49 protein-coding genes (2 of these 49 cut by a window edge) are annotated in these 57,671 nt (G+C 42.3%); 6 read left to right on the top strand and 43 right to left on the bottom strand.

Annotated elements, in window-relative coordinates:
• The 25 genes from GF867_RS04660 to GF867_RS04540 all read right to left on the bottom strand — a co-directional run.
• Positions 1–699, bottom strand: the 5' portion of a protein-coding gene (locus tag GF867_RS04660; RefSeq protein WP_153831952.1) for a sodium ion-translocating decarboxylase subunit beta. Its footprint begins 432 nt before the window's first position; only the first 699 of its 1,131 coding nucleotides appear in the window; its start codon is at positions 697–699; the stop codon falls past the left edge of the window.
• Positions 700–713: 14 nt separating this feature from the next.
• Complete coding sequence (locus GF867_RS04655; RefSeq protein WP_153831951.1) at positions 714–1,100, bottom strand: biotin/lipoyl-containing protein; 387 nt, start codon at positions 1,098–1,100, stop codon at positions 714–716.
• Between the two features lie 16 nt (positions 1,101–1,116).
• Positions 1,117–1,413: an OadG family protein gene (locus tag GF867_RS04650; RefSeq protein WP_153831950.1), complete on the bottom strand. Its 297-nt coding sequence runs from the start codon at positions 1,411–1,413 to the stop codon at positions 1,117–1,119.
• A gap of 27 nt (positions 1,414–1,440) precedes the next feature.
• A complete protein-coding gene (locus GF867_RS04645; protein ID WP_153831949.1) occupies positions 1,441–2,826 on the bottom strand; it encodes an oxaloacetate decarboxylase subunit alpha in 1,386 nt (461 codons plus the stop codon).
• A 671-nt stretch (positions 2,827–3,497) separates the two neighbouring features.
• On the bottom strand, positions 3,498–4,157 hold the full coding sequence (locus GF867_RS04640) for a redox-sensing transcriptional repressor Rex (RefSeq protein WP_153832013.1): 660 nt from the start codon (positions 4,155–4,157) through the stop codon (positions 3,498–3,500).
• A gap of 315 nt (positions 4,158–4,472) precedes the next feature.
• Positions 4,473–5,351 (bottom strand): MBL fold metallo-hydrolase, encoded by an 879-nt coding sequence (locus GF867_RS04635; protein WP_153832012.1) that lies wholly within the window; start codon positions 5,349–5,351, stop codon positions 4,473–4,475.
• Between the two features lie 664 nt (positions 5,352–6,015).
• The gene (locus GF867_RS04630) at positions 6,016–7,350 is read right to left on the bottom strand and encodes a GntP family permease (protein WP_153831948.1); all 1,335 of its coding nucleotides are present in this window, start codon (positions 7,348–7,350) and stop codon (positions 6,016–6,018) included.
• A gap of 203 nt (positions 7,351–7,553) precedes the next feature.
• Complete coding sequence (locus GF867_RS04625; protein ID WP_153831947.1) at positions 7,554–8,333, bottom strand: enoyl-CoA hydratase-related protein; 780 nt, start codon at positions 8,331–8,333, stop codon at positions 7,554–7,556.
• Between the two features lie 21 nt (positions 8,334–8,354).
• On the bottom strand, positions 8,355–9,203 hold the full coding sequence (locus GF867_RS04620; protein ID WP_153831946.1) for a 3-hydroxybutyryl-CoA dehydrogenase: 849 nt from the start codon (positions 9,201–9,203) through the stop codon (positions 8,355–8,357).
• Between the two features lie 71 nt (positions 9,204–9,274).
• The gene (locus GF867_RS04615; RefSeq protein ID WP_153831945.1) at positions 9,275–10,399 is read right to left on the bottom strand and encodes an acyl-CoA dehydrogenase family protein; all 1,125 of its coding nucleotides are present in this window, start codon (positions 10,397–10,399) and stop codon (positions 9,275–9,277) included.
• Positions 10,400–10,488: 89 nt separating this feature from the next.
• Positions 10,489–11,667, bottom strand: a complete 1,179-nt coding sequence (locus tag GF867_RS04610; protein ID WP_366927749.1) for an acetyl-CoA C-acetyltransferase — start codon at positions 11,665–11,667, stop codon at positions 10,489–10,491.
• A 319-nt stretch (positions 11,668–11,986) separates the two neighbouring features.
• Positions 11,987–12,889, bottom strand: a complete 903-nt coding sequence (locus GF867_RS04605) for a LysR family transcriptional regulator (RefSeq protein WP_153832011.1) — start codon at positions 12,887–12,889, stop codon at positions 11,987–11,989.
• Positions 12,890–13,879: 990 nt separating this feature from the next.
• Entirely contained in the window at positions 13,880–15,085 is a 1,206-nt protein-coding gene (gene fadE, locus GF867_RS04600; RefSeq protein ID WP_153831944.1) for an acyl-CoA dehydrogenase FadE, read from the bottom strand.
• 856 nt (positions 15,086–15,941) lie between these two features.
• Positions 15,942–16,760, bottom strand: a complete 819-nt coding sequence (locus GF867_RS04595; RefSeq protein ID WP_153831943.1) for a carbohydrate ABC transporter permease — start codon at positions 16,758–16,760, stop codon at positions 15,942–15,944.
• A 20-nt stretch (positions 16,761–16,780) separates the two neighbouring features.
• Complete coding sequence (locus GF867_RS04590) at positions 16,781–17,659, bottom strand: carbohydrate ABC transporter permease (RefSeq protein WP_153831942.1); 879 nt, start codon at positions 17,657–17,659, stop codon at positions 16,781–16,783.
• A gap of 1 nt (position 17,660) precedes the next feature.
• A complete protein-coding gene (locus GF867_RS04585) occupies positions 17,661–18,743 on the bottom strand; it encodes an ABC transporter ATP-binding protein (RefSeq protein ID WP_153831941.1) in 1,083 nt (360 codons plus the stop codon).
• 3 nt (positions 18,744–18,746) lie between these two features.
• Positions 18,747–19,517, bottom strand: a complete 771-nt coding sequence (locus tag GF867_RS04580) for a glycerophosphodiester phosphodiesterase (protein WP_153831940.1) — start codon at positions 19,515–19,517, stop codon at positions 18,747–18,749.
• Positions 19,518–19,951: 434 nt separating this feature from the next.
• Positions 19,952–21,229, bottom strand: coding sequence for an ABC transporter substrate-binding protein (locus tag GF867_RS04575; RefSeq protein WP_153831939.1), 1,278 nt, complete (start codon positions 21,227–21,229; stop codon positions 19,952–19,954).
• Between the two features lie 83 nt (positions 21,230–21,312).
• Positions 21,313–22,146, bottom strand: coding sequence for a metallophosphoesterase family protein (locus tag GF867_RS04570; protein WP_153831938.1), 834 nt, complete (start codon positions 22,144–22,146; stop codon positions 21,313–21,315).
• 322 nt (positions 22,147–22,468) lie between these two features.
• A complete protein-coding gene (locus GF867_RS04565; protein ID WP_153831937.1) occupies positions 22,469–23,227 on the bottom strand; it encodes a DeoR/GlpR family DNA-binding transcription regulator in 759 nt (252 codons plus the stop codon).
• 1,127 nt (positions 23,228–24,354) lie between these two features.
• Positions 24,355–25,191 (bottom strand): alpha/beta fold hydrolase, encoded by an 837-nt coding sequence (locus GF867_RS04560; RefSeq protein ID WP_153831936.1) that lies wholly within the window; start codon positions 25,189–25,191, stop codon positions 24,355–24,357.
• A gap of 237 nt (positions 25,192–25,428) precedes the next feature.
• Positions 25,429–26,469 (bottom strand): VOC family protein, encoded by a 1,041-nt coding sequence (locus GF867_RS04555; protein WP_153831935.1) that lies wholly within the window; start codon positions 26,467–26,469, stop codon positions 25,429–25,431.
• Positions 26,470–26,642: 173 nt separating this feature from the next.
• Entirely contained in the window at positions 26,643–27,653 is a 1,011-nt protein-coding gene (gene dmpG, locus GF867_RS04550; RefSeq protein ID WP_153831934.1) for a 4-hydroxy-2-oxovalerate aldolase, read from the bottom strand.
• A gap of 12 nt (positions 27,654–27,665) precedes the next feature.
• Positions 27,666–28,547, bottom strand: a complete 882-nt coding sequence (locus GF867_RS04545) for an acetaldehyde dehydrogenase (acetylating) (protein ID WP_153831933.1) — start codon at positions 28,545–28,547, stop codon at positions 27,666–27,668.
• A gap of 9 nt (positions 28,548–28,556) precedes the next feature.
• Entirely contained in the window at positions 28,557–29,360 is an 804-nt protein-coding gene (locus tag GF867_RS04540) for a 2-keto-4-pentenoate hydratase (RefSeq protein WP_153831932.1), read from the bottom strand.
• Positions 29,361–29,797: 437 nt separating this feature from the next.
• Here GF867_RS04540 and GF867_RS04535 point away from each other — a divergent pair, with 437 nt between their 5' ends.
• A complete protein-coding gene (locus GF867_RS04535; RefSeq protein ID WP_153831931.1) occupies positions 29,798–30,571 on the top strand; it encodes an IclR family transcriptional regulator in 774 nt (257 codons plus the stop codon).
• 1,005 nt (positions 30,572–31,576) lie between these two features.
• On the opposite strand, the gene GF867_RS04530 is transcribed toward GF867_RS04535, so the two are convergent.
• Both GF867_RS04530 and GF867_RS04525 read right to left on the bottom strand, forming a co-directional pair.
• A complete protein-coding gene (locus GF867_RS04530; protein ID WP_153831930.1) occupies positions 31,577–33,568 on the bottom strand; it encodes an ABC-F family ATP-binding cassette domain-containing protein in 1,992 nt (663 codons plus the stop codon).
• Positions 33,569–33,780: 212 nt separating this feature from the next.
• Complete coding sequence (locus GF867_RS04525) at positions 33,781–34,068, bottom strand: ArsR/SmtB family transcription factor (RefSeq protein ID WP_153831929.1); 288 nt, start codon at positions 34,066–34,068, stop codon at positions 33,781–33,783.
• A gap of 149 nt (positions 34,069–34,217) precedes the next feature.
• Here GF867_RS04525 and GF867_RS04520 point away from each other — a divergent pair, with 149 nt between their 5' ends.
• The gene (locus GF867_RS04520) at positions 34,218–35,276 is read left to right on the top strand and encodes a nuclease-related domain-containing protein (protein WP_153831928.1); all 1,059 of its coding nucleotides are present in this window, start codon (positions 34,218–34,220) and stop codon (positions 35,274–35,276) included.
• A 1,667-nt stretch (positions 35,277–36,943) separates the two neighbouring features.
• Here GF867_RS04520 and tsaD read toward each other — a convergent pair.
• The 7 genes from tsaD to lepB all read right to left on the bottom strand — a co-directional run bounded on the left by tsaD (position 36,944) and on the right by lepB (position 44,059).
• Positions 36,944–37,954: a tRNA (adenosine(37)-N6)-threonylcarbamoyltransferase complex transferase subunit TsaD gene (gene tsaD, locus GF867_RS04515; protein WP_153831927.1), complete on the bottom strand. Its 1,011-nt coding sequence runs from the start codon at positions 37,952–37,954 to the stop codon at positions 36,944–36,946.
• A 1-nt stretch (position 37,955) separates the two neighbouring features.
• Positions 37,956–38,429: a ribosomal protein S18-alanine N-acetyltransferase gene (rimI, locus tag GF867_RS04510; protein ID WP_153831926.1), complete on the bottom strand. Its 474-nt coding sequence runs from the start codon at positions 38,427–38,429 to the stop codon at positions 37,956–37,958.
• 136 nt (positions 38,430–38,565) lie between these two features.
• Positions 38,566–39,249, bottom strand: coding sequence for a ribosomal protein S18-alanine N-acetyltransferase (gene rimI, locus GF867_RS04505; RefSeq protein ID WP_153831925.1), 684 nt, complete (start codon positions 39,247–39,249; stop codon positions 38,566–38,568).
• A complete protein-coding gene (gene tsaB / locus GF867_RS04500; protein WP_172973958.1) occupies positions 39,209–39,961 on the bottom strand; it encodes a tRNA (adenosine(37)-N6)-threonylcarbamoyltransferase complex dimerization subunit type 1 TsaB in 753 nt (250 codons plus the stop codon). Before tsaB ends, rimI (GF867_RS04505) begins: the two co-directional genes overlap by 41 nt.
• An 89-nt stretch (positions 39,962–40,050) precedes the next feature.
• Positions 40,051–41,175 (bottom strand): pyridoxal phosphate-dependent aminotransferase, encoded by a 1,125-nt coding sequence (locus GF867_RS04495; RefSeq protein ID WP_153831923.1) that lies wholly within the window; start codon positions 41,173–41,175, stop codon positions 40,051–40,053.
• Between the two features lie 510 nt (positions 41,176–41,685).
• Positions 41,686–43,131, bottom strand: a complete 1,446-nt coding sequence (gene proS, locus GF867_RS04490; protein ID WP_153831922.1) for a proline--tRNA ligase — start codon at positions 43,129–43,131, stop codon at positions 41,686–41,688.
• A gap of 343 nt (positions 43,132–43,474) precedes the next feature.
• Positions 43,475–44,059 carry a signal peptidase I gene (gene lepB, locus GF867_RS04485; RefSeq protein ID WP_153831921.1) on the bottom strand — a complete coding sequence of 195 codons (585 nt, stop codon included), beginning with the start codon at positions 44,057–44,059 and terminating at the stop codon, positions 43,475–43,477.
• Between the two features lie 624 nt (positions 44,060–44,683).
• On the opposite strand from lepB, the gene GF867_RS04480 reads away from it, so the two are divergent.
• Entirely contained in the window at positions 44,684–45,223 is a 540-nt protein-coding gene (locus tag GF867_RS04480) for an NADPH-dependent FMN reductase (protein ID WP_153831920.1), read from the top strand.
• Between the two features lie 124 nt (positions 45,224–45,347).
• Positions 45,348–45,884, top strand: a complete 537-nt coding sequence (locus GF867_RS04475; RefSeq protein ID WP_153831919.1) for a dihydrofolate reductase family protein — start codon at positions 45,348–45,350, stop codon at positions 45,882–45,884.
• A gap of 513 nt (positions 45,885–46,397) precedes the next feature.
• Here the strand turns inward: GF867_RS04475 and GF867_RS04470 are convergent.
• A complete protein-coding gene (locus GF867_RS04470) occupies positions 46,398–46,883 on the bottom strand; it encodes an LURP-one-related/scramblase family protein (RefSeq protein ID WP_153831918.1) in 486 nt (161 codons plus the stop codon).
• Between the two features lie 174 nt (positions 46,884–47,057).
• Here GF867_RS04470 and GF867_RS04465 point away from each other — a divergent pair, with 174 nt between their 5' ends.
• A complete protein-coding gene (locus GF867_RS04465; protein ID WP_366927748.1) occupies positions 47,058–47,609 on the top strand; it encodes a DUF924 family protein in 552 nt (183 codons plus the stop codon).
• An 88-nt stretch (positions 47,610–47,697) separates the two neighbouring features.
• On the opposite strand, the gene GF867_RS04460 is transcribed toward GF867_RS04465, so the two are convergent.
• Positions 47,698–48,120, bottom strand: coding sequence for a VOC family protein (locus GF867_RS04460; RefSeq protein WP_153831916.1), 423 nt, complete (start codon positions 48,118–48,120; stop codon positions 47,698–47,700).
• 100 nt (positions 48,121–48,220) lie between these two features.
• Positions 48,221–49,603, bottom strand: coding sequence for a metallophosphoesterase family protein (locus GF867_RS04455; protein ID WP_172973957.1), 1,383 nt, complete (start codon positions 49,601–49,603; stop codon positions 48,221–48,223).
• A gap of 1,012 nt (positions 49,604–50,615) precedes the next feature.
• On the opposite strand from GF867_RS04455, the gene GF867_RS04450 reads away from it, so the two are divergent.
• Positions 50,616–51,782 (top strand): ABC transporter substrate-binding protein, encoded by a 1,167-nt coding sequence (locus tag GF867_RS04450; RefSeq protein WP_172973956.1) that lies wholly within the window; start codon positions 50,616–50,618, stop codon positions 51,780–51,782.
• A gap of 63 nt (positions 51,783–51,845) precedes the next feature.
• Here the strand turns inward: GF867_RS04450 and gloB are convergent, their stop codons facing one another.
• From gloB to mmsB, 6 genes are all read right to left on the bottom strand, one after another.
• Positions 51,846–52,562, bottom strand: coding sequence for a hydroxyacylglutathione hydrolase (gloB, locus tag GF867_RS04445; RefSeq protein ID WP_153832010.1), 717 nt, complete (start codon positions 52,560–52,562; stop codon positions 51,846–51,848).
• Between the two features lie 922 nt (positions 52,563–53,484).
• Positions 53,485–54,477 carry a YeiH family protein gene (locus tag GF867_RS04440; RefSeq protein ID WP_153831913.1) on the bottom strand — a complete coding sequence of 331 codons (993 nt, stop codon included), beginning with the start codon at positions 54,475–54,477 and terminating at the stop codon, positions 53,485–53,487.
• Positions 54,478–54,600: 123 nt separating this feature from the next.
• Entirely contained in the window at positions 54,601–55,095 is a 495-nt protein-coding gene (locus tag GF867_RS04435; protein ID WP_366927752.1) for an HAD family hydrolase, read from the bottom strand.
• A 413-nt stretch (positions 55,096–55,508) separates the two neighbouring features.
• Positions 55,509–55,826, bottom strand: coding sequence for a GNAT family N-acetyltransferase (locus GF867_RS04430; protein WP_253940730.1), 318 nt, complete (start codon positions 55,824–55,826; stop codon positions 55,509–55,511).
• A gap of 550 nt (positions 55,827–56,376) precedes the next feature.
• Positions 56,377–56,700: a PTS sugar transporter subunit IIB gene (locus GF867_RS04425; RefSeq protein ID WP_153831911.1), complete on the bottom strand. Its 324-nt coding sequence runs from the start codon at positions 56,698–56,700 to the stop codon at positions 56,377–56,379.
• A 9-nt stretch (positions 56,701–56,709) separates the two neighbouring features.
• On the bottom strand, positions 56,710–57,671 hold the 3' portion of the coding sequence (gene mmsB, locus GF867_RS04420) for a multiple monosaccharide ABC transporter permease (RefSeq protein WP_153831910.1). The gene runs 214 nt beyond the window's last position; only the last 962 of its 1,176 coding nucleotides appear in the window; the start codon falls outside the window, past its right edge; its stop codon occupies positions 56,710–56,712.

The following is a 57,671-nucleotide window of genomic DNA, read 5'->3' as shown; positions in this document are numbered from 1 at the left end:
CCCGATTAAGGAAGTGGCCGAGGGAATCAGCAGGCTGACAAACAGAGTCACAACTATCGGAAAAATAATTTTTTCTTTCTTGGAAACGGGACGCGTCTGGGTCATGACGGTCTCACGTTCCTCTTTCGTCGTCAGAGCGCGCATAATCGGCGGCTGAATAATTGGAACGAGGGCCATGTAAGAGTAGGCCGCAATCGCAATCGTTGGCAGAATATGTTCCGCCAGTTTGGACGACAGATAGATAGCAGTCGGGCCATCCGCCCCGCCAATAATGCCGACGGCGGCCGATTCATTGGGAGTCATGCCGAGCGCCAGCGCACCGAAAAAAGCAGCAAAAATTCCAAATTGGGCGGCACCACCTAATAATAAGGTCTTAGGATTGGCAATCAGTGGGCCGAAGTCCGTGGCTGCTCCTAAACAGAGAAAAATCAAAGGTGGGAAAATACCGAGACTAACGCCTTGGTACATATAGTAAAGCAGTCCCCCGTTTTCTGTGGCAGTCGGTGGGTTCATTAAGCCGGCTAAAGGTAGATTGGCCAGCAACATCCCAAAGGCAATCGGAATCAACAGATAAGGTTCATAGTTTTTGGCAACGGCTAGATAGATTAAGACGAGCGACAGGGTAATGACAATAATTTCTTGAATGGTGATACTTAACAAGCCTGTACTGGCGATCAATTCGTTGATTGCTTCAAACATTTTAATCCACCTTCCTAAATGGTCAGTAGTAATTGGTCAGATTGAACACTTTCATTCGGGCTCACATGAATCTCGCCGACCACTCCATCTCGTGGTGCCACGATTTCATTCTCCATTTTCATTGCTTCTAAAATTATTAAGACATCCCCTTTGGACACCGATTGACCAGGTGACACGACGACTTTATAAATCGTCCCTGACATTGGTGCCTTAACTTCGGTACCAGAAGCAGACGTGGCCTGCGCTGGCTGAGTTACCGGAGTCGGCTTGGCTGCTGGGGTTGCTTGTTCTGTTGCTTGTGCTGGTGCTGGTGCTGGCGTCGTCATGTCGGTATCGGCTGGTAACTCTTTGACCGTCACGCGGTAAACCTCATTGTTAATTTCAATTTCATATTTTTTCATACTGATCATCCTCCCATTATTTAATGCGAATTGATTCATGAATTTCCAACTTTTTATTTGGCTGGTCCTGCGAAGCTAATGCCAAGGCCATCAATTCAGCGACCAATTGATGTTTTGGATTGGCCACTAACTGCGAGGCTTGAGTCGCGACTGGTGTCTGATTCTTTTGGGGAGCGGCCACTGGCGGGGTTTCTTTGCCCACCAACTTGGCTGTCCATTCGGTAATGCCCCAGAGTGCGGTTAAAACTGCAAACACAACGAGCATCGAGACGACTGTTAAGACTAAGCCGTCCATAATACTGATTGCTTCCATCGAATTTCCTCCTTCTTAGCCTATGGCTTATAGTGCATTCGAGTAGCGCGCATGAATTTTGATGACTGTTTCCGCTTGATACTTGCGCTCCAAATATTGCCGGCCCACTTGTGGGAATAAGGCATAGGTCAAAATATCCTCATCGGTTTTCGCCAGGTCGCCTAATTCAAACTTCAGACTGTCAAATTCTGCCTCTAAATGATCAGCAGGACGACTTTCCATCACAGCCGCATCGCCAATAATCGACTGCCTAATACCTGGAGCAATGGGAGCTGGAGATTTTCCGTAGTGCCCTTTCAAATAGTCTTTGATTTCATTAGGTACGACTTTATAACGCTCGCCCGTTAAAACATTGAAAACAGCCTGAGTTCCTACCATTTGGCTCAGCGGAGTAACCAGTGGTGGAAATCCCATATCTGCCCGCACCGACGGCACTTCGTTCAAGACCGCATCATATTTATCAAGCGAACCGGCTTGGCGCAATTGCGAATACAAATTCGATAACATACCACCCGGCACCTGGTAAATCAAGGCTTTAGGGTCGACAAACATCATCTTACTATCTAATGTATCGTCCACTAAATACTTATCACGAATGCCTTTAAAGTAATCTGCAATAGTTTCTAAAATATCTATGTTTAAATGAGTGTCAATCTGGAGTTCTTCAAAAGTTAAAGCCATTGATTCGGTTGGAGGTTGGCTGGTGCCTTCAGCAAAGGGAGATATGGCGGTATCAATGATATCGACGCCATGTTCAACTGCCACGAGATAAGTCATCTGAGAAATGCCACTAGTCGCATGCGTATGTAGGTTAAGGGGAACATCAATCACCGCCTTGATCGCAGGGATTAATTGACGAGCAACAGCAGGTGTTAGAATCCCTGCCATATCTTTAATACAAATGGAATCAGCACCCATCGCCAAATATTGCTTGGCCAAGTCTGTATAATAATCGATCGTATGCACATCACTAATCGTATAACAAATCGCCAATTGAGCATGAGCTTGGTATTTGTGGACAGCTTTGAGCGAGGCCTCCAAATTACGAGGGTCATTCAAGGCATCAAATATCCGGAAAATATCAATGCCGTTTTCAACAGCTTTTTCGACAAACTTATCAACAATATCATCAGCATAATGTCGATAGCCAATTAAGTTTTGTCCGCGCAACAACATCATCAGTTTGGTATTCGGCGTCCGCTTGCGTATCTCTCGTAGCCTTTCCCAGGGATCCTCATCTAAGAAACGAATGGCGGCGTCATAAGTCGCCCCACCCCAGCATTCAAGGGCATAATATCCTGCTTGATCCATTGTCTCCACAATGGGAAGCATATCGGCCGTTGACATGCGAGTGGCCATCAAGCTCTGATGCGCATCCCGTAACACCGTTTCATTGAACAGTACACTTGTCATAAAATCCACCTCTCCTTTTTCTTTTGTTCACCTTCTATTATAAGCTAAATCGACCGCTTTTTGTAATCGTTTACACTGTTGTTTTTAGGGAATTTTGATAATTCTTTTGATGATTCATGGTAACATGGCTATAAATTGAGATTTTGGTGATTATCGACGCTAATCAGGAGGATATTAGTTGGCCGCGTGGTCCGATTGACTAGCTATCGGGCCGACTCTCAGGGGACACTTGGTCCGTTGGACCTTTCATAGGGCCAACTATACCCAGACACCACGACCGATAGACCCCAATCGCGTCAACTATACAGGGACACCACGACCGATCGCGCGACCCCAATCAGACACTTAGATCAATCAAGACAATTCCAGCCTCACAAGACCCACTCCCACCCCCCGCCGCACTGTTTGCTCCAACTGTGCGGTAAGCCAGAAAGCAAGAATTCCGACGCGACAAGCTTTTCCAAAAGAGGCTCGCCGCTCAGTACGCCCCAGCCCACCCCGGCTAACATCCACCCCCGCAGGGGCTATAGTTTGGTCCTCGGTTAGATAACCCGGCGGGGCTGTTGTGACTGACGCCCCAATGACCCAATCACTCTCATGCACCAAAAAACAGGCCGCTCGTTGAACGAGGACCTGTTTCGCTTTATCTTTGTGATGCCTATTTTACTTCATTAATTGAATTCTGATTCTAAGTCGTCGCCATCATCCATGTTGCTGTCGATGAAGTAGATTAAAGTTTGTAATTCGTTCGTTAAGTCAACGTTTTGAACGCGTACATGTTTCGGTACATCGTAACGTAACGGCGTAAAGTTCAGGATTCCTTTAATACCAGAATTCACTAGACGGTCCACAATTTCACTGGCTGAAGCTTGTGGTACCGTTAGTATCACGATTTCAATCGCTTGTTGTTGAATTTGCTCCTCTAAATCATCCAAGTGATACACCGGCACACCTGATTGAATTGTTCCGACGATATCGGGATTAATATCAAACCCCGCTCCAATCCGGACGTTATTATTTTTACGGAAGTTGTAGTTTAACAAAGCATTTCCTAAATGTCCTACCCCAACCAGTGCCACAGACGTTAAACGATCTTGGTTCAACGTTTTGCTGAAAAAGTCTAACAAATAGTCAACATCATAACCATATCCACGCTTACCTAAAGCGCCAAAGTATGAAAAGTCACGACGAATCGTTGCACTATCCACCTTTACAGCATCACTTAGCTCAGTAGACGAAATACGTTTTTTACCCGCATTATGTAAAAATCTTAAATAACGATGGTAAATTGGCAGTCGTTTAGCCGTTGCTCTTGGTATATCTTTATGCATATAAATTCCTTCTTTCACAAATTAACTCATTCTGATTAATTTCATATAAGCTCTAAATGATTATAACATCATTTCACAATCATAGCTATTATTTTAACCGTAACAAGTTTATTTGTCTAGCTTTTAAAGTAGTTTAAATTTTAAACACTTCACAAAATATGACTCCGATAAGTTTTCAATAAATTTGACATTTTCATCAAGGTGTCTTGATAGTTTGCTCACCAATATACTCATCCGTACATTAAGATGTTTATTAACAATTGAATTCATTGAATCATATTTGGCCTAGTGATTGAATTTCACATGCATAAGACATTAGGCGAAAGGTAGGCGCTTGTCCTGAGTGTCGCTCCATGTCGTCAGCGGCTCAACCTCGCGGTCCAGGTGGTAAACAATCTCACTGCCGGTTTCGTCATACTGCAGCACCGCATAAAACGGATCGTGGTAGAAAAAGAATTTCCACTGCTTCGCGAAAGCTTGCGGCAACCATTCCTGTTTCGCCGCCACTGACTCCATCGGATAATCGTCCACCGCGCCGACCCACAACGGATTCTTGTGCGCGTGTGTCAACATCAAGTCCGACATATGCAGCATCGTGTCGTCCGCTTGATCCAATTTCACAATTGCCATCCCACGCGAATGACCTCCCGCATGAATCATCGTCAAACCTGGCGCTACCTGTAATTTCCGTTCAAATGTCACCACTTGATCTTGAATTGCTTCCCAGTTTTCCTTCAAATAAGTGCCCTTCGTGCGATCATTCGGTTCACGCACTTCTTGCCACTCAATACCCGTCATGTAAATCGTCGCATTTGGGAAAGTCGACACCAACTCGCCTGTTTCAGTCTTGCGCGTCAAACCACCCGCATGATCATTGTGCATGTGCGTCATCAACAATACATCAATATCTTCAGGTGTTAACTCTAGTTCCGCCAAAGACTCGACCAGACGGCTCTCACTATGTACACCCAAATTGCGACGTTGCTTCTCAGACAATTTATCGGTGCCTAAACCTGCGTCAATTAAATAATTCTTCCCTTGATACTGAATCAATATCGGCGCCAACACCTCTGGAATTTGATTCGCTTCATTGACTGGAAAGAAACGCTGCCACACCGCTTTTGGTACTGGACCAAACAATGTCCCACCATCTTGCAATTTATAGCGCATTCCCTCCAACCACGTCAATGTCATCTCATGAAATTTATATTGTAACACTTGCAAAAACCCCTTTCTTTCTCTCTCATTATATCATTATATCATTTTACTAATCATCAAACCCGCAGCACGGTTCAATACAGGCTACTTAGAAACTACCTTGTTCGACCCAATAACACTCAAACTCAGGTAAGCTTGAAACATGGGGCCATCATCAAAGCACAAACCTCACGATTATCAATAGAGCTTTGAAAGCGACCACCACCTTGGAAAAACAATCAATTGAGAGAAGTATAAAGCTCAATCAATCATCACCAAGCTAAACTCTCAAGCTATTAAGAAAACCTCGGACAAGTCCAAGGTTTATAAATTCTGTTTAGCAGTATAATTTGATTATATCGTTTTACTTTCATTGGAATATTTAACGTAGATCAGCTAATTGTTTTCCATAGCGGTACAAAGGGCAATCCCTCGCTACTAATAGAATCGCTTGGTGTGACTTTGAGCGCAGCGAATTAGACACACCCTAGCCGATTGAGCTGGAAAAGCACGAACGTAAGTGAGGCTTTGACAGCGAACTCCGCCTTGGAAAACAATCAGCTGAACGTAGTATAAAGCTTGATAAATCATCATAAAACTTATAAAACCTTATACTATAAGGAAAGCAGACGGAAGCTATTGCCCCGTCTGCCCATAAGTTTTAATAGAACATTGCACCTGAAAGGATGATGACTACCGCTGAGATAATTGCACCTATTGTGACAACTGTGAATAAGTCTTTGAAACCATTCTTGTAGTTTAATTTAGTTAACGTTAAGAATGTAATCACTGCTCCACCGTGAGGAACGTCAGTTAAGATGTTAGCAGCAACTGATGCAAGACGGTGAACCATTTCTGGATGCATACCAGCGTCTACGAAGTATTGACCGTAAGTTGGTAAGACAATTCCTAAAGCACCTGAAGTTGAACCCGTAATACCTGACATAGCAGCAGTTAAAACAGTTAATTGAACTTCTGGTCCTCCTGGAATGCCTAATAACATTTCAGAGAACAATGCAAAACCTGGTGCAGCCATTACCACAGCACCGAATGCTACTGCTGAAGAAGTCGAGAATAACGGTCCAATCGAACCTTGAGCACCAACACTTAAAGCTTGCATTGTGTTAGGAATGAACGAACGGAATAAAACAATCGCTAATAAAATCCCTACGATTAAAGCGAAATAAATAACATTTGTTTTCCAGAATTCATTACCGAAAACTGAACCAACAATAGCGATTGTAACTAAAACCGCTAAAGGAAGAATTGAAGCACCGAAAGAAGGCAATTCGCGATCTTCTAATATAATTTCTTCATCTTTCGTGTGCGTCGCGTAAGTTTCACCTTTGGCAATCGAACGGTTTAACGCAAACTTCATGTACCATAGACCCCATACCGTACAAGCAATCGCTCCTAAAATTGAAGGAATTGCAGCCGCAGTTAATGAAGTACCTAAATATTGAATCGGAATAACGTTTTGAATAGCAGGCGTACCTGGTAACATCGTCATCGTGATTGTCGCAATCCCTAACCATACTGGCGTTTGGATTAAACTCCATGAAATATCCAATTTCTTGAATAAGTCTCGCGCTAAAGGAATAATCGCGAACATCGCCACGAATAAACTAATACCACCATACGTTAAAATTGCCGCAATCATGAAAATTGCTACCATTACACGGTAAGGATTGTCATGACCCATCTTCGCCAAGATATAGTCTGCAATGGCAACAGTCGCACCACTAGACTTCATCAACTCAGCCAAAACTGAACCTAACAAGAATACCGCAAAGTAACTCATAACATAGTTACCCAAAGCACCCATGAACTGTAACTTCTCAGTACCCAATAAAGTCGAAATTGGGTCCATTTGGTTGAACACAATGACGAACAACGTCGCCAACGGCGCAGCCAGAATAATATTCATTTCCTTTACAGCCAAGAAAATAATCATAAAAATCCCGACTAAAACACCTAAAGATCCTAATAATTCCATCTCTTCACCTCAAATTATATACTAAAAACTTTATCAAAATATGTTCCAACAACACTTGTGAAAACTGGTAACCCTTCCATTTTCACAAAAAGAATGTCTCTACTTCAAATTAGAAGTTCACTCTTAGTGAACTTAAAAATGAGCAAAAAAATAGCTGTGACAAGGGGAATTGTCCGAATGCCACAGCAAAAAGTGTGTGATGATTATTCAAAAGTTGGCGCTGACTTCTCGATGAAAGCAGTCATGCCGATTTTTTGGTTTGGATGTGCGAATTGCTCTCCGAATAATTTAGCTTCTAAAGCTAAAGCATCTGCTAGAGGTAATTCGATTCCTTGATCAATTGCTTGTTTAGATGCAATAACTGAGTTAGGTGCTTGCTTCATAATCGCATTGACCATTTTCTCAACCGCTGCTTCTAATTCTTCTACTTCAACTACTTGGTTCAATAGACCCATGTTTAAAGCTTCATCCGCTTTAACAATACGAGCTGTGTAGATTAATTCTTTTGCTTTTGCGATTCCAACGATACGGCTTAAACGTTGTGTTCCACCGAAACCTGGAATGATGCCTAAACCAACTTCTGGTTGGCCTAAACGTGCAGTTGTTGATCCGATACGGATATCAGCAGCAAGGGCTAATTCTGAACCGCCACCTAATGCAAAACCATTAACTGCCGCGATTGACGGGATGTCTAAGTTTGCTATTTTGGAGAAGGTATCGTTTCCTGCTTTAGAGAAAGCTTCACCTTCTGCTGGTGATAATTCTGACATTTCTTTAATGTTCGCACCTGCAACAAATGCTTTGTCGCCCGCTCCTTTAATCACTAGAACGCGTGCTGATTTGTCAGCTGCAACAACGTCGACCGCTGCCGAGATGTCTGCTAATACTGCTGAGCTTAAAGCGTTTAATGCTTTTGGTTGGTTGATCGTTAATGTCGCAACGCCTGCGTTAACGTCTAATAAGACTGTTTCAAATTCTGCCATTTTATGCGTCTCCTTTTCAGACTAATACTCGAAGAAACCTTGACCTGTTTTGCGTCCTAAGTGACCTGCTTCAACTTTTTTCTTCAATAGTTGAGCTGGACGGTATTTAGAGTCGCTGTAGCCTTCATAAAGTACGTTCATGATTGCTAATACTGTATCTAAACCAATTAAGTCCGCTAATGCTAAAGGTCCCATTGGATGGTTCGCGCCAGCTTTCATTGCTTCATCAATTTCAGCTGCTGTAGAGATACCTTCGTTTAACACGATAATTGCTTCGTTAATCATTGGAATTAAGATACGGTTTACGACGAAACCAGGTGCATCTTTAACTTCAACCAATGTTTTGTTTAAGCTTTCGCCAACTTCGTGCATTGCTGCTACAGTTGCTTCATCCGTTGTTAAACCAATGTTGATTTCGATTAGTTTCATTACTGGAACTGGGTTGAAGAAGTGTAAACCTACCACTTGGTTTGGACGGTTTGTTGCTGCTGCAATCTCAGTAATTGATAATGATGATGTGTTAGACGCTAAGATAGCGTGTGCTGGTGTGATTTCATCTAATTGTTTGAAGATGTTTAATTTGATGTCACGACGTTCTGTCGCAGCTTCAATCACTAAGTCTACATCTTTAGCATCTGCATAGTCTACAGATGTTACGATGCGTGCAACTGTTGCTTCAGCGTCTGCTGCAGCTAAGCGACCTTTTTCTACTGAACGGTCTAATTGTTTCGAGATTTTCGCTACTGCGCCATCTACGAATTCTTGTTTAATGTCGTTTAAAATGACTGAGTAACCAGCTTGTGCAAGTACTTGGGCAATACCGCTTCCCATTTGTCCTGAGCCGATAACCATTACTTTATTAATACTCAATGTGTTCACTCCTATAATTTCGTCCAAAGGATCTAAGTCCTTCAATTGTTTTAAATTCGGTTGAGATTAACTCAACGCTTCGTCAGCCAAGGTTTAGCAATCAGTTTTTTCTGCGAGTGAGAGGAACCACCGTAAATTGCGGTTACTTTGGCATCACGAGCAAAACGCTCAATATCGTTATTGCGCATGTAGCCATAACCGCCCGTTACTTGAATGATGGTTTCCGTTACTTCAATCGCATTGTCTGAGGCTACCAATTTAGCCATCGCTGCTTGGATAGGATCATCCATATGATGTTGCATCACATATCTCAGCATCGTGCTGGTCGCAAATGCTTTAGATTTCACTTCAGCTAAAGCGATTTGTGTGTTGTCAATATCAATTAAGCGCTTTCCGAAGTTACGTTCTAAGCTTGCGTAGTGCAAGCCTTTATCTAGCGAGCCTTCCGCAAGCCCTAGAGCTTGCATGGCAATCGCTATTTTCATTTTTGTAAAAATTGTTTCAACTTGTTCTTTTCCTGCTAACAAGCCGCCGAGTACGGCATCTTTGTTGACTTCCACATTATTTAAGTAAACCGGCGCTACAGGTAGTGCACGGATACCCATTTTATCGCTTGCTTCACCAACGGTCACGCCCGCCTGATCTGCTTCCACGATGAAAATGCCAATGCCTTCATCTCCATTTATTTTTCGAGTTTTGGCTACGACAAAGAACAAGCCAGCAACGGGTGAGTTGGATACCGTTTCTTTTTCGGCGTTAATCCGCCATCCTGTTTCTGTTTCGATCGCTGTCGATTGCATCAAATCTAGATTTCCTTCGTCTTGTGCTTCATGAAGTGCGAAGGCGCCTAATAATTCACCGGAAACGAGTTTTTCTAAGTAAGCGTCTTTTTGTCGTTTCGTCCCATAACGTTGCAACGGCCAAATCGCATACGTTCCTTGAGTTAGCAAAATACTAGCCATCGCCGCAAATTCATGTGACACAATGCGAATGATTTCCATAAATGCTTGCAAGCTTTCGCTCTGTTCGTCCTCTTCATCTAAAAGTAAACGGAAAATGTCCAGTTCTAGGAAATCTTCTAGCAGTACTTGAGGGAAGCTTTCCGTACTATCATATTCTTTTGAAACATTAGCAAGTTGCTGATGAGTATAGTCCGAAATTTTCTGCAAAAGCGTTTCATAGTTATTCTGAATCATTTTCTGTTTCCTTTCTGAAGAGCATTGATTGTGTATTTATTATAAGTCGTTTTTGTATTGTATTGCGTATGGAATAATCTTGTAATTGATTAGCGTTTAACGATTAGTGAGACACCTTGTCCGCCACCAATACATAAAGTAGCTAAACCAGTTTTCGAATCGCGTTTAAGCATTTCGTGAATTAATGTTACTGCAACACGTGCGCCTGAAGCACCAATTGGGTGACCTAAAGCAATTGCGCCACCGTTTACGTTAACGATGTCAGTGTTTAAGCCTAATTCAGTAATAACTGATAGTGCTTGGGCTGCAAAAGCTTCGTTTGCTTCAACTAATTCTAAATCATCCACTGTCATGCCTGCTTTAGCAAGCGCTTTTTTAGTTGATGGGATTGGACCTGTACCCATGATATTAGGATCAACACCACTACTTGCGTAAGATGCGATTGTTACAAGAGGTGTCATACCTAATGCTTCTGCTTTTTCTTTAGACATTAAGACAAGGATCGCTGCGCCATCGTTGATTCCTGAAGCGTTACCTGAAGTTACCGTTCCATCTTTCTTGAAAGCTGGACGTAATTTAGCTAATGTTTCAGTTGTCGTACCAAAGCGTGGGAACTCGTCAGTATCAAACATAACAGGTTCACCGCGACGTTGTGGTACAGGAATTGGAACGATTTCTTCTTTAAAACGTCCACCTTTTACAGCTGCTTCAGCTTTTTGTTGGCTGCCTGCTGCTAATTCATCTTGTTGCTCACGCGTGAAGCCGAATTTTTCAGCAATATTTTCTGCTGTAATTCCCATATGAATACCTGAAAATGCATCAGTTAATCCATCTTTTAACATTGTGTCAACCATTTCAGTGTTACCCATGCGCGCGCCCCAACGTGCGTCATTGACAACAAATGGTGAACGGCTCATGTTCTCAGTTCCCCCTACAACAACAACTTCGTTGTCGCCAGCAAGAATTGATTGAGCTCCTAACATAATTGTTTTAAGACCAGATCCACATACTTTATTGATTGTTAAAGCTGGTGTTGATTGTGGTAAACCTGAGTTTAACGCAATTTGTCTTGCAACGTTTTGTCCTAAGCCTGCGCTTAAAACGTTCCCCAAAATAACTTCGTTAACTTCTTTAGGATCTAAGTTAATGTCTTTTAATGTTTCTGTCAGTACAGTTGTAGCCAAATCAACTGCTGACACCCCTTTTAATGACCCACCAAAACTACCTAGTGGTGATCTACGTGCTGCTACAATGACAACTTCTGTCACATTAATTCCTCCAATTCAATGTTTTGCAATATTTGCGAAGCGTTTACATGATATATAATAAGGCAACTGCTTGTGAAATTAAAATATCGGAAACTGAAAGAATACATAAGCTTAGCTAATAGACCGCCTGGAACACCTGTTTAATAGGATTGTTCTCGGTTACACAAGGGTTTTCAACCCATTATATTAAAAAGATTTCATTTTTCTGATTGACTTTTGTATGCATTCTCATGTTTAGGCTTGAAATTTGCGGTGATTTAGAGCGGATATTTCCCCATATGCAAAACAAAGCCAACTCTAAAGAGTTAGCTTCGTTATTTTAATTAACAGGTTCGTAGAAATAGCTCAAGATACGTTCGTAAACTTCTGTTTCCATGGCACCATATTTTCGGTTGTGTGCACGCACTAAGGTAAAGTTAAAGGGTACATAATCTCTGAAAGGAATCACTTTAAATTTATTCTTGTCCGTATATTGATCGACTGGGCGCGGTAAAATTGTCACCACTTCGTTGCCGTGCGTCGATTCAATTAAATAGTCCCATGAGTCTGATGTGTAGACAATGTGCGCATTCTCAGCTGCCTTGTGAATTTTCTCTGAGATTAGTTGGTAAGTCGTGAAGGTTTTACTGAAGGTTGCCAATTGGTAGCCATTCAAATCCCTCCACTCTAATTCATTTTTCTTCGCTAATGGATGGTTGATGTCCATAAAGGCAGCCATCTCATCGACTTGAATTACATGTTGTTCGTAGGTTTTAAAGTCTAAGTTAGTTGGTTCAATGACGATCGCATAATCGATATCATCATTTAATAGTAAGGCTCTCAAGTCCTGACTTCCGGCTTCCGTTACCTCTAATGAGATATCTGGATGCTCAATTTGGAAGGTTGGGAAAAAGTTCGAAAAGTAAACACGCAAAATAAGCGATGGCAAGCCGATACGGATTGTCCCCTTTTGTTTAGAGGATTCACGCAAAATAACTTCTTGCATCTCATCTGCTTTCGTTACAATATCTTGGGCATAGCGGAAAATTCTTTCCCCACTCTCAGTTAGTCCATCGAGGCGGCCATTGCGTCGATTAAACAACAATATCTCTTCATCGTTTTCAAAGTTTGTTACAAATTGGCTTAAAGCCGATTGGCTAATATGAATTTTCTTCGCGGCTAACGATAGGTTACAGCCACACTCAACAATGTTGATGAGGTAATTCATTTGGGTAATGTCCATTGGCATGGTTTGTTGACTCCTCTCATGTCATGAATATATATTTAAAAAGTTTCAGATGTGTGCTTCTATATTCATTAAGCGCAACTTATACATGAAAATTATACTACATTTTTTGTAAGGAGTCAGTTTTTTATTGCTTTTTTTAGAGAAATTTGTGAAATTTTCTGGGGGTTTATGGGTGATGGTCGTCTTTAGGTATATTGGAGCGAGTTTGTGAAATTAACCACTTTCATTTTTAATGGTGGAATTAGTTGCGGTGATGAATCGTGCTCGAGTTTTTCTAACTGAGACATGATTCAAAGCGAATCGTGCTCCACTTTTTCTAACTGAGACATGATTCAAAGCGAATCGTGCTTCACTTTTTCTAACTGAGACATGATCACCTGCGAATCGTGCTTCACTTTTTCTAACTGAGACATGATTCAAAGCGAATCGTGCTCCACTTTTTCTAACTGAGACATGATCACCTGCGAATCGTGCTTCACTTTTTCTAACTGGAACACGATGACCTGCGAATCGTGCTTCACTTTTATAAACTGAGACATGACTACACCAGTAAGCTGTTTTCCTGCAAGTTCCTTCCTGTCAACAATAATCAAAGCACGCAAGAAAACCAAGACGGTGTCGTGTCCCACGGTCCACGACGATTATATTAGAACCACATGACGTTTAAATCGTGTCGGCCTGTCGGCCGGCACTCCTTTTGCTCTTCGAATTAATTGAAGCAACAGAGATAATCAAGATACCTCACAACGTACCAGATAAATTTATTACAGTTAACAAGCAAGCTTGGCATTTGTATGAGACTTTTTTAGGTTGCTTAATTTTTTCTCCTACCATATGTCAAATCTCTTAATTACACATCTAGCGCAGCTTGCTCTGGTTTTGAGCGCAGCACAAAGCAAACCTAAACTTATAATCAACTATAAGTACACAAAAAACCGCAGATATTTCTATCCACGGTTTCTTGTGTTGTATATATTAAATATCTTAAACGAAAGCGCCTAAGCCAGTGATGTCACGACCTACGATTAAAGCGTTAACTTCGTGAGTTCCTTCGTAAGTGTAGATTGCTTCTGCATCTGCGAAGAAGCGAGCTACGTCTGTTTCTAAAGTAATACCGTTTCCGCCGACTACTTCACGTGCTAGTGCTACAGTTTCACGCATTCTTAGTGAGTTGTGCATTTTCGCTAATGAAGAGTTCGTCATTAATTCGCGGCCTTCTTCTTGTAATTGAGCAACACGTACTGAGTAACCTAAAGTTGCTACAGCGTTTGCTTGCATACGAGATAATTTCTCTTGAACTAATTGGAATTTAGCGATTGGACGACCAAATTGCTCACGTTCTTTAGTGTAGTTCAATGCTGCAACGAATGCACCGTTAGTGATACCCATTGCGATATGCGCAACGTCAGTACGAGTGTAAACTAAGATTCTTGCAACGTCTTTAAAGCCGTTGATGTTTTCTAAGCGGTCTGCTTCTGGTACTTCAACGTTTTCTAATGTGATGTGGCCGTTACGGATCGCACGTAAGGATGCTTTATGTGGGATTGGTTCTGCATGGTATCCTGGTGCACCTTTACGAACGATGAAACATTTTACTTTGTTGTCTTCAACGTCACGTGCAAAGATTGGGATGATGTCAGCTGTATCTGAGCCACCGATCCAACGTTTTGCTCCGTTTAATACCCAAGTGTCGCCTTTACGTTCAGCTGTTGTTGATAAGCCTCCAGCGATATCTGAGCCTGAATCTGGTTCAGTTAGGCCGAAACATGTTTGCCATTCAAACGACGCAATTTTTGGAGCAAATTCTTCGATTTGACGTTCGTTACCACCTAATAAGATAGTGTTGTAACCTAAACCACCGTGTACTGTATAGAAAGTAGCAATAGATGCATCTGCACGAGCTAATTCTAAGTATAGGAAAGCAGTATAGATTTCGCTTGGTTTGCGTTCGCCTTCACGACCAACGTATAATTTAGGACTGTTCATGATTCCTACTTCAGCAAGTTTGTAGAAAGCTTCGAATGGGAAGTCAGCTTTTTCCCAGTATTCGTTGATTACTGGTTTGATTTCTGCTTCGATCACTTTACGTGCTGCTGCTAATACTTCTACTTCACCATCAGATAATAACTCTGCATAGTTAAATAAATCTTCTGGGTATAATTCTTTGATCATTTCTGCTTTTGTTGACATAATTTAATAAGCTCCTTTAAATTTAATGGCTAGACTACCTCCACGTACTTCCACTTACGTTTAGAAAAGTATTTTGGCTGATTCCTTTCCCAAAATAAGCCCCCCACACGCTTTGACCTCTACCTACAATTGCAAAACTTGTTTGATAAACGCTTACAAACATATTGTAGTCGGATTGATTCGGGAATTCTACTTAATGAAACTTAAGAACCACATAAGTGCGACTTATAGTTATTTGAGAGATTCACTACTCGACGAACGGTCGAATTACTATATTATCAAGCTTTGAGTGAAAGTTGACCTGAGCACCCTATCAACAAACCTATGTTTACAAGTTATTCTTTCATTAGTTTTCATAATAGGTAGGATTGCTATTCAGAAAATTAGTGGAAAAATATAATGAATGTTTCGCGACGAATATATAAGGAGCACGGTCTTACCGATATTAATAGTGGCGCCGAGCGCCACTCCTTTATCTTTTCAAGAACTTTTACAAGCCGCTAACTAAAACCTAACCCCATTTCTTCCACAATCAGTCATTCCCCCAAAAATCCGAAGCTCACCGCATCTGTTTGCCTATAGCGGTACAAAGGGAAATTGGCGCAGCTTGCTCTGACTATGAGCAAAGCGAAGTAGACAGAGCCTAGCCAATTGAGCTGGAAAAGACAGAGTGACAACGAAGGCTTTGGAAGCGATCAACGCCATGGCAAATTAACACGGTGAGCGCAACCATCCAAACACGCGGTGAGCGCAGCTTCCACTAATCCCATTAAAGCAACAAGAAAAAGCCTATTGATGAATAAAACTCATCATCAATAGACTGCTTAATTAGTTTAGATTAGATTAGTATTACAGGCTATTTCCCACCTATATAAGTAAAAGCTTTAACAATATGGCGGTGAGCGAGTAAATAGACAATCATTATTGGGATAACTAAGCTCATATTCCCCGCCATCAAAATATGAAAGTTAGTTCCAGCTTCTTGGTTAATCATGGCAGCAATCCCGACCGGTAACGTACGGGCATTATCTGTTGTCGTCAAAACGAGTGGCCAGAAATACTCATTCCAAGTTCCGATAAACGTTAATAAAGCTAACGTTACAATGGTTGGTCGAGCCATAGGCAACATTATTTTACGGACAATGGTTAACTCACTTGCTTGATCGAGCTTAGCAGCTTCAATCAGCTCGTTAGGGATACTTTTGAAGTTTTGACGTAACATAAAAATTCCAAAAGCACTGGTTGCAAACGGCAAGATTAAACTAGGCAAAGTGTTAATAATTTCCCATCTAGAGAACATAACAAAGATAGGTAAAAATGTTAATTGTGCCGGCACCATCATCGTTACCATTACAACAAGAAATGCGATTCTTTTGCCTGCAAAATTATAACGCGCAAAAGCGTAAGCAGCCAATACCACATTCAGTAACTGAAGGACCATTGTGGAGACGGTTACGATAACAGAGTTCTTCAAATAATGGAAGAAATTCATGGAACCAATCGCATCTGAATAGTTTGACCATTGTATTTCACTCGGAAATAGCGTAGGTGGAAATTGTAAGGTTTCGCCCAATGTCTTCAAGGATGAAGAAAGTAACCAATAAAATGGAAAGAAAAACACAGCAAAAATTAATAGGTTGATAACGAAACGCATCGTTTTTTTAGCATATACCATTTTGAGTCTACCTCCTTTTGTTATTGATAGTGAACACGTTTTGCCAACATTCTGAAGTAAACGATTGTAAACACAGCTAGTATCACTAACAAGACAACTCCAATCGCTGACGCATAACCCACCTTAAAGAATAGGGTCCCTTCTTCATGAATCGAGAAGACCAATGTTTTCGTTGAATTCAATGGCCCACCGTTGGTCATAATTTGGACCAATTCAAACACTTTAAAGGAGTTAATGATGTTGACAATTGTGATAAAAAATAAAGTGGGCGATATCATTGGGAAGGTTATTTTGCGAAAAACAGTCAATTGAGAGGCATTATCTAAACTCGCTGCTTCATAAAGATAGCGTGGGATGCCTTGTAAAGCTGAAATAAGAATCAAGGCATTGTAGCCAACCGATTTCCAGACCGAAATAATCACCAATGAAGTCTTGGCTAGATCACGATCCCCTAACCAATTCTGAGTATCCAATCCAAATAAAGTCAAAATATAGTTTAAGAACCCGTAATCTCGGTTCATGATCCATGACCACAATAACGCTACGGAGGCCATCGAAACAATATAAGGCATAAAACTAATGGATTGTAAGAAACGATTGATTTTGGTATCTTTCTGCAAGTAAACTGCCAACAACAAAGCGATTACCATACAGAATAATACATTCCAGAACACGAAGAAAAACGTATTGCCTAGAATTTGATAAAATTTGGGATTGGTAAATAATTTTTCAAAGTTAGCTAAACCGACAAATTTCATATCGGTGATCATGTTCCAGTCATGAAAACTTTGATAAATCATTCGGAAAATAGGATAAATACTGAAGACGCAAATAATCAAAATTGATGGCAGTATAAATAAATAAGGGCGCCATTTACGATTTTGTAATGTTTCTTCCATATTAATCACTCACCTTTTGGTTAACTGTTTCTCTCTTCACATCATGCACTCTTGCTTGATTTTGATCAAAATAATAAAGGTTTTTGTCACGGACTCTAATTTGAATTTCCGTATCTAATGGAATTTCTTCTTGTTGGTGCGTTTTAATATATATTTTACCGAAATAGGCTTCCGTATTATAAATAATTTCAGAACCTAACAATTCACGCGTTATGATCCGTGTTGTAAAACATAAATCATGTTCAGTTGTTTGATCGCTATCACCAAAATCATCTAACTCACCGGCAGAAGAACGAAAACCGATGTAGCTGGCATTCGCATGACGTGGCTTGAAAGATGTCAAACTTTCGATTTCGTACATATTCATCGAAGGTGATCCAATAAATTGAGCCGTGAATACATTATTAGGATTGCCGTAGATTTCTTTTGGCGCATCTTCTTGTTGTACTTTGCCATCATTCATCAGAATAATATTCGTCGCCATTGACATCGCCTCAACTTGATCATGTGTTACATAAATAAAGGTGGTATTCAAACGTTTATGCAACTCACTTAATTCAACGCGCATTTGCGAACGGAGTTTAGCGTCAAGATTTGACAAGGGTTCATCCATGAGAAACACTTTAGGTTTTTTTACCATCGCTCGTGCTAAAGCAACACGCTGTCTTTGGCCACCTGACAATTGCCCAGGTTTCTTTTTTAAGTGTTCTTTCAAACCAACAATTTCAGTAATTTCATTAATCAAGGCCGTGCGTTCAGCTTTCGGGACCTTCGTATTAATTAAACCAAATTCAATATTTTCTTTGACGGTCATGGTTGGATAAAGTGCGTAGTTCTGAAAAACCATCGCGATATCGCGTTGACCCGGCTCCACATCGTTCATCAATTTTCCATCAATGTAAACTTCACCCTTTGTTGCGGTTTCTAAACCGGCGATTAAACGTAAAGTCGTCGTTTTTCCGCAACCACTTGGCCCAATTAAAACCGTGAAACTTCCGTCTGGTATGGTCAAGTTGAGGTTATCGATGACTATTTTGTGATGATCATAAGCCTTTTGAATATTCTTTAATTCGATTGACGCCATTCTTTAAACTCCCTTCAAGGTATTCTGTGCATTTCGATAAGCAATCGAGCTCGCCAATTCATTCGAGGCTAGAATATTCACACCGATTTCAACAGCGTGTTCAACATCTGCCAAGGTATCGCAAGGCACTAACGTAAACTGTAAATCATTGGCAATATAATGATCAATTACCTCTTTCGTTGCGGTTTGAATAAATAAACCGATCACATCAATTTGATCAAAATATGCCGCTTCAGAAATAGATTCGTCGAAATACTTCATCTTATCAGTTGCGAAACTCTGGACCATCATGCCTTTTGCTTTGGCCGCTAATGTCACGCGGTAATCAAAGGTTGTTAAAAGAGTCCGATCAACCACATCAGCAGCTTCTAACATTAAGTAAGCTTCTTCAAATAATTGATGTGCTAGAGGTTGTGATTTAACTTCAACAAAATGCATGAGGTCTGGTTCGTTTTTTGTCAACGCTAAGTATTCCTCAAATAAGGGAATGTGTTCTTCTGATTCAGTTCCATCCGGATTAAGCAAACGATACTGCTTCAATTCTTCATAGGTAAAGTCAGCGACTTTGCCTGTCCCATTTGTCATGCGGTCTAGACTGTCATCATGAATCACAACAATTTTCTTATCTTTACTGTAATGTAGGTCCATCTCAATCGCGTCTACCTTCATGTCCAACGCTTTTTGAAAAGCAAGTAGCGAGTTTTCTGGATAGCGTGACATATAGCCACGGTGAGCACATACAAATAGTTTATCGCGTCTCTTTAATCGTTCCATTTTATATCTCTCCCTTTTATCATCGGTACAATGGATGCCTTTTCTGATTTAATGTTACTTATCAGAAAACCTTGGACGAGTCCAAGGACTTTGAATTTTGGTTAGCAGTTTTAACTTGATTATATTGCTTTACTTTTGTTGGACTATTTAACGTAAATCAGCTAATTGTTTTCCATAGCGGTACAAAGGGTAATCCCTCGCTACTAACATTAGTAGCTTGCTCTGACTATTAATAAAGAAAGCGAAGTAGACAGAGCCTAGCCGATTGATCTGGAAAAGCCATCACAACCGTGAGGCTTTGAAAACGACCACCGCCTTGGAAAATAATAAGTTGAGCGAAGTTCAAAGCTTGGTAAAGCAATACAAAACTTATAAAAGAAAGCCTTGTCGCCATTACGAAGACAAGGCTAACTCTAAAATTCTCTCCAGTCGACTTAACGGTTTGCTTCTAAAACTGCATTCGCTTCTTCTTGATAAAGTTCTAAAGTAGGCATAATTTCAACATCCGTTGTTAAAATTTCAGTAATCATGTCATCAATTAGTGTCACAACTTCAGCATAGCCAGGCGCATTTGGTTCAATTCCTGCGTAGTCTAATTGAGCTAATGCTGTTGCATATTGAGGTGTTTCAGTATGCAAAGCAACAACATCCGCATGCTCCGCTAAACTTTGGCGTGTTGGTAAATAACCCGTGTTAATGTGTGAGTAAGCCGCTTGATCAGGAGCCGTTAGGAAATTCATGAATAAAGCAGCTGCTTCATTTTCTTCTTCGGAATGACCTGAAATCATGGCGATATTAGCACCACCTGTTGGGACATTTCGCTCTTCAACTGCTGTTGGGATGAAGGCCGTCGCTACTTCAAAACCAACTTCTTCTGAAATTTTAATCGTATTCACTAAACTACCTGTTGATTCGAACCACATGCCTAATTGGTTGTTAGAGTATGCGGTTGTTTGATCTGTACCTGATGGATAGAAAGTGAACACACCTTCCGCTAGACCATCTCGTAAGAATTGGAATAAGCTTGCTACTTCTTCCGAAGCAAAGACAGCTTCTGTTAAATCTTCATTTAAAATCGCACCTCCACTTTGACGCATGAAAGCATCGAAATGCCATTGATTAGGTAAGATAGCAACACCGTTGTCGATACCGTTCTCTTTCAAGGCTCTAGCTGCTGTTAACATATCGTCAAATGTGTCTAATTTTGCTTCGATGCCATATTCTTCAAATAATGACGCGTTATAATACATGATAGGTGTACTTCTTAAGTAAGGTAAGCCATACTGAACCTCTTCAAAGTAGCTGTTCAATAATAAGCCAGGGTAAAAATCATCTAAATCTTCTTGAGCCATATAGTCACCAATTGGTTGTAACATACCGTTTTTTGCAAATTGAATTAACCCTAAAGAGTTAACCACTGAAACGTGGGGTGTCTCACCTGCAACAAAAGCACTTTGTAGCTTAGAATAGATATCTTCGTAGTTTCCTTGATATTCAGCGCTAACTTGGATACCATTTTCTGCTCCAACTGTTTCGTTAAATAATTCAGTTAATGCTTGGTTATTTGCTTCTACCGCATCACCGAACGCGTACCAGAATGTAATTTCAATGGGATCTTCCTGTGCCTCTGCCACTAAGTTATTCGCTGGAAGCATCAATGATAATGCACTTAACGTTGCCAAACCTGCTCTAATTAATTTACCCAGTTTCATGAAATAATCTCTCCTATTTTGTAAGTTTTTTAATTAATTTCAAAATACTACTAAATTCCGATTGGTTACTTATGACGATTGACTTACCATCTGACTGTCGTGGCCTGCAGTAAGGGTGTCCCTACGCCTAATGGTGACAAGCCAAAATACTCTAAATTCTCTCCCAACAATTGTGCTTGAACACGTGATGCTTCCGTGGAAACATCAACACTTTGGATGGACAGCGTATCGCCTTGAATATCCATCACTCGCACTGTCTCGCTATCGAGCACAGCCGCGATTTGGACAAACGTCCATTGTTGGTGATGGACAATCGAATCTGTATGCACGTGTCCGCAAACATAGATACCTTTACCCTGCTTCTGTTCAAGGATTGACCATAAATCAATGGCTGGCTCAATCGAAGAATAGTGATGATTTGACTTAGCTGTCGTATTGTAAGGTGGGTGATGTGCAATCACCACTAACGTTTTATCACCTGACTCGATCACAACTTGCTCCAACCATGCCAATTGTTCCAAGCTTAATGTCCCATCCCAACGATCAGGTCTTTGTTCACGCGCTGTTTCCAGAAAAGCAAACACAATCCCTTCCTTTTCAAATGCAACGTTTACAGTTTCATCTATTATCTTCAACACATCTTGACGCGTATGGGTATACAAATCATGATTCCCCAAAGCTAATTTAAACTTTTTTTGATGTGAATCTATTAAAGAAAAAACTTCTACAAACTCATCTTGCAAACCACAATTCGTTAAATCCCCTACTGAAACATATAGATCAGACTCAATTGCGAAAAATTTAGTTAAAAAGTGGTCAAAGAATGCATCGCGCGCCACTAACACCTCTGATTCTAATGGTCTGCTTACTCCTTGAGCACTCGGAAAATGTAAATCACCCATGACTGCTATTTTCATTAAATTTTCACCTCCTCAGCATTACACCTCATGTAATCGTTTCTTGACTACACTTAAAATTATAGTCCGCGATTGTAAATTCCCAGTAAATTCCACGTTAAGTTACTTAAATTTTTATGTAAATTTTTAGTTTATTTCTCAGTAATATCTCACATCAACATGTTATTTTTTCAATTTCTTTGTGAATTATCCACTCTTTTCTCACACGAACACTTGTAAAAGCTATATATACAACAAATAGACCTCACACAAATCAGTAAATTCGTGTGAGGTCATGCTCGTGATTTTTCTTATATTATTTATGTCATGACAATATTACTAGTTAATTTGTTTTTATAATTTGAATATTGTTTAATTCAGGATACAGGCTTTCATCGAAATAACAATCCGTTATAATCGTATCTACTTGATCCATTTTAACAATTCTATAAGTAGACCGACTCTCAAACTTTTTATGATCAACCAACACAATAATTTTATCAGCATTATCAATCATTGCCTTTTTAGTATAAGCTACCTCAGACGTTGAATGAAATAAACCATTCTTCAAATCAACGGACATTACAGCAATAAACGCTTTATTGGCATAAAACTGCTCGTAAAAAGCTTGCGTATGAATCCCCGACGTAATACTTTCATAATCGTTGTGGAGTGCGCCACCCGCAAAAATCACTCTACAATTTTTCATGTCCTTCAACTGTTCATAAATTTCGAAATCATTAATAATGACCGTCAAGTTTTTCTTTTCATGTAAGTAAGGGACCAAATGAATCGTCGTTGTACCAGAATCCAGAAAAATTGTGTCACCTTCTTCAATAAATTCCGATGCTTTAGCCGCAATTTTCTTTTTCTCATTGACGTCTGTTAATAGTCGAATATCATATTCCACTTCATTCGACTCGTATCGTTCCAATATCACAGCCCCGCGAACCCGTTTTACTAATTGATTATCCGTAAGCATTTCCACATCCCTACGAATTGTCATCTCAGATACACCCAATAACTCCGCTAATTCCGAAATTGTGGCCTTCTGATACTTTTTCAAATAAGCAATGATTTTCGCCATGCGTTGTTCTTTCAAAATACTTCACCCCATCATCTTCTTCAAAGACATCCCCTTGAATACAGCACAGACAATTTCCATAAAAGACTTGAAAGCCTAGCTCTTCCCATCAATCTAGTACTACTTATCGATATCGTAACATATGCATGGCAATTCCATTGTAAAGTTTATGTAATGATTACATAAGGAGACGCTCCACCATGTTTCACGACGATTATATCAAAGAGCACAGCCTTGTCTATATTAATCGTGGCGCCGAGCGCCACTCCTTTATCTTTTCAAGAACTTTTACAAGCCGCTAACTAAAACCTAACCCCATTTCTTCCACAATCAGTCATTCCCCCAAAAATCCAAAGCTCACCGCGCTAGTTTGCCTATAGCGGTACAAAGGGCAATTGGCGCAGCTTGCTCTGACTATGAGCAAAGCGAAGTAGACAGAGCCTAGCCAATTGAGTTGGAAAAGACAGAGTGACAACGAAGACTTTGGAAGCGACCACCGCGATGGCAAACTAACACGGCGAGCGCAACCACCCAAACACGCGAAGCTCACCGCGTTAGTTTGCCTATAGCGGTACAAAGGACAATTGGCACAACTTGGTGTGACTTTGAGCGCAGCGAAGTAGACACACCCTAGCCAATTGAGCTGGAAAAGACAGAGTGACAACGAAGGCTTCGGAAGCGATCACCGCCATGGCAAATTAACACGGCGAGCGCAACCATCCAAACACGCGAAGCTCACCCTGTCAGTTTGCCTATAGCGGTACAAAGGGCAATTGGCGCAGCTTGCTCTGACTATGAGCAAAGCGAAGTAGACAGAGCCTAGCCAATTGAGTTGGAAAAGACAGAGTGACAACGAAGGCTTTGGAAGCGACCACCGCCATGGCAAATTAACACGGCGAGCGCAACCATCCAAACACGCGAAGCTCACCGCGTCAGTTTGCCTATAGCGGTACAAAGGGCAATTGGCGCAGCTTGCTCTGACTATGAGCAAAGCGAAGTAGACAGAGCCTAGCCAATTGAGCTGGAAAAGACAGAGTGACCACGAAGGCTTTGGAAGCGACCACCGCCATGGCAAACTAACGCGGTGAGCGCAGCACAACAAAAAAAACAGGCCCCCTTCTGGAGACCTGCCATCATAATTAGTCTTATTCTCTGCCGGCGAAGTTGTTTACTAAGTCAGCAAATTCTTGTGATTTCTCGATTTGAGTCCAGTGTCCACAACCACCGAAGATGTGTAGCTCTGCATTTGGAATCAACTTGATTAGACGTAATGAGTTCTCAACTGGAACCACTTTGTCTTCACGACCGTGAACCAACAATGTTTTGTGTTGGATTGTCTTGAAGTCTTCGTCTGGGAATGATAAATCATCCACTGATGCTTGACGAGGGTGTGGGAACATTGAGCTGAAGGCTTCGTGGAAACCAGGTTCCATTGACGCTTCGTAACGAACTTGCGCTAACTCGTCTGATGCAAATTTCTTGTCGAAAGTGAATAGGTCGATTAATTCAGCCATATGTTCTTTCGTACCTTTGTAGCCCCAAACTTCGTTTAGACCGTAAGGAATGTCGCCTTGTGTACCCATGGCACCCATTGTGATGATTTTGTTAACTTTTTCTGGGTATTTTAACGCTACTGAGAAAGCTAATGATCCACCGAAAGAGTTTCCTACTAAGTTTACTTTCTCAACGCCAATTGCGTCAATAAAGTCTACGATTTGTTGTGTCCATAAGTCGATACCGTAATCTACTTCGTCACCAGTTGGTTTGTCTGAATAACCGAAACCAATCATATCCATCGCGTAAGCGTGGTTTGTTTCTTCTACTAAAGGTAATACTAAACGCCAGTTAGCGTAAGCTGATACACCTGGGCCTGAACCGTGGATGAATAGTAATGGAACGCCACCTACATTTTCACCAACTTCTAAGTAGTTCGTTGTAAAGTTACCTGTCTTAATACTCTTGCCAATTTCTGGTCTACTCATGATTAAAATTCCTCCTTAAGGATTGATAGTTTTATTATACGAGATACGCGCACACATTTCAGGTCATATTCCCGCATAACGGAACACGATGAAATTTTGTTTCGTATTTTGTTATAGTAATGTACGAATACTGCTCTTTAATCGCCAAAAGTCCAAGCATGCGCTCAGACTTTGGCAAGTGTGAATAAATGACGCGTAGTAGAGCAAATCATTTAAATATTAAAGGCTGAGCTTGAATTAGTTGCCTTTAGCTTCGTGAATTTGGTTTTCACCTGGTTCGAAGTAAATGTTCAACTCATCTGTTTCGTCTTTGATTGCTGGTGTTCCGTGACGGAAGTAAGTTTCTGGTAATTTACCACCATACCAAATGATTGCTAATTCAGTATCTTCAGCAGCCCATTCAACAGTTGGTTTGTCTGGATCCAAGATTAAGTAACCTGAGTCACCGAATAATTCGATACGGTTTCCGCCTGGTTCAATGATATACATACATAACGCTTGAGACACACCGTGTTTCAATGGTCCAGCTTCGATTTCGATGCCGTACTCTTTACATAAATCTGATAAATCATCTAAATGTTGAGGCATACCATACCAATAAGCCAAGTGGTGTAAACGACCGCTACCGTTTAATCCGTCACCCATTAAAGCCACCTCGTGAACTAATGGAGAAACTGATAACCAAGTTGCAAAGAAATCGCCATCTGGTTTCTTAACGCCTTCACGGATGTTAAAGCCTAATTGATCTACATAGAACTCAGCGTTAGCTGGCACTTTAGCTTCGTTTGTTAAGAAGTTGATGTGGTCGATACGACGAACTGGTACGCCACGTAATGGACGACGTTGTGGACGGTTACGTAATTTAGAACTTAAGTGAGCAGGTGCTTCGTAACGCTCAACTTCCCAGAATAATTCTAAACGGTGACCATCTAAATCGTCGAATTGGTAAGCACGGCCGTGACCATAGCTCTCTTCAATCCATTCACCTTTTACTCCAGCAGCTTCTAAAGCTTCAACACGACGCTCTAACGCTTGTGGTGAGTAAGTACGGAAAGCTGTATGTTTCATACCTGCTTCATGGTGAGGTGTTAAAATTAAAGAGTATTTGTAAGTATCTTCATAAGCACGTAAGTAAACTGAACCATTTTCCTCATGAACCACTGTCATCCCTAAGATTTCAGTAAAGAATTCTACCGATTTCTCTAATACTGGTGTATATAACTCAGCATGGGCTAATTGATGAACATCACGGAATTTTTCTACATAAGTTTCTGTCATTTTAAATTGCTCCTTTTAATAAATTAATTTTTTATTTTATACACAATACAAATCAACACACAACAGACGACAAACGCTTACAATTTCTTTATAAGAGAAACCGCCGCTTTCAGACGATCTCTCATGAAATTTCCTTACAAAATACTTTCCCAGAAAGCGTCAGCCTAGCCGCATTAAGCGCGCTCAGCCGCCATTCTGGCTGCGACGTCCATTACCATATCTTCTTGTCCGCCTACTACACCGATGCGGCCTAGCTCCGTCAAGATATCGCGTGGCTCAAGGTCATACTTCTTACCTGCTCTTTGCGCAAATAATCTAAAGCTTGAGTAAACCCCTGCGTAACCTAAGATAATGTTGTCACGGTCTACGATTTGTGGTGCTTCCATAATCGGTGCCACTAAATCTTCTGCTACATCTTGGATCCCATAAATATCGATCCCCGTTTCAATGCCAGCTTTGTCTAAGACAGCTGCCAATACTTCGGTTTGCGTATTCCCTGAACCTGCTCCTAAAGCACGGACACTTCCATCGACATAAGTCGCGCCTGCTTCAATCGCAGCCAGTGAATTCCCAATTGCTAAACCTAAGTTGTTGTGGGCGTGGAAACCTACTGGTACATCCAAGGCTTCAACTAAAGCTGAAACTCTGGCAGTTACACCTTCTGGTAACAAAGCACCTGCTGAATCTGTGACATAAATAATGTCCGCCCCGTAGCTTTGCATTTTCAATGCTTCTTCGACAAGTCTTTCAGGCTCCGTCATATGAGCCATCATCAAGAAGCCAACAACTTCCATGCCGAGTTCATTCTTCGCGTATTTAATATGTTGCGCCGAAACATCTGCTTCCGTTGAGTGCGTTGCGACACGAACCATATCGGCTCCTGCTGCATGCGCTAACTTCAAGTCTTCCACTGTTCCGATGCCTGGCAAGAGTAGAACGGCAATCTTTGAAAAATCTGCCACTTCTTTTGCCGCTTTAATTAAATCAATATCATACGTATGTGAGAATCCGTATTGTACAGACGATCCTCCGATACCATCACCATGCGCGACTTCAATATATGGAACGCGCGCATCGTTTAAGCCTTTCACAATCGCTTTGACTTGCTCGACTGTATATTGGTGGCGCACTGCATGTGAGCCATCACGTAAGGCCACTTCCATTACGGTTACTTTCTTTGTCATTTCTGTGCCCCCTTACGCTTCTTTTGCTAAGATGTCACGTGCCACACGTTCTGCAACCCCAACCGCTGAAGCGGTCATGATGTCTAAGTTGCCAGAGTAAACAGGTAAGTAGTCACCCGCTCCTTCAACTTCCACAAAGACTGTCACTTGTTGACCGTCAATGATAGGTTCAGTTCTTAAACGATAGCCCGGTACAATCTCTTTAATTTCTTCGGCACGTTTCTTGATCGAAGCCAATACCGCTTCTTCATCAAAGTCGCCTTCAATAATTGAGTAAATCGTATCACGCATTAAGATGGGTGGCTCAGCTGGGTTAAGGATAATGATCGCTTTCCCTTTCTTCGCTCTCCCAACCACTTCAATCGCTTTAGAAGTCGTTTCTGTAAACTCGTCAATGTTTGCACGTGTTCCAGGACCTGCCGATTTACTTGAAATGGTTGCGACAATTTCCGCATATTCTACAGGTGCTACATCCGCAATTGCTGAGATAATTGGTGTTGTGGCTTGACCCCCACACGTAATCATGTTGACGTTCTCAGCTGCTAAATGTTCTTCTAAGTTAACCGTTGGTGAAATAAATGGTCCAATTGCTGCAGGTGTTAAGTCAAACATGCGAATACCTAATTCTTTCGCAATCGCCGCATTGTGTTCATGTGCATAAGCGGAAGTTGCATCAAATAAGAATTCTGGCTGCTCTTCTAAATCCTTAATCCCGTCAATCCCTGTTGGAACAGTGACTAAACCATTCTCTCTGGCCATTTTCATTCCTCTTGAATCATCATCGATACCGAACATTGCGATGGGTTCAATCACATCTGATCGCAATAATTTCATCATCAAGTCTGACCCAATGTTACCTGGTCCGATAATGCCGGCTTTAATTTTTCTTGCCAAGTGCTATCCCTACCTTTCTTCAAATTTAATCTTAACGTCTCCTAAACCTTCAGTAAATTTCACTTCAAATTCATCGCCGATAACCGCTGGAATTGCGGCTGATAAGGCACCTGCTAGAATGACTTCACCTTTTTTCAAGGTAATATCAAACTCGTATAATTTATTGGCTAACCAAGCCACACAATAAGCTGGGTCGCCTAGGACGGCTGATCCGTCACCTTCGTTGATCAATTCGCCGTTCTTCCATAACTGCATCTTCACGCCGATACGATCTAAATCAGCTGGTGCAAAGTGGTTATCCCCCAGAATATAGAAAGCAGAAGAACCATTATCCGCGACTGTATCTCTCAACGTAATCTGCCAATCTTTCACACGACTATCGACAATTTCGATGGCTGCGACAATACTTTCAGTTGCCGCTAATACATCTTCAACTGTGACATTCGGTCCTACTAAATCTTCCTTCAAGATAAAGGCTAACTCACCTTCAACTCGCGGCTGTAAGACTTGATCCGAATAAATGACCGGTTGATCTTTCGTAATCACCATATCCTCTAACAGATGACCGTAGTCTGGTTCATCCACTCCCAATGACTCTTGCATTGCTTTAGAGGTCAACCCAATTTTCTTCCCTACAATTGACTTTCCTTCCGCCAACTGCGCATTCACATTATACAATTGAATATCATAGGCTTCCTTGACAGTTAAGGCCGGATACTCCGAAATCACAGGTGACACTCCTTCGCCCTGATTGACCGCCTCACACAAATGGTGGGCTAACTTAACCACATAAGGTTCATAAACTTTAGACATGACTCGCTCCTTTCCTATAAGAGGCTAATTGCTTTGAAAGCGTTACCTCTTGGCTACAAATACATCTTACCCCATTAAAAATTTATCCGCACCCATTTGTTTCACATAACGCAACACATATAAATTATTTACTTTAGACGCAATAAATGTTACCATGAAAGCGTATTCTAACAACGGAAAGCGTTTCCTAATCTTTCAAAATAAGAATTCCCCATTGTTTCGTTATACGGGCAAGCTTGGTTCACATAGTCTCCTTGTTGGTCTTACTAGCTATAGAAAGTCTATGTGATAAACTAAGTTTAGGTCGGTTGTATCAGGTTTGCGGCAGCAACTCATCGAGAGGTGTTTGTCGTTCACTGCTTGCTGTGGTTGCTTTCGGTTTTCTTGGGGCAGCGTGCCTTTGTCATATATTTAGATAGTCGTTTAGGAGGGTTTGTATGAGTGAGAAGAGGTCTGGTCAGTTATCGTCGGTGAAGAATGCGTTGCGGATTTTGAAGAGTTTTACGGCGTCGGATCCTGTGCGGCGGGTGAGTGATTTGGCTGAGGAGATTGGGGTGTCAAAGTCGACGGTCAGTCGTTTGGTGAGTACCTTGGTGTCAGAGGATTTTCTGGCGCCGGATTCTGAGTCGGCGGGTTATCGTTTGGGGTATTCAGTGTTGACTTTGGGTGGTGCGTTAACGAGCACGAATGAGTTGTATCGTGAGGTGGCGCCGGTTTTGAATGATATTGTGTTACAGACGGGTGAGAGTGCTCATGTGGCGGTACTTGAGGGGCATGATGTGATTTACTTGAATAAGAATACGGGGCCATACTTCGCAAATATTATGACGTCAGTGGGTGCTCATAATGCGGCTTATTCGACGAGTTCGGGCAAAGTGATGTTGGCGGTTTCGGATCCGGAGATTGTCGATCAGATTTTTGCTGAGGGTGTCAAGGCTTACACAGAGCATACGATTACCAATCCGATTAAGTTCAAGAAGGAGCTTGAGAAGGTACGTCGTCAAGGTTACGCGATTAGTATCGAGGAGATTTCCAAGAATAATTATTCGATTGCCGTGCCTGTACGGGATGCCAACGGTAAGGTTGCTTGCGCGATCACGGTGGTCGGGCCCCTTTCGCGGGTCAACAAAGGAAAGCTGGAGCAATTCATCCGAATCATGAAGGATGCCGCCCAAGATGCTTCCGAGCGTTTAGGTTATGATGGCGAGTAAATAGTCGGCGTCTGGTTGGACTATATATAGTAGAAAAGTTTAAAATAGCCCCTGAACCCAGTGATGTGAGTTCAGGGGTTATTTGGTTTGTATTCTGGTGGCGTTAGATGGTTAAATGTGATCAAATAAGTGGTCAACTGGTTTTTATTTACACATTTACTATAAAATGAGTTTGGACATTACATGTAAGGTGATAGTGACCGTTCAATGTGCGAATTCAGTGCGCGAGTTTGAACATTGAATTGGTTTTTGGCTAATTTAGCCAGTAAAAATGGTGAATAATGAGAATTTAAGGATAAATTTCGTGTTGGATATCACCCTACAGGTGATGGTTGCCGTTCAATGTGCGAACTCAGTGTCTGAGTTTGATGATTGAAGCACTCAATGTTCAAACTCAATGCGCGAGTTTGAACATTGAATTGGTTTTTGGCTAATTTAGCCAGTAAAAATGGTGAATAATGAGAATTTAAGGATAAATTTCGTGTTGGACATCACCCTACAGGTGATAGTTACCGTTCAATGTGCGAACTCAGTGTCTGAGTTTAATGATTGAAGCACTCAATGTTCAAACTCAATGCGCGAGTTTGAACATTGAATTGGTTTTTGGCTAATTTAGCCAGTAAAAATGGTGAATAATGAGAATTTAAGGATAAATTTCGTGTTGGACATCACCCTAAAGGTGATGGTTACCGTTCAATGTGCGAACTCAGTGTCTGAGTTTGATTATTGAAGCACTCAATGTTCAAACTCAATGCGCGAGTTTGAACATTGAATTGGTTTTTGGCTAATTTAGCCAGTAAAAATGGTGAATAATGAGAATTTAAGGATAAATTTCGTGTTGGATATCACCCTACAGGTGATAGTTACCGTTCAATGTGCGAACTCAGTGTCTGAGTTTGATGATTGAAGCACTCAATGTTCAAACTCAATGCGCGAGTTTGAACATTGAGTGGAATGACTCGATAGTTAGAAGGCCTCGGACATTGTCCGAGGTCTTCTGTTTGTTTAACGGTTAAATTCTGGGTTGGTTTCGAGGAATTCTTCCAATTCAAGTGAGGCATGTTCCCAAGTATCGAGCGCGACAAGTTGTTCGGACTCGATGCTTTTGAGTTCGGTATGCAAATCAACTAGGCTGGCTTGGTCATTCGTTTCGGCTGCGGCTGCAAGTTGCTCGTGCAAGCTTCCGATTTGAGTTTCCAATTGTTCGTTGAGTTCCCAAGCTTTGTCGACGGCTTGTGAGAGCTTGCGGTGTTCGCGGCCCAATTGTTTTGATTCTTCATAGCTCTTTTGAGCGGTTCCACCAGTGGCTGCCGGCTTGGTGTTGGTGCTTATTTTGGCAGGGGTGGTGGTTTGAGTCATGGCTTCGATTTGTTCGAGTTCGGCCTTTTTCGCTAGGTAATAGTCGTAATCACCTAGGTAAAGCGTCGCGCCGTCGGGTGAAATTTCCAGAACTTGGGTAGCGATTCGGTTGATAAAGTAGCGGTCATGGGACACGAAAAGTAGTGTGCCGTCGTACTCAATCAAGGCTTCTTCTAGGACTTCCTTGCTGTCGATGTCCAAGTGGTTGGTCGGCTCATCGAGTAACAGCGTATTGTCGTGTTCAGTCGCAAGTAAGGCTAGACTCAGGCGGGCCTTCTCTCCCCCACTCAACATCGAAACTTTCTTTTCGACGGTTTCACCACTAAATAAAAAGCTTCCTAGAATACTACGCACAACCCACTCGTCAGTTGAATCATGAGCTGACCAAAGCGTCTCGAGGACCGTTTGATTAGGATTGAGTGAATTCACATTCTGTTCGTAGTAACCAATTTCAACGCCGGTTCCTATGCTAACATGGCCTGCTTTAGGTTCAAGGCGGCCGAGTAGCGTTTTCAGGTAGGTTGTTTTACCAATCCCATTCGGGCCGACAATCGCGATGGCTTCTTGGCGGCGTAAGTCCATGTTGATATTGCGCGCAATGGCTTCGTCAAGATCTGGATAGCCAATCGCTAAGTTGCTGGCTTCTAGGACACGGTCGCCGGAATCTTTACGAGCTGAAAACTGGATGCGTGGCGCGCGGGCATCTTGCTTAGGTTTCTCCAAGCGGTCGATTTTCTCCAACTTGCGTCGGCGACTTTGCGCCATCTTAGTAGTTGACGCACGGGCTAAGTTACGTCGCACATAATCTTCCAGTTTCGCAATTTCATCTTGTTGGCGCGCGTAAAGTTTGAATTCTTGTTCGAGGCGCAATTCTTTTTCTTTTAAATAGTAAGAATAATTGCCTTTATAGATATGCAAGGTATTATGGCGCAGCTCGATGACTTGTTTGGCAACTTTATCTAGGAAGTAGCGGTCATGCGAGACGATTAAGAGCGCGCCTTGGTAGCCCAATAGGTAGTTTTCTAACCAGGCTAAGGTTTCCATATCCAGGTGGTTCGTTGGCTCATCTAGAATGAGTAGGTCATAATCCATCAGCAGAATTTGTGCTAAAGCGAGGCGCGTTTTCTGGCCGCCGGATAATGATTGGACGGGTCTGTCATAGTCTTCTTCGTAAAATCGGAAGCCGTGCAAGACGGTGCGAATTTCAGATTCGATCGCATAGGCATTCTTGTCTTTTAGGCGTTCTTGTAGCTGGTCATAGCGTTCAAGGGCTTGTTCGTAAGCCTTACTGTCGGTGTTGTCGGCTTCTAGCGCCAATTGTTCGGCGGCTTGCTGGGCTTGGTCTCTGAGGTACAAGGTATCTTGGAAGACGTTTAACATTTCATTCCAGATGGTGCGGTCAGAGTCGATGGCTACGTGTTGTTCTAGGTAGCCCACTTTCAGGCCTTTAGCTCTGGAAATCATCCCATCTGATAGGGGCTCTTCACCCATAATTTGTTTGATTAGGGTGGATTTTCCGGTTCCGTTGCGACCGACGAGCGCGATGCGGTCGTTGGTCTGGATACTAAAGGATACATCTTCAAATAGTGTGGCGTCGGCGAAGCGACGGCTCACTTGGTTCGCTTGTAGTAGAATCATTTGTCTGCTCCTCTGTGGTTGGCGGATCAGCTGAAAGCCGGTGGCTTTCTTGGCGTCTCGCGTGTGATTGGTTTCGCTGTGGGAGGTTGGCGGTTTCGTTGTTGTTGGCCTCCGTTGGCGTGGTTGGGCTCGCTTGTCTTGGCTTGTGTCGCATGCTTGGGCCTGTGGCTAGTTGTTAGTTAGCGTTGGCTGGGCTTATTTCTCCTAAGGGTTTAGGATTCTTGGACGTGGGCGAAGATTTGGGCGAGGATTTCGTAGACGTGGCCGTCGAGTTGGCTGTAGATGATGTTTTTGCCTTCGCGGCGGGCTTTGACGAGTCGGGCGTCTTTGAGTGTTCTGAGTTGGTGTGATACGGCGGATTGTTCCATGTCGAGGCCTTCTGCGATGTTGGTAACGTTGAGTTCGCGGCCTTCTAGCAGGTGTAGGATGGCTAGTCGGGTTGGGTCGGCGAGGATTTTAAACATTTTGCTGGCTGCTTCGATTATTTCGTGTTGTTGCATGTTTTCACCTACTTATGATTGTTTATTCATATGAATATCTTAGCATTGGGGAGAGTTTTTTGCAATATTTGAATTTAAAAAGTGATTTTTGGTGTTTTATTTTGTATTTATAGGTAGGGAGTTTTTATGATTGAAAGGAGCTGTGTGTAATGTCAGGTGAATTGAAGTGTTTGCTGGCTTTGGAGCGTCGTGGGGCTTTGTCTGAGGATGAGTTGTTTTTATTGCAGCGTTTGGAGGCTGGGGATCGTGGTGAGGCCGAGTTATTGGCGATGGTGGAGTCGGTGTTTGGTGAGGAGGTTTGGGTGAGGCGTAATGTGTGGTTGGATCGTCAGGTGGAGTGTGATTTGCTGGTGGTCACGCGGGCGCGGGTTTTGAATTTGAATGCGAAGTTTTATCAGGGTGATTTTCGTTATGTGGATGGGAAGGCGTTTTTCAATCAGTCTGAGTTGCGGAGTAATCCGGTGCTGGCTTTTCAGCGTTCGATGGATCGTTTGCGTGAGTTGGCGCGTCGTTGTGGCTTGGAGGATGTGCCGATAGATGGGCGTTTGGTGTTCTTGAATCCTGATTATTCAGTTTCGGTGGATGGTTCGAACGTTTGGCCGTGTGTTGGGCGCGCGGATGTGTTGAAGATGTTGCAAGACTTGCGCGCTGAGGCTGGAGGGAGTCGTTTGGGAACCGGGTACAATAGCGGTTCAAAGCGCACGGGCACGCCTCGCGGTTTGGATATCAATTGGGTGGCGAGTCGCCTGATGACGCTAGAAAGTGAAAGCAAGTATTGGGCGGCGCCTTTGAATTTGAGCCATTTGCAGAAAATGTACCGCGGCTTACTGTGTCCTTCTTGTGGGAATCGCCACTTGTCGGTATCGCAGCGAATTGTGGTGTGCGCTTGCGGTCACTATCGTGTTTCCAAGGAACAAGCCGTCTGGGAGACCGTACAAGAATTCGCGATGTTGCTTCATGACCAGCCTGTGTTGCGGACTTCCGAGCTTGAGTGGTATTTGGGTGGTGAGGTTCGCCGCCGTTTCATCGTCAACCTGCTCACGCAAAATTTAACCGTTGCAAACTCTGGCCGACACGCTACTTATGTAAACCCTTTTTATAGAAAACCTTATGAAAACTCCGTTCAAAGAATCGCAGATAGACGCGAATTCATATCGAGAGCTTTCCTTCATCAAGAAAAATTAAACTTAGTTAAAAGAAAAAAATAATCCCAAAATACTAATCTAAACCTCAAATCTAAGCCTAATGTGCTAACTCGAAAATCGAGTCGACACGTTAGGCTTCTATCGTGTCAACTCAAATCCCCAGTCGACACATTGGAACTAGAATTCCTCATATTAGGCAATTTTTACCGGATAAAACATACTTTTTAAGCAAAATTACTGGTTTTTTAACGCTTTTTGCAACCCAATGTGTCAACTCAAAATCTGAGTCGACACGTTAACCTATCCAATGTGCCAACTCAAAATCTGAGTCGACACGTTAACCTATCCAATGTGCCAACTCAAATCTCCAGTCGACACATTGGAACTAAAATCCCTCATATTAGGCAAATTTTACTGGATAAAACATACTTTTTAAGCAAAATTACTGGTTTTTAACACTTTTAGCAACCCAATGTGCCAACTCAAAATCTGAGTCGACACGTTAACCTATCCAATGTGACAACTCAAATCTCCAGTCGACACATTGGAACTAAAATCCCTCATATTAGGCAAATTTTACTGGATAAAACATACTTTTTAAGCAAATTTGCTTGATTATAACACTTTTAGCAACCCAATGTGCCAACTCAAAATCTGAGTCGACACGTTAACCTATCCAATGTGACAACTCAAATCCCCAGTCGACTCATTGGAACTAAAATTCCTCATATTAGGCAATTTTTACCGGATAAAACATACTTTTTAAGCAAAATTACTGGTTTTTAACGCTTTTTGCAACCTAATGTGTCAACTCAAAATCTGAGTCGACACGTTAACCTATCCAATGTGCCAACTCAAAATCTGAGTCAACACGTTAACCTATCCAATGTGCCAACTCAAATCTCCAGTCGACACATTGGAACTAAACTCCCTCATATTAGGCAAATTTTACTGGATAAAACATACTTTTTAAGCAAAATTACTGGTTTTTAACACTTTTAGCAACCTAATGTGTCAACTCAAAATCTGAGTCGACACGTTAACCTATCCAATGTGCCAACTCAAATCTCCAGTCGACACATTGGAACTAAAATTCCTCATATTAGGCAAATTTTACTGGATAAAACATACTTTTTAAGCAAAATTACTGGTTTTTAACGCTTTTTGCAACCCAATGTGCCAACTCAAAATCTGAGTCGACACGTTAACCTATCCAATGTGCCAACTCAAATCTCCAGTCGACACATTAGAACTAAACTCCCAATCTCCCACACACTTGTATCCCTCAAGCACCTAAAATCGTGTCGGCTCCGCAAGCCGACACTCCTTTTGGCTCTTCTAGAAAACACTTGTAGCACCAGAAACGCATAAATCAACGCTACCAAAAACCAAAAAAACCAAAAAATCCAAGTCAGTAGCCTTCCGCTCAAAAGCGGAAGCCTTAAACCAGCAACACCAGTTCCGTCACAACACCCTATTCATTGAAAAGCTCTCACCAAACCAATAAGGAGTCGCTGAGCGCGACGATTAAATTCACACCCAAGCTCGGCTCTCTTTCGAATCGTCGCGCAACGCGAGTGAAGCGACACCTTTATCATTTCCTGCAAGCTGGCTACTCCCAACAAGTAACGCTGGAGTATTCCGTAATTAGCTTTCAACTCTACCAAACACAAAAAGCCCTCTAGCTTTTGTATTAGCTAGAGGGCCTCAAACCATCCAAGGTTGAGTTATTACAACATCATACCCGGCTTGGCGTTGATACTCAGATCGCCAAAGCGGCCTTGCTCGAACAAGTGGTGAGAAGCTGCCCCGATCATGGCTGCATTGTCGCCGCACAAGTTTAAAGGCGGGATCAAGACGGCCACGTCCGGATAGTCCGTAGCGAGACGCGACTTCAAGCCTTCACGTAGACCTGAGTTGGCTGCGACACCACCTGCTAGTACAAATTGACGTACATCTGGATATTCCGCCAATGCGCGGACCGTCTTCTCGACTAAGACTTCTACGACCGCATTCTGGAAGGAAGTGGCCAAGTCAGCAGGCACAATCTCGTCGCCACGTTGGCGCGCATTGTGGATTAAATTCATGACCGCACTCTTCATGCCTGAAAAACTGAAATCTAAATTGTCTTCATGCAACATCGCGCGCGGGATTTGATAAGACTCCACGCCTTCTTGCGCGAGTTGGTCCATATACTTGCCGGCCGGATAGGGCAACTCTAACATGCGCCCTATTTTGTCATAGGCTTCGCCAACGGCGTCATCTTGCGTTTCGCCAATCACTTCGAAAGAACCGTCCTGAGCCATGTAGACCAACTCAGTGTGACCCCCGCTCGCAATCAGCGCCAACAAAGGAAAGGCCAGCGGCTCGATCAACTGACTCGCATAAATATGGCCAGCCAAATGATTGACCGGAATCAGCGGCTTCTCATGGACAAAAGCCAGCGTCTTGGCAGCCGTCAAGCCAACCAGAAGCGCGCCAACCAGACCAGGTCCTTGCGTGACCGCAATCGCGTCCACCTCATCGACACTCGTCAAACCAGCATCCGCCACCGCATGATCAATCACCTGCGTAATTTGTTCGACGTGATGACGACTCGCAACCTCAGGCACCACACCCCCAAAACGCATATGACTCTTAATCTGCGACGCCACAATATTCGACTTAATCACCGAACCATTCTCAATTACCGCCACACTCGTCTCATCACAACTCGACTCAATCGCTAAAATTAGACTCATCCTAAACCTCCTTTCCCAAACGTTTCTGCATAATCACCGCATCGTCCACCGGATTATGATAGTAAGCCTTACGCACCACCAACTCCTCGAAGCCAGCCGAAGCATACAAAGCACGCGCCGCCACATTCAACGCACGCACTTCCAAGAATACATGCACCACATCACGCGCCGCTAACTGCTCCAACACGAAAGCCAACAAATGCCCCGCAAGCCCCTGCTGACGCCACTCCGGCAACACAAACACACCATTCACCGTCGCCTCATCCAACACATGATGCAAACTCACAAAACCCAACAACTCCTCAGAACCACGCAACAACACATAAAACTCCGCATGCTCATTCGCAAAATCCGCCGCCGACATCTCCGCCGACCAACCAAAAGCCGCCGCATAACCCGCCGCAACCTGCTCACGCAAAGCCACCGTCAACTCCGCACCCCGAAAAGGCACCACCTTCAAATCTAAAACATCCACAAACTCATACCCCCATAGGCAAAATAAGCCCAAACAAAGCACCCGCGACAATCTCGCCAGGCACCCAACTCGCTACAAAACCAAACGGCCAGCCCAAAGGCTGGCAATATTAAACCGACAACAGCTCCCACTCCGCTTAATTCAGTGGCCTTACCATAAAGAAGGCCGTCTCATTATTATTATAGTAGTAGTTATGCTTCTTGGCTGCAACCGAAAAACCATGCTTCTTGTACAAAGTTTGCGCCGTGAAATTCGACTCGCGCACTTCTAAACTGGCTTGGCGAATTTTCTCTTCCTTAGCAAAGGTCAGCCACTTTGAGACTAAATAATCGCCCAAGCCGTGCCCCTGGAAATCAGGGTGTACAATTAAGTGCGAAATGTGCGCCTTCTTGGCTAGAAAACGCCCGACTACCATGCCGACTAAGGCCGAATCATCATCCTTGGCGGACTTGTGCTCCAATAATAAATAAACCGCGTATGGATTGGTGCGCCAATCACGCTCGAAATCTTCTTGCTCCCAAGCCAAGTAGCCATCATAACCCACTCGCTCTAACTCGGTAATTGCCTGAATATCGCTGGCTGTAGCGACACGGAACTGCAGTAAATAATCCTCCGCATCCGCTCGCAACACATGCAAAGTTGGCAAAGTTTCAATTTTCTTTGCGAGACGCGACAAGACCGGATGATTAATTCCTTCCGTTTCCTTACGCGCTGTTTCGCTCGACAATTCATATCCTAAAGAATGCACCGCCTGTTGGGCGCGCTGGTAAATTTCTTGATTACGTAAAGTGTTCAATAAATGCTTCATTATCCTTTTCACTCGCTATAGTCGTATTATTTTTTTCTGCCCATTCGCGCTCTGCTAAAGTCGCATGCGCATAATTCGGCGCCAATAAAGTTGGCTCTGCTACTAATTCACGTGGACATAAAACCGCACGCCCCGCATGTGGCCAAGCCGCCCAATCCGTTATCACTTCCACTGTCTTATCAGGGTAAATTTCTTGGAAGGCTTTTACAAATTCCTCAATACCTGTGCCTACTAACACCACTTGTTCACCCAAGTGCTCACTAACTGTCGGCAACCACTCGCGCCAATCTACATGGCTATCTGCCACGACCGACACTAACTTTTCTTCAGTGTCCCACTTGTAAATAGCGGTATAGGCTGATAAACGGCGGGCATCCATCACAGGAAGCACACTAACGTTTTCACCGAATGGCAAACTTGCAGCTGCAATTAAAGCTAACGATGAAACGCTGGCGATGGGTAATTTTTTGGAGTTTGCCCAGGTTTTGGCAAAGGTTACCCCAATCCGTAAACCTGTGTAAGACCCCGGCCCGACGCCCACCAAGAGACCCTCAAGGTCGCTGGTTTTCCAATTCATTTGTTCCAACAATTGCGCAACGGCTGGCACCAAAAGGACACCATGTTGTTGTTGCGGTAACAAGGTACTTTCAGCCACCACTGCCGTATCTTCAATCAGCGCCACACTTAAGGCTTTCGTCGAAGAGTCTACCGCTAAATATTTCATGCTTTCACCTATTTTCTCTTTATATACTATGACCACCCGCTTTGGGGTCATATTTTGGACGTTGTTATCATAACATAAATAGCCCTCGCTTACGAGAGGGCTTGGCGCATCAGGTCGCGCAGGCGGGCACCGTCTTGAGCATTCGGCAGTGTCAGACGAATCCAGTTCGGGAAGCTATGCGTTGTCAGCATATAACCGTGCTCGCGCAGGTTCGCAATCAGCTGAGCCGCATCCGGTACCTCGAACATCACAAAATTTGTATAGCTCGGGTAGTGCGTCAACTGCATGTCATCAAGGAAAGCTAGCCACTTCTCGCGCTCTAGACGCGTCGCTTCCACCACTTCAGCCAAGTAAGCTTGATCCTGGAAGCCAGCTAGAGCCGCAATTTCAGTCAGGCCCGAAACGTTAAAGGGCGTGCGCGTCGCATCGACAATTTCCGCGGCAGCCTCGTGTAAAATCGAGTAACCACAACGAATATTAGCCAAACCATAGGCCTTCGAGAACGTACGCATGATCATCAAGTTCGGGTATTGATCGAAAATCGCCACACCCGACTGACTCTCAGGCAAACCCGTAAATTCAAAATACGCCTCGTCAAGTACTACGAGAATATGGTCAGGCACTTGATCCAGGAACGCTTGAATGCTTGACAATGGCTCAAGGCTAGCGGTTGGATTGTTCGGATTGCATAGGTAAATCAACTTCGTACGGTCCGTGATCGCTGCACGCATGCCTTCCCAGTCAATCCCGAAGTTCTTATTCGGTACGGCCACAATGCGCGCACCATCAACTTGCGCTTGGCTAGCATATTCCGGGAAAGTTGGCGTATGTACAAGCACTTCATCTCCTGCTTCCACAAAGGTACGTGGTAACGTTTGAATCATCTCGTCTAAACCATTCGTGAAGACAAAGGCGTCTGGGTGCACGTTATGGTAAGTGGCTAAGGCATGACGGAGTTTCGTTAAACGTGTATCTGGGTAACGGTGAGCATACGCACCCGTCCATTCTTGAATTGCTTCCATCACTTTTGGTGACGGTCCATAAACACTCTCATTCATCGATAAGCGGATGGCTTGTTCAAGTTCCATTTGCGCTTGTAATTGTTCTGGCTCCAAGTCAGGCACATAACGTGATAAATGCGCTGTACTACGTTTTGCTTCATGCTTCATAAAGACGTTTCCCCATTCTATCTGTTTTTTCGTATGATTAAGCATACCACAAAACCGCCTGAGTGGTACATATGGAGGTGGGAAAATTATGAGTTGGAAAGCTGGGGACTGATAGTAGGACAATTCATTCAGAGCTACGTGTTGATTGAAGTCAGATTGCTGGAAAAGATAAAGGTGTCGCTTCTCTGCGTTGCGCGACGATTTGTAGAAGAGCCTAGCTTGGGGTGTGAGTTTAATCGTCGCGGGCAGCGACTCCTTATTGTTTTTGATTTCAATGTTGAAACTCGCCTACTGAGTTTGATGATTGAACCCGTCAATGTTTAAACTCGAAGTCTGAGTTTGAACATTGAAACTTCTACAAGCCCCAAACTTACTACAAGAAAGACAAAGGACTCGTTCCACTCGCGTTTCACGACAAATTTATCAAAGAGCCTAGCTTGCACCTTACTCCCCTCTGCTTATCCGCCAATGATTGTGACACCACCTGCTTTCGGATTCTGGCACACAGAAAAGCCCCGTCAATCGACGGGGCGGGTTCTTGCTTATTTAGGCTGATTAGTAAGCGCGGGCTAGCCAGACTGTGTGTTTAGCTGGTGCGCCGGTTACGATACAGGTTGTTTTCTCTTCGTATTGGCCTGCGAAAGGAATGTTACGTGTCGTGAAGCCTGTTGCTTCTTTGATTTTCGCTTCACTTTCTTCGGTGCCGTCCCAGCCTGCTAGTACCCAACCTGGTACTTCGCCAGCTTCGCGTTGAGCTTCGATATGGGCGCTTAATTCATCTAGCGTGTTGATGTTTGTGTAGATGTGAGAAGCGTTCATGTCAACGGCTGAGTTGAATAGGCGTGTTTGCATAGCTGTTAGTTCTGCTTGAACAGTGTCTACAAGTGGTGTGTCAGCGAGTGAAACGAATTGTTTCTCGTCTGCATCACGGGCTTTTAAGACGACTTGGTTGTTTTCGATATCGCGTGGGCCGACTTCGATACGTACAGGCACGCCGCGTAATTCCCACTCGTTGAATTTGTAACCTGGTGAGTTGTCGCTGTCGTCCACTACTGTACGGATGCCAGCTGCTTTTAATTCAGCGTATAATTCGTCAACTTTTTCCATTACAACGTCCAGTTTTTTCTTAGGTCCGACTGGAATAATCACGACTTGTTGTGGCGCAACTTTTGGTGGTAATACTAAACCTGAGTCGTCACCGTGAGTCATAATCATCGCGCCGATGAGACGTGTTGATACCCCCCATGAAGTCGTAAAGGCATGAACATGTTTATTTTCTTTGTTTAAGTATGTAATGTCAAAGGCTTCCGCAAATTTAGTTCCCATGTAGTGAGAAGTACCTGATTGTACGGCTTTACCGTCTTGCATCATTGACTCGATTGAGTAAGTACGTTCTGCACCCGCGAAACGTTCGCTTGGTGTTTTCTCACCACTGAAGACCGGCATTGCGAGTAAGTCTTCAACAACTTCCTTGTAAACTTGTAACATACGCATTGTACGCGTGTTGGCTTCTTCAGCTGTCGCATGGGCCGTATGTCCTTCTTGCCATAAGAATTCTGATGTACGTAAGAATGGCAAGGTACGTTTTTCCCAACGGAAGACGTTCGCCCATTGGTTGATTTCCATTGGTAAGTCACGGTATGATTGGATCCATTTAGAATAAGCGTCCCCGATCATTGTCTCTGAAGTTGGACGTAGCGCTAAACGTTCTTCTAATGGCTCACCCGCTGCTTCCGTTACCCATGGTAATTCAGGACTGAAGCCTTCAATATGATCTTTTTCTTTGTTGAAGAAAGATTCTGGGATTAACATTGGGAAATAAGCATTACGGATGCCCTCTTCTTTAAAGCGACGGTTAAATTCCGTTTGAATATGCTCCCAAATTTCATAACCATTTGGTTTGAAAATCATACACCCACGCACTGGTGAGTAATCCATTAAGTCTGCTTGTTGAATCGTTTGAATATACCATTTAGAAAAATCTTCTTTTCTTGTTGCCATTTATAATTCTCCTTTATCCCTGTTCTTCTGCCAAAATACTAAAAACAACTGTTCCACGTCCTCTAAAATAAGGACGAAGAACAGTTGTTGAAATCTCCGCGGTACCACCTTGTTTGTCAGCACACTTTATTGGTTTAGATGCTGACCAGCTCGCTAGCCGATAAGGAGGCAACCCATTTTCTTCTATAGTAGGTTCAATTGCTGAGGGGGTGAGCTGCTTTCAGCCAAGGCAGCTTTCTCTAAACACCATCCACAATTTACTAGTCTATCGCTTTTTCATCCTTCATTATAGATGCTTCTGTTGGCTTTTGCAACGCCAAAATTGCCTTTAGTCAGGATACTCCTATCTTGCGACAATCTCCGTTCCATCCTCAGATAATTCATATTTATCCAACAAGCCAAATTCGTTCAATGGCCAATGAATGAAGTCTGCTTCACCTAGTACATCGTCAGCATCAATAAAACCAAAGCGACGTCCATCTAAGGAATTGCGACGATTATCTCCCATCACAAATAGTTTTCCTTCTGGCACTGTTATTTCCCCCGTAATCTCCTCTAAAGTAAAATCATAAGTAAAGTTACCATCAAATTCACTTTCTTTTTGCGCTAAATAAGGCTCATTCATGGCTTCACCATTCAAGATTAACTCGCCATTTTCATAGGCAATCGTATCGCCGGGCACCCCGATTACACGTTTCACATACAATTTTTCTTCGTCACTTGGTGCTGGGAAAATCACCACATCAAAGCGATCAATGTTATTTAATTTCAGCATCCACAAACGCTCACCACTTCTCAGCGTATATTCCATCGATGCCCCATCCACAATAAACGGCTCTGCGATATATTTATACACCCCTAGAATCACCAGAAACATTACCAAGAATATTACAATCGTACTAAAAATCTCTTTTAGAATATATTTCATCTTTCAGCAGCCTCTAATCTCTATTCGATTTAATACTATTATTTTAACGAATACCAGCCACTTACGCAACACCTCTACAAAATACTTCCCACCATTGTCAGCTTTTATTACTTATGTGTAGCCCTTTTAAAAAAAACATTCAAACGAACACTTGAAAATAACCAAACCTGATCTATTATTAATCTAACAACTGTTTGATTGTTGTTTTTAGCAAGAAATTTCATTGTTTTCGTTTCGAGATAAAATAATTCGAAATAAATGTTGACAAGTTAAAAATCGTTTGATATTATTAATCCAACGAACATTTGAGTGTCGTGTTTTTATTTGGCAGTTTTTAAATTCTGTTTCGAGATAAATTAATTTGAAATAATTGCTTGACATGTAAAAAAACGTTTGTTATCATCATTCTAACGAACGTTTGAACAACGTCTTTTTATTTGGGGTTTATTAATTTCTATTTCGAGAGATTGAAATCCGAAATAAAAAGATGATCACTAAAAAGCGTTCGGCTAGAATTATTACAATATGATCTTGGGTCATATTCCGGAAAGGTGAATGTTTGTGTTATCAACTTTGTTCCATAAATTATTCAAAAAAGAAGAAGAAAAAAAGGAGACTATTATTATGAAATTCGGTATTATCTTAGGTTCAACTCGTGAAGGTCGCGTAAGTCCACAGGTCGGAGAATACATCCAAAAGGTTGCTTCAAAACAAGCAGGTCATGAATTCGAGATCGTTGACATCGCTGATTACAACTTACCGTTCTTAGGTACTGGTGAAGCAAATCCAGCTTGGAATGCTAAAATCAATGAATTAGATGGTTACATCTTCATCGTTCAAGAATACAACCACGGTATGTCAGCTGCATTGAAAAACGCTTTAGATAGCGCTCGTGACGAGTGGTTCAACAAAGCTGCAGGTATTGTTTCTTATGGTTCAGGTGGCGGAATTCGTGCTGCTGAGCAAGTTCGTTTAGTTTTAGCTGAACAATATGTTGCTGGCGTGCGTACAAACCCTGCTTTCAACCTATTTACTGACTTCGAAAACTTCTCAACATTCAAACCTGGTGACCACATGGAAGCTGGAGTTAATGACATGTTGAACGAATTAATCAACTGGGTCAGTTGCTTTCAAAGCAATCCGTTAATCTTATACAACTGTTAAACACGTGGCCACACCCCTTGGTGCCCAGTTTAATCTAGAGCCGCCAGTTTTCTGGTGGCTCTTTTTTGTGCGTAGCATTACAATGAGACTAAGAAGACTTAATAAAAGAAAGGTAGTGATTGTAATGCCACGTCTATTATTCTATGGAGCGATTTCACTAGATGGATATTTAGCTGGCCGCCATGATGAATTAGATTGGCTTCATGCCACTTACTTAGGAGAAGCCGGAGCGACAACTTATGACACTTTCATTGAAGCAGTCGATACTCTCGTCATGGGACGCGTAACCTTTGAAGAAACAATGCGCAGTATCTCGCTTGACGATTGGATTGGCGAGCGTTCGATTATCGTTTTTTCTCGCAACACTGATTATGTTTACGATGATGAGCGTGTGACGATCGTACATACTGATCCGATTGCCTATTTGATAGCACTTCAGTCGGAAGATGATGCAGGTGATATTTGGATTGTTGGTGGTGGACAATTATTGAAGCCGATACTTGAAGCTGATTTGATTGACGAATGGTGGATACAAATTGCGCCAGTCTTGTTGGGGCAAGGCAAGCCTTTATTTGAAGTTGGGGACTATGCGAAGCGTCTTGAATTTGTCGATTCAACTCAGATGGGTGAATTAATTGAATTACATTATCGTAGAAAGTAGGCGCTTGTCTGGATGGATGTTTAAGTCGGTGACGAGGATGTTCAAAACAGGTTCGATTAGGGTAGGATTTGTTTGGCTAAGGCGAGGACAAAATTGGAATCGTCAGTGGGATGCATCAAGATGTTGAGTATGAAGGTCTAATCTAGCCGATGCTCACAAACATTCGACTAGATTAGCTCCTCCATCCCACTCCCTCAACTCCTGCCTAGCCAAACCAAGCCTTCATCAGTTGTATTCGCCAAACTTCCCTATTTCTTCAAGACAAATCATATCGTCGCGGAACACTGTGAAGCGACACTGCCTTTATTTCCAGTTCTTTCAAGCGAGCTTGGTCCTTAGTCTAGCATTTAATTTACAGCACACAAAAACCATCATCAGCCTAGCGCTAATGCACATGATAGCAAGCACGCACCTAAGTTAGTTGATGATGGTTTCTTTTTAGCGCCTAGTAGCCTAACTAAAGTCCAAGCTTAAACTCAAGTTCAAGCCGCCCCCTAACCCGCCACTATACGCTTAACTATTTTGTGAGGCATCCATGGCACAGTCGATGGCTAATACAATCGCGATTACCATTGCGGGATCAATCTCATCTTGTACAATATTTACTTCAAAGGAGTCTGACCATGATAGATACTTCTTGTTGATGTCAGCAACTGTTCTGCCTTGCGCGTCAAACACTGTATAGTCGTGGGCAAAGAAATCACCTTCGACCGACCAACCTAATGTATCGATTTCATATTGCTGCTTGAAGAATGTTAGTTTTTTGGAAATAGTTGCGATTCTTTCATTTTGGTAAAAGACATGCATTTTCGGCAACAGCGTCATAACTTGTTGCTTGATGTGGGCCAATTCTTCTCCTGTTGCACTATCATATAAACGTAATTGACGCCCAAAGGACATTAATTTTCCTTGCACCGAATAAACCGGCACCTGATTTTCATCATAAATGTCGAAGTCTCCACGCAAAGAAAACACTTTTTGCTTCATATATAACTTCATTGTTTAACCTTCTTTCTACGAACCACCACAGTTCAAAATATTACCTTAAAACTATCTTGCTATAAAAAGTATTTCTTTGTCAAACAATAAGGGAAATAGTTCCTCAAAACCTTTGAATAAAGCGCTTAATCATGCTAAGCTAAAGGAAATAATAACCGAATGGAGGAATTGTCAGTGGGAACTTATTCACCTAAGCCCGTCTTAGATTTCTGGTTTGATCCAGCTAACGAGGAATTACTGTTTGCCAAAAACAATGCCTTTGACCAAGCAATCCGTGACCAATTTTATGAAGTGTGGGAAGCAGGCTGTCAAGGCTTACTTTACCCTTGGCGTTCAACACTTTACGGACGCCTGGCTGAAATTATTGTCCTTGATCAGTTTTCCCGCAACTTAATGCGCGATGATGCACGCGCATTCGCGCAAGATCCGATGGCACTGATTCTATCGCAAGAAATTATTAAGCACCCTGAATTCCGCTATTTGACCCCACAAGAAAAAGCCTTTGCTCTCCTGCCACTCGAACATTCAGAATCGGCAGGCATCCACGAAAGACTTGCAGAACCCCTATTCAAAGCCTACACTGATGACTTTACCTATGATTACGAACTAAAGCACAAAGTCATTATTGACCGCTTTGGACGCTATCCTCACCGCAATGAAATTTTAGGCCGACCCTCAACAATCGAGGAAATCGCCTTTTTACAAGAACCCAATAGTAGCTTTTAACAATTAGATAGCTGAGCTTTATTGTAAATGTCCATTTCATCCCCCCTTATAACACAAAAAGAGTCAGCACGTAGCTGACTCCTTTTTGTTATTCTCCAGATAATAACCAAGTCACACCAAAAGGATCACGGAACATCCCGAATCGCTCGGACCATTCAACCGCTTCAAGCGGCATCGTAATCTCACATCCTAATTCTTCCGCTTTCGCAAATAACAATTCAATTTGTGCGATATCGTCGTCATTATTTTGGTCGAAGGTGAAACATAAATTTGAACCTGCATGGTCAACGGGTTGGTTGCCCCAAGAATCCGAGCAATAAATTAAACGGTCAAACATTGTAAAGCTGGCATTCATCACGAATTCCGAATTCAACCGCTCTTCCTCCGGCATATCCGCAAATATCGGGTCAGACATCTTTGTGACTGTCGCAATCGTCGCGCCAAGTTTCTCGTAAAAAGCAAGTGCCTCAAGGGAATACTGGAAATTGAGATAAGGGACAGAACGAATCATGTGTTTTCCTTCTTTCTTTCATTGACCTTAACGACGCGCTTCGCCTTAAGCTTACCACACCACAGCCCACTGGCAAACTATTAACCACTACGCTCGAGCGTTACCAGTCGACCCCTAATTGTGTCTGAGAATAGTCCTTGGTTGATAAAATTAACTCTAAATAATCATTGAAAAATCGATAATCCGAGTCGGCAATATGGTCGTCAATTCCAGCCAACGCGACCTCTAACTGTGCCCAATCTTCAGAAACACTTCCCTTAAAGAAACTCAAATTGAGCGCTTCGAAGACTTCTGAAATTTCTTCCGTATAAGGTTTCAATGTTTGATCATTATATAACGTATCAAAAATTATCAAATGAGTTGAATTTTCATGCAAGTCCGCTAAATGCGTCATGTATTGGTCGTACTCATCCGCTTCGAAAGTAAATCGCATGTCCAAGTCAATTTGTTGGTAATTCACGGAATTTGTCGACAGCTGAATCTTACCGATTTTGCCTGGATAGATTGAAAATGACGTCGTGATTACCTCTTTCAGAGTGAAGTCAGGCGTTTGAAGACTCGTAATATGCTGAGTATGGAGGTGCCCCGCCAAGGTCAAAGGGATACGATGCGCCACTAAAAATTGTTGAAAAGTATCGAGCTCATTGTCGTTTTGAATCTCTTGAACCTCACCACGGAAATGCGACAAGGCACCATGATGCATAATGGGCAACACCTGAGCTTGCTTGACTACCGTTTCTGCCCAAGCAATCGTTTCGTCCTTAACACGTCCCTGACTTTCAGACTGCCCTTGCCCTTTCGTTTCCGAATAAATATTGGTATCCAACATCAACAACTGCCAATCATCAGTCACTTGCGCCAAGTAACTCAAACTTTCCGGGTCACGCGCTACAGCCTCTCCGTAACCAAAATCTGCGAAAATTTCCGCAAAATCAGCCGGACTCGTCTGCTGCACCTTAATCGTCTTCTTCTCCTCAAAGCGCACCGCCCAACCATTATGAATGTCATGATTCCCCGGAATCACCAACACTTCCGTTCCTAATGCCTCAATCCGGCCAAAATATTCAGCCAAATCCAACATCGCTTGATATTCACCATTGGACGTTAAATCACCGGCCACGATTAAGGCTTGCGGCTGCTCGTCGTCCATTTGTGCAGTCTCAATTTGTTTAATCAAAGCTTCCATCCGGTTGGGTCCATATTCATAATCCATACCCGCCGCCTGCTTTTGAAAGATCTCAAAGCGCTGACCACCATCCGTTAAGCTCGGTGCCATGTAATGGATATCTGTAATCAGCCAGATATCCACCCCATCAGCCTGATCCATTCCGAACTCTATTTCTGATTGTGCGTGAACTGACTGAAGTGGGCAAACACATGCTAATGCCAAGCTCATTATGGACAACACTTGTGCGATAGCGTGTAGCCTTTTATTTCGATTACTTGCTTTCAATAAGTTTAGATTTTTAACATTCTTGATCATTATTCCCACCTCCATTACCATTATCATACCACTTACACATGGATTCATACCGATAAATTTTCAATAAAATCATGCTCCTCATTTGGAAAGCAAAGAATTCAACTAAGTACCAGCTGAAGCACTAGACTCCAGCTATTTAAAAGCAAACAAATTATCCGATTCAACTGCTTCCTATGTATGTAAAGATACTTCTAATAAATATGGCTCGAAAAAAATCAGTTGGGCAAGGGAAGGACAGGTTCGTTTCAAAGAAATCGAAACAGTAGATCGTCTCAACACTATCAAAGAAGCGTATATTTTCGTTAATGATTGTTACCATTTGAGCCAGGGGTATTCTCACCCATAATTCTGGCGACCCTTTCAAGAGAATTGCCTTAACAGAAGCAGAGGGACTTACTCAAAAAAGAAATCATAATCAACTATCCAGCCGATTCTAACAGACCCCCCTGGACATTCAATCGTCTTGTATTAAAGGTCAACTCCCCAGTTGTTCTTTTTTTATTAAAAAGATGATTTACGCCAGTAGTTCTAAGAGAAAATCCTGAACATTGACTAAAGATGAACTGATGGAGTGTACATCGCCTGGATGCCAGTTAGACTATGAAGGGGCTCTTTCAGGGAAACAATGATTGGAGCGACACCTACAGCATGTTAAATAGTCTCTCAATTTAATTTTACCAATCAAGTTTATAAACAATTGAATAAAATATAAGCTTATGGCTTGCATTCAAAAAAGCTTTCTGTTAAATTAGATTTACATTAGAAACAATAAAACTTAAGGAGAATCTCCCCTATGAATCTGTTCGCTAACACAACATTTAATAACGTCGTCGTCGACGTCGTCAGGACTTAGCATTTTCGAGAAACAATCGAAAATATGCCAAGTCCTATTCGTGTTAGCGCACAGAATGGGATTTTTTCTTTTTTTAAGAGCCCCTTCTATTACGCGCAAAATAGAAGAGGCTCTTTTTTTGTTGGATTTAATAGTACCTATAAAATTGGAGTGATAAAAATGAAGATTAGAAAATTCGCGTATCAATTGTTAGCAACCCTTGCCCTTACTACAAACATCACAGGTGGTCAGGCCGTCGTAGCCCAAGCAGATGAACCGATTCGCATCGGTGCTAACTTGGAATTATCTGGCTACGGGTCTGCATATGGCATTCCGATTCTGGACAACTTACGGATGGCGGCTGATGAAATCAATGAAGCCGGTGGATTATTAGGCGGACGCCAAATTGAAATTATTGAATACGATAATACCTCGAATAAAACCGAAGCAGCTGCGATTGCGACGCGTTTGAGTGATGAAAATGTCTCAAGTATCATTGGACCGGCAACATCCGATATGATTTTTGCCTCGCGCCCGACGGCGATTGAAAGCTTGATACCGACTTTATATCCTGTAGGAACGGCAGATGAATTGACCTTAGATGATCAAGGCAACGTGTTGGATAATATTTTCCGATTGGCCTTTACGTATTCTTTCCAAGGCCGTGCGGCAGCACGTTTTGCGACTGAAGAATTGGGCGCGACAACAGCGGTTGCGATTATCGATCAGTCGAATGATTATTCTGTTGGCTTAGGGGATCCTTTCATGGAAGAATTCGAAACGTTAGGTGGAACGATTGTCGACCGCCAGTACTATTATAGTGGCGACCAAGATTTCATGGGTATCCTGACTGCGTTGAGTTCTAAAGAGTTTGATGTTATCTACTTGCCTGGTTTCTTTACTGAAGGTGGAACAATTATTCGTCAGGCACGCGAACTTGGGATTACACAACCGATTTTAAGTGGTCATGGTTTAGCGAGCGATACATTGATTGAAATCGCTGGTGCTGCCAACATCAGTAATCTGTATATCACATCGATGTTCCATACAGGTAGCGAAAATCCACTGGCACAAACTTATATTGAAAACTTTACGGCCCGTTATGGCGAGGCACCTGATACCTTCGATGCTTTGAGTTATGATGCGGCTCATTTAATTTTCACTGCCATTGAGGCGGCCGGTTCAGATGATCCTGAAGCAATTCGTCAAGCTCTGGAAACCGTTAGCTATGAAGGTGTCACTGGCTTCTTCGAATACGATGAATACCACAGTGCGGTTAACACAGCGCCAATGTTACAGTACGAGAATGGTGAAGTTATTAAAACATTTGAAGTAGAAGGAAATTAACCCAACAAAATACTAAAGCCCATCGCTTGTGCGATGGGCTTTTTGAGTCATATTTTGTCTGGATTAGAAGTTGTCGCGTTTTTGGCGCAATTGAATAAATTCGTCTAAAGAGTCCGCCATCATAAAGAAGTTAATCCCGCGCTCTCGGTCAATGGTCGTCGGTAAACTCGCTTCTCCTTTAGCAGTTAGGGCTTCAACTTCTCTTAACGTCTTATGCAAGAGATCTTCCACGCCGTTGCTCAAACGGTCCAGCGATAAAGCAAAACGTAAATTCGTCGCCGTGTATTCATGCCCCGCAAAAACCGTCACCGCATCATCCAAGGTACGCAATTTCTGCAGCCCTTCATAAGCCGCCGCATAATCACCGGTAAACACGCGACCACAGCCAGCCGAAAATAGTGCATCCCCACAGAATAACCACGACTCCGACGTCAAGAAACTAACGTGTTCCTCAGTATGTCCCGCCGTCTTCATTACTTTTACGGTCTGCCCCAACAAGTCAAATGTATCACCGTCCGCCACTTGAGTCGTCGTCAATGACGCCACTTCCGATGGTCCATAAATCGGTGTGCCAGGATATTCAGCAAGCATGTCCTCAACACCACCGATATGATCGTCATGCTTGTGCGTCAACAAGATTGCTTCTAAAGCCAATCCCTCAGCCTTTAGGTACGCCACTACATTCACAGCCTCACCCGGATCAACAACCACCGCGCGTCCCGCTGACTCCCATACCCAAATATAATTATCGTTAAAAGCCTTCACGTAAGTCACTTTCATGCGACACACCCCTTTTCATTGTTAACTCTATTCTACCAAATTCACTCACTAAACAACACCATCACCCTTCCAAAATACGAAGCAAATACTCGCTTGCTTTATTAGCGGATAGCCCGAGTTATTTATATTGAAACACATTAGGGTTCTTGAGTTTAATATGGCTTCTTTTATTTAATATGGCTTCTTTTATTTAATATGGCTTCTTTTGCAAAAAGAAGTCGCCCTTTAGGATGGTCTTGGACAAGATTTTGTTGCTTTTATTCAATTGAATTTATAGCATATTGCTAGGACTATCTTTACAGATAATATTTTTCGTCAATGTGCTAACTCGGAATCTGAGTTTGATGATTGAAGCCCTCAATGTTTAAACTCAAACCGCGAGTTTAAACATTGAATTGGATTTAACAAGATTTTCCAACAGAAACTCCTGATTTATTAGGAAAAAAGACAAAATACCGAGTTGAACATCACCTAATAGGTGATGTTTTCTGTTCAATGTGCTAACTCGGAATCTGAGTTTGATGATTGAAGCCCTCAATGTTTAAACTCAAACCGCGAGTTTAAACATTGAATTGGATTTAACAAGATTTTCCAACAGAAACTCTTGATTTATTAGGAATAAAGACAAAATATCGAGTTGAACATCACCTAATAGGTGATGTTTCCTGTTCAATGTGCTAACTCGGAATCTGAGTTTGATGATTGAAGCCCTCAATGTTTAAACTCAAACCGCGAGTTTAAACATTGAATTAGATTTAATAAGATTTTCCAACAAAAATTGCTAAAAACTTTAAAAACAGCCACCACTTTGGATAAACAATAAGCTAATCCTAGCACAAAGCTTGGTAAACCAACATAAAACTCACAATCCTTTGACCTATCAAAAAACCTCACCAAAATTTCCCTAGGTGAGGTTAGATGATTAACGATATAAGATATTTAACAAGCCAATACTTGTGACTAAGACAGCTGTCCAAGTAACAGCTCCCAGCACAATTGGTTTAAGGCCAGCTTTTTTAATTTGATCTATGTGGACGCCTAAGCCAATGACGAACAAAGCCATGGTCATAAACAGCTTACTCGATCGGCTAATTAAACTCGTCACTTCAGTTGGAATAGTCACCAGACTCGCGAAGGTCACGGCTAACACAAAGAACACCACGAACAGCGGGATATTCGCTTTCACTTGTTGCCAACTGACTGCTGGTTGGTTCACACTTTGCGTGACTTTTCTTTGCTTAGTAAATTTGAAGTAAATCAGACCGACAGTCATCGGTACAATCAACAAGGTACGCACTAATTTAACAATCGTTGCGATGCTACCTGCCTTCTCACTCCAAGCGAAAGCTGCAGCCACAACTGAAGCCGTATCATTCACAGCTGACCCAGCTAAAATTCCGTACAACTGATCCGAGAAGCCCAAAGCACGACCCAGAGTTGGCAACACCAATAAGGCCACCATTGAATAAATGAACATGGTCGTGATGGATACCGCAATTTCTTCGTCTTCAGCTTCAAGAATCGGTGCTGTAGTGGCAATTGCAGATCCTCCACAAATTGAAGTACCGATTCCAAGCAGTAAACCAAGCGAAAAATCTACCTTCAGCAGTTTGCTTAGAATAAGACTTGTCAGCAAGGAAATCACGACTACTGAAGCTAGAATAATTAAGACTTCCCAACCGACCTGACCGAGAATACGTAAAGAAAGCGTAAAACCGAGTAAAACGATACCCGTTTTAAGGAAGTATTTTGAAACGAATTTAATGATTTTACTGTCAAAATACGCATATAAGGGCGTGTGGCGAATGATGGCGCCGAGCAAAATCGCTGCGATTGAAGTACCTAAGAGCGGGATGCTGCCACCGATGGTGAGCGCGGCCCAAGTGGCAATAATGAGAATAATAATGGTTGTCATAATAAGTCCTTTCACTGCTTGTTTTCATTAGAATAGCATAGCACTTTACAAAGGTTTAGGCTAGAAGCTTGTATCAAAAAAGCACCGTAGAAGTCAGACTCCTTCGATGCTTCGCAAATTAAATTAACCCCATCGCCTTGCAGTAATGATAAACGCCGTCCTCGGCAACATGGCGACACCTAAGCCAACCGCTTGTAACAATTCGATATCGTTATTGCCATCACCAAAAGCCATCGCTTGGGAAGCATCCAATTGATACTTCTCCAGAATGTGATGCACGCCATTTCCCTTGCCGCCATTGGCAGGAATAATGTCGACCGCTCGGTCCCACCAAGCAGTTATCTTCGCTTGTTGAATCCCTTCCATCATTACCGGATAATCACGCTCACGTAAGCCCATCATAATTTGATAAATATCCGATTCTGCCACGACTCGCACAAAGTCCCCGAATACAATAACTTCTTGATGGGCGAAGGCAAAGTAATCAACCAAATCCTGATCCTTACCATTCGCAACCATCAGCTTATCGCTCGCAATCGACAAAGGCCGCTTTAAATTAATCGCATTTCTAACCAATCTGTCAATTTCTGTTTTGGGAATTGGATTACTCAATAAGATCTGCTTCTTATTGAAACAGTCTAATCGGTTAGTGAGCCACTTTCAATGTAAAAAAAGTTCGTACGCCAAGTGCCAATGCCAAGGGACACGCTTTCCTACATAATGATCCTACTCTGCGCGCGAGGCGATGTAAGGAAATATTTTGGAAAAGTTAGGTAATTTCTCTTGCTTGCTATCTGGATAGTACTCAAATTTATGAACAATATTCATTGACTCCCCTCGCTTTCCGTTATTATTGTGGTACTATTTGCTTAATCATTAGACGCTAAATTCTTTAAAGCCTCACCAGACAATCGGAATACGGTCCACTCATCCATTGCTTCTGCACCTAATGAGCGATAAAAATCGATACTCGGTTTATTCCAGTCCAGACATCACCATTCAAACCTACCACAATCTCTTTCCACCGCTATTTATGCGAGTTGCTTAAGCAGCTCATTACCATAACCCAAACTACGTCGTTCTGGTTTAACGTATAAATCTTCCAAGTATAAGCCTGCTTTACTTAAAAAAGTTGAAAAATTATGGAAGAATAACGCAAAGCCAACTTCCACCTCGTCCTCCATCAGAAAAGTAACTTCCGCCTGTTGCTTCTCAAATAGCTTTTCTTTCAACATTTCTTCAGTGGCAACTACTTCATTTAGCATCTTCTCATACTCAGCTAACTCTTTAATAAGTTGCAGAATCAATCCTGTATCTGTTGCTTGTGCGTATCGATAGGTAATATTCATTAGTAGCTCCATTTCGCATGTAATTTTTTTAGACTAATACTTCTTAAAAATGACCAGTGTCGTCAATATTTAATTATATTATAGCATCTCGTCTTTTTAGTGAGCAGTGAAAAGTAAATGCAGATCATTTTAATTTTCGAGTTTCCATCTCTGGCTGAATATTGTTTTGACTCTTCAATATGTCGGATGAGAAAGCCTCGGGCGAGTCCGAGAACTTTAAATTCCATTAGCAGTTTTGACATGATTATATCGCTTTACTTTTGTTGGAATACTTAACGTAGCTCTGCGATTTGTTTTACATAGCGGTACAAAGGGCAATCCATCGCTACTAATAGAGTCGCTTGCTCTAACTCTGAGCATAGCGTATTAAACAGAGCCTAGCCGATTGAGCTGGAAAAACACGAACGCCAGTGAGGCTTTGAAAGGGACCACCACCTTGGAAAACAATAAGCTGAGCGAAGTTCAAAGCTTGGTAAAATAGCATAAAACTTATAAACCCTTATATTATAAATAAAAACAGTGCCATATTCAGGCACTGTTTTCTGTGTGTCTATTTATCTAGTAAAATCATTGCTTGTTCGAGAACTTTTTCTCCATCAAGCACTTCATAATGTTCTTTGTCGATTAATTTGTAAGCAACTGAATTGTAGTTTAAGTAGTCTTTCAAACGATGAATTTCATACTCTGATTGTGGACCAATCAGAAGCGCATCAATCTTTTCTCGTTTTAGAATATCTTCTGCTGTGATAGCTGGAGCAGAATAGATATGTACATCTAAGCCTTGTTGATTTGCTGCATCTTTCATGTTCTTAACTAATAAACCTGTTGAAATTCCCGCTGAACAAATTAATAAAATTGTTTTCGCTTCATTCATCGTTTATCACTATCCTTTTTTTCGTTTATTGTACTGATCAATCACTACCGCTAAAAGTAAAATCAAACCACGAATTGCTTGTTGTAAGTCGATACCAACACCCAAGATTGACATACCGTTGTTAAGTACACCGATGATTAAACCACCGACAATCGCACCAACAATTGTTCCGATACCACCAGACGTTGAAGCTCCACCAAAGTAAACAGCTGATAAAGCATCTAATTCAATACCGTTACCCGCTTGAGGTGTTGCAGCATTTAAACGAGCTGCTAAGATCATTCCCGCTAATGCAGATAGAACACCCATATTTACGAATACCCAGAAAGTAACTTTTTTCGTTTTAACACCAGATAACTCTGCTGATTTGTAGTTACCACCTGTTGCATAAATATGACGACCAACTACTGTACGGTTTGTTACAAATGTATAACCTGATGCTAAGATTAAAATTAAAATCATCACAAACGGGAAGCCATTATGTTGTGAGAACACATAAGTAATTCCGATAATTGTCGCTACAATGACCGCTAATTTTGTAAAGAATGAAGCATTTGATTCAACTTTTAATAAGTTAGCTTGTTTTTTCTTTCTGCTTGAGAACATTGTTGCCACTAATAAAATTGCGACAGCTACACCAATTAATAATGAAGTAGTATGTAACTCGCCGTCACCAATATTTGGTAAGTAGCCTGAACTTAAGAAATTAAATGCTTCTGGATAGTTAGCAATTGATGTACCTTTTAACGTGTATTGCGTAAGACCACGGAACAGTAGTAAACCTGCTAAGGTTACGATGAAGGCCGGTATCTTCACGTAGGCAATCCAGAAACCTTGCCATGCACCAATGATTCCTCCGATAATTAAACATAAAGGAATGACTATCCAAGGACTCATTTCTTTTTGAATCATCAGTATCGCTGAGATTGCTCCTACAAAGGCCATTACCGAACCAACCGATAAATCGACAT

The organism is Fundicoccus ignavus (assembly GCF_009659375.1).
Classification (GTDB): Bacteria; Bacillota; Bacilli; order Lactobacillales; family Aerococcaceae; genus Fundicoccus; species Fundicoccus ignavus.
This window is presented reverse-complemented; position numbering and strand designations above follow the sequence as displayed.

What these genes read in the sequence shown, in the direction of transcription:
- GF867_RS04655 (WP_153831951.1), bottom strand. Translation starts at nt 1,100, where the DNA reads ATGAAAAAATATGAAATTGAAATTAACAATGAGGTTTACCGCGTGACG.
- GF867_RS04650 (WP_153831950.1), bottom strand. Translation starts at nt 1,413, where the DNA reads ATGGAAGCAATCAGTATTATGGACGGCTTAGTCTTAACAGTCGTCTCG.
- GF867_RS04645 (WP_153831949.1), bottom strand. Translation starts at nt 2,826, where the DNA reads ATGACAAGTGTACTGTTCAATGAAACGGTGTTACGGGATGCGCATCAG.
- GF867_RS04640 (WP_153832013.1), bottom strand. Translation starts at nt 4,157, where the DNA reads ATGCATAAAGATATACCAAGAGCAACGGCTAAACGACTGCCAATTTAC.
- GF867_RS04635 (WP_153832012.1), bottom strand. Translation starts at nt 5,351, where the DNA reads ATGACATTGACGTGGTTGGAGGGAATGCGCTATAAATTGCAAGATGGT.
- GF867_RS04630 (WP_153831948.1), bottom strand. Translation starts at nt 7,350, where the DNA reads ATGGAATTATTAGGATCTTTAGGTGTTTTAGTCGGGATTTTTATGATT.
- GF867_RS04625 (WP_153831947.1), bottom strand. Translation starts at nt 8,333, where the DNA reads ATGGCAGAATTTGAAACAGTCTTATTAGACGTTAACGCAGGCGTTGCG.
- GF867_RS04615 (WP_153831945.1), bottom strand. Translation starts at nt 10,399, where the DNA reads ATGATTCAGAATAACTATGAAACGCTTTTGCAGAAAATTTCGGACTAT.
- GF867_RS04605 (WP_153832011.1), bottom strand. Translation starts at nt 12,889, where the DNA reads ATGGACATTACCCAAATGAATTACCTCATCAACATTGTTGAGTGTGGC.
- fadE (WP_153831944.1), bottom strand. Translation starts at nt 15,085, where the DNA reads ATGTCAACAAAAGCAGAAATGATCAAAGAATTATACCCAGAAGATTTA.
- GF867_RS04595 (WP_153831943.1), bottom strand. Translation starts at nt 16,760, where the DNA reads ATGGTATATGCTAAAAAAACGATGCGTTTCGTTATCAACCTATTAATT.
- GF867_RS04590 (WP_153831942.1), bottom strand. Translation starts at nt 17,659, where the DNA reads ATGGAAGAAACATTACAAAATCGTAAATGGCGCCCTTATTTATTTATA.
- GF867_RS04585 (WP_153831941.1), bottom strand. Translation starts at nt 18,743, where the DNA reads ATGGCGTCAATCGAATTAAAGAATATTCAAAAGGCTTATGATCATCAC.
- GF867_RS04580 (WP_153831940.1), bottom strand. Translation starts at nt 19,517, where the DNA reads ATGGAACGATTAAAGAGACGCGATAAACTATTTGTATGTGCTCACCGT.
- GF867_RS04575 (WP_153831939.1), bottom strand. Translation starts at nt 21,229, where the DNA reads ATGAAACTGGGTAAATTAATTAGAGCAGGTTTGGCAACGTTAAGTGCA.
- GF867_RS04570 (WP_153831938.1), bottom strand. Translation starts at nt 22,146, where the DNA reads ATGAAAATAGCAGTCATGGGTGATTTACATTTTCCGAGTGCTCAAGGA.
- GF867_RS04560 (WP_153831936.1), bottom strand. Translation starts at nt 25,191, where the DNA reads ATGAGTAGACCAGAAATTGGCAAGAGTATTAAGACAGGTAACTTTACA.
- GF867_RS04555 (WP_153831935.1), bottom strand. Translation starts at nt 26,469, where the DNA reads ATGACAGAAACTTATGTAGAAAAATTCCGTGATGTTCATCAATTAGCC.
- dmpG (WP_153831934.1), bottom strand. Translation starts at nt 27,653, where the DNA reads ATGACAAAGAAAGTAACCGTAATGGAAGTGGCCTTACGTGATGGCTCA.
- GF867_RS04540 (WP_153831932.1), bottom strand. Translation starts at nt 29,360, where the DNA reads ATGTCTAAAGTTTATGAACCTTATGTGGTTAAGTTAGCCCACCATTTG.
- GF867_RS04535 (WP_153831931.1), top strand. Translation starts at nt 29,798, where the DNA reads ATGAGTGAGAAGAGGTCTGGTCAGTTATCGTCGGTGAAGAATGCGTTG.
- GF867_RS04530 (WP_153831930.1), bottom strand. Translation starts at nt 33,568, where the DNA reads ATGATTCTACTACAAGCGAACCAAGTGAGCCGTCGCTTCGCCGACGCC.
- GF867_RS04525 (WP_153831929.1), bottom strand. Translation starts at nt 34,068, where the DNA reads ATGCAACAACACGAAATAATCGAAGCAGCCAGCAAAATGTTTAAAATC.
- GF867_RS04520 (WP_153831928.1), top strand. Translation starts at nt 34,218, where the DNA reads ATGTCAGGTGAATTGAAGTGTTTGCTGGCTTTGGAGCGTCGTGGGGCT.
- tsaD (WP_153831927.1), bottom strand. Translation starts at nt 37,954, where the DNA reads ATGAGTCTAATTTTAGCGATTGAGTCGAGTTGTGATGAGACGAGTGTG.
- tsaB (WP_172973958.1), bottom strand. Translation starts at nt 39,961, where the DNA reads ATGAAATATTTAGCGGTAGACTCTTCGACGAAAGCCTTAAGTGTGGCG.
- GF867_RS04495 (WP_153831923.1), bottom strand. Translation starts at nt 41,175, where the DNA reads ATGCTTAATCATACGAAAAAACAGATAGAATGGGGAAACGTCTTTATG.
- proS (WP_153831922.1), bottom strand. Translation starts at nt 43,131, where the DNA reads ATGGCAACAAGAAAAGAAGATTTTTCTAAATGGTATATTCAAACGATT.
- lepB (WP_153831921.1), bottom strand. Translation starts at nt 44,059, where the DNA reads ATGAAATATATTCTAAAAGAGATTTTTAGTACGATTGTAATATTCTTG.
- GF867_RS04480 (WP_153831920.1), top strand. Translation starts at nt 44,684, where the DNA reads ATGAAATTCGGTATTATCTTAGGTTCAACTCGTGAAGGTCGCGTAAGT.
- GF867_RS04475 (WP_153831919.1), top strand. Translation starts at nt 45,348, where the DNA reads ATGCCACGTCTATTATTCTATGGAGCGATTTCACTAGATGGATATTTA.
- GF867_RS04470 (WP_153831918.1), bottom strand. Translation starts at nt 46,883, where the DNA reads ATGAAGTTATATATGAAGCAAAAAGTGTTTTCTTTGCGTGGAGACTTC.
- GF867_RS04460 (WP_153831916.1), bottom strand. Translation starts at nt 48,120, where the DNA reads ATGATTCGTTCTGTCCCTTATCTCAATTTCCAGTATTCCCTTGAGGCA.
- GF867_RS04455 (WP_172973957.1), bottom strand. Translation starts at nt 49,603, where the DNA reads ATGATCAAGAATGTTAAAAATCTAAACTTATTGAAAGCAAGTAATCGA.
- GF867_RS04450 (WP_172973956.1), top strand. Translation starts at nt 50,616, where the DNA reads ATGAAGATTAGAAAATTCGCGTATCAATTGTTAGCAACCCTTGCCCTT.
- gloB (WP_153832010.1), bottom strand. Translation starts at nt 52,562, where the DNA reads ATGAAAGTGACTTACGTGAAGGCTTTTAACGATAATTATATTTGGGTA.
- GF867_RS04440 (WP_153831913.1), bottom strand. Translation starts at nt 54,477, where the DNA reads ATGACAACCATTATTATTCTCATTATTGCCACTTGGGCCGCGCTCACC.
- GF867_RS04430 (WP_253940730.1), bottom strand. Translation starts at nt 55,826, where the DNA reads ATGAATATTACCTATCGATACGCACAAGCAACAGATACAGGATTGATT.
- GF867_RS04425 (WP_153831911.1), bottom strand. Translation starts at nt 56,700, where the DNA reads ATGAATGAAGCGAAAACAATTTTATTAATTTGTTCAGCGGGAATTTCA.